Raw genomic sequence first — 57,671 nt, forward strand, 5'->3', positions numbered from 1 at the left:
GCCCGGCCGTCCGCGCGAAGTGCTGGGCCAGGTCTCGGTGCGGTTCTGACCCCGAACACCAGCCCCCTGGCCGCAGAGCTCGGCCTGTCGGTCGAAGCGCCGCTGACCGTCAACTCCCCGGACGATATCGCCTGGGACGAGACGGCGGATCTGGTGGTGGTCGGTCTCGGCGGCGCGGGTGTCGCCGCGGCGGTAGAGGCGCTCGAGCGCGGCCTCCACGTAATCGCCGTCGACCGCTATGACGGCGGCGGGTCGACCGCGGCCAATGGCGGCGTCTTCTACGCCGGCGGCGGTACCGTCATCCAGCAGCAGGAGGGCGAGGACGACGACCCCGAGGAGATGCTGAAATATCTCCGCATAGAGGCCGGGAACGTCGTGTCGGAGGAGACCCTGCGCCGCTTCGTGGAGGAAAGCCCCGAAACCATCGACTGGATCCTGAAGCACGGTGGCAAGCTAGCGGGCGGCGTCTGGAAGGAGAAATCTAGCTACCCGCCGCTCGACAAGTTCCTCTATCACCCCGATAATTCCTTGGTCGCCAGCTACCGTAAACGCGCAAAGCCGGCGGCGCGCGGGCATCGTGCCTTCGCCCGCAACGGCAAGAAGGCTTGGGGCCTCGGCAAATTCATTACGGAGCCGATGACCCAATCGGCGCTCGCCATGGGGCTGTCCTTCCACCGTTTCAGCGAGGCGCGGCAGTTGATCCGCGACCGCGACGGCCGGATCATCGGCGTGAAAACGCTGTCGATCCCGGAGGGGACTGACGCCGCGCGGCGCTTTGCCAAATATATCTCTCGTGCCAATGTGTTTCTGGCCGCTCTGCCCCCCAGTATTCCCTTCGCGTCGATTACCATCGGCCTCGGCAATCATTACCTGCAAAAAGCCATGGCCATCGAAAGCGAGGCACGGGTGACGCGGCACCTGCGCGCCAGGGAGGGCGTACTGCTAAGTGCGGGCGGCTTCATTATGAACCCCCGCATGGTGCAGCGCTACGCCCCCACCTACTCAAAGGGGATGCCCAACGGCACCTTGGGCGACCAGGGATCAGGTATCGTTCTCGGCATGACGGCGGGGGGCGCGACTGCCCTGATGGACAAGATCAGCGCCTGGCGCTTCATAAATCCACCCAAGGCATGGGCCGACGCAATCGTCGTCAACCGCGCCGGAGAACGTTTTGTCGATGAAACCGTCTATGGTGCCACACTGGGCGAACATATTGGCGATCATCAGGGCGGTATTGCCTGGCTGATCTATGACAAGGCGCTGCGTGAAAAGGCATTCCAGCAGGCGCGCGACCCAAAATTGGTGCCGTTCCAGCGCGATGTCACTTTGCTGAACCTGGCGTTTAACGCACAGAAGGCGCCGACGCTTGCCGCCCTCGCAAAACGGGTGGGTATAGATGCGGAAGGGCTGGAACGGACCGTCACCGCCTATAATCGCGCCGCCGCGGGTGAAATCGCCGATAGTTTCGGCAAGGAACCGGCAGACATGCAACCCATTGCCACCGGCCCTTTTTATGCCATGGACATCTCGATAGAGAGCAAGTTCCTGCCCCTGCCTGTCATAACCTTTGGTGGCCTGACTGTTGCGGAGGACAGTGGCGCGGTGCTCGATTCAGAACGGCAGCCGATCCCCGGTCTTTATGCCGCCGGCCGCACGGCGGTAGGCATTGCCTCGCAAACCTATGTCAGCGGACTGTCGTTCGCCGATTGCATTTTCTCAGGCCGCCGCGCCGCAAGACATGCGGCACGCGCCAATCGTTGAAACCAGGGCGGAATGCCCGACACAGGAGCAGGAATTGACGGATCAGAATTCAGCCCAGCCGATCAAGGACAAGGTCGCCATCGTCACGGGCGGCACACGCGGCATTGGGCGCGCCATTGCCACGCGGCTCAGCGATGCAGGCGCCACAGTCATTGTCTGCGGTCGTTCTGCACCAGATGACCTGCCGGAATCGCTGCAATTCGTGGCGTGCGACATTCGCGACCCGGAGGCCGCCAAGACCTTCGTCGATGGCGTGGCGGATCGCTTTGGCCGGCTCGACATCCTCATCAACAATGCAGGCGGATCGCCGGAGGCGGAGGCCGCGACCGCATCGCCGCGCTTCGCCGAACGGGTTATCGCCCTCAATCTCCTCGCGCCTCTCAATCTGTCGCAGGCCGCCTATGCGCACATGCAGGCGGCAGGCGGCGGCGCGATCGTCAACATTGCCAGCGTTTCGGCGCTGCGCCCCTCGCCCGGCACCACCGCCTATGCGGCCGCAAAGGCGGGCCTGCTGGCGCTGGGGCGCAGTCTGGCGCACGAATGGGGACCGGCGATCCGCGTCAACGCCATCGTCGTCGGCTATATCGAAACGGAATCGACCGAGGCGACCTATGGCAATGAGGCCGCACAGGCCGCGATTGCCGCGAATATCGGTGCGCAGCGCCTGGGCCGCGCCTCTGAAATAGCCGAGGCGGCACTATTCCTGGTTTCACCAGCAGCATCCTACGTCACGGGCGCCGCGCTTAACGTCGATGGCGGCGGCGAGCGCCCTCCCTTTCTCGATATTCTTAAGGAGCAGAATTCATGAGCAACGAAAATCGTCCGGTCGCCGTCGTCACAGGCGCAAGTCGCGGTGCAGGTGCGGGTATTGCGCGCGCCCTCGGTGGCGCAGGCTACACAGTTTACGTTACGGGCCGCACGGTTCGGGAGGGCGACGCGCCCCTGCCCGGAACCATCGGCGGCACCGCCAAGGCGATCGACGAGGCCGGCGGGAAGGGAATTGCCGTCGCCGTCGACCATCGCGACGATGAGGCAGTCGCCGCGCTTTTCCGCCGCGTGGAGGAGGAACAGGGCCGGCTCGACATCCTCGTCAACAATGCCGCCGTCATTGACGACGCGCTGATCGAGCCCGGCCCGTTCTGGGAACGGCCGCTGGCACTGGTCGATATTCTGGATGTGGGCCTGCGCTCAGGCTATGTCGCCAGCTTCTACGCCGCGCCGCTGATGGTGAAAACCGGCGGCGGCGTGATCGCCTTTACCTCTTCCTTCGGCTCGGTGTGCTACATGCACGGTCCCGCCTATGGCGCGCAGAAAGCCGGCGTAGACAAGTTCGCTGCCGATATGGGCGTCGACCTGAAGGAGCAGGACGTGGCCGCGATCTCCATCTGGATGGGTCCGCTAAAGACCGAGCGCTCCATGAAGGCGATCGAGGATCGGCCGGACCAATATGAGGAAATCATGGCGAATGCGGAGACGCCCGAATTCACCGGCAAGCTAATCGCGGCAGTCCACAAGGACCCCGAACGCATGACGATGACAGGCAAGACGCTGATCGGTGCGGAACTGGGCGAGCGCTATTCGATCAAGGACGAGGGCCGTACTCCTCCGTCCTTTCGGGAGATGCTGGGGGCGCCACGCGACCCCCATCCGGCCATCATCAGATAGGTGCATGCGGCGAACTTGCCCTTGGCGGGATGATCGCCTTGCGATACTTCGGGGGTTTGCGCCGGGGGCGCTCTAATCAGATTGGCAGGTGACGGTGGCGGACGAGAAGCAGACAAAGAGGAAAAAGGCGGCGCCCGGCCGCTCGACCGCCGTTCCGAACGACGCGCCTCCTCCTGCGCTCGAACCCATTGACGAAAAGATCATCGCCGAGCTGCGTCAGTCCGGTCGTATCTCCAACCGCAATCTGGCGCGTACCATCGACGTAAACGAGGCGACGGTACGCACCCGCTTGCGCAAGCTGGAATCGAGCGACGCGGTACGCGTCGTCGCGATGCGCGACCTGACGGCCATGGGATTCAACGCCATTGCCGCGGTGGGCGTCCAGGTAAAGGGTCGCTCGGCGGCGGAGGTTGGGCGTGAACTCGCCCAGTTCGAGGAGGTGATCACTGTCAACGTCACCATAGGCATGTACGATCTGGAGGTTCAGGTCGTGGCCCATGACATTGCGGAACTGGATCGAATCCTGACAGACGTCATTGCGCGCGTGGACGGTGTCGAACGACTGTTCCCCGGCCTCTCAATGAAGATCCTGAAATACAACCCAGAATGGGTGCCGCTATGACCCGCATTCCGCTTGACGAGCTGGATCACAAGATCATCAACCGCCTGGGTCAGGATGCCCGTGTCAGCAACCGCGAGATCGGCCGCGAATTCGGCCTGACCGAAGGGACGATCCGATCCCGTCTGAAGCGGTTGCTGGATAATAAGGTCATCCGCGTCGCCGCTGTCACCAACGCGAACCGACTGACCAACCCGTTCCTCGCTTATTTGTGGATCGAGGCGGACACCGCCGCCGATATACAATTGTTGACGGAGCGACTTGCCGAGCTGCCGGAAATCGGTTTCGTTTCGACCATGCTAGGTCGCGCGGACGTGCTGGCCATGACCCTGGTGGAGGACGGCAACGAGCTTACCGAATTCCTGCATCAGACGATCGACAAGATCCCGGGCGTGCGGCGCGTCCGCTACAGTCTCGGCCAGAACTTCATCAAGCACGACTTCCGCTATTGCGCGCTGATTGACTGATCGATCAGCCCAAGGGGCTGGTCCGTTCTTCCACCAGGAACATGCGCGTCGCAGATCGATCCAGAAAGTTTTCCTCGTCCGCAGCGATACGGGCGGCGACATCCTCTGCCGTCGCAACTGCCATCGCCCGATCATAGGCGCCGCGGTCGGCGAACCACAATTCCGTCACGACATCGAAGTCGAAGGGGGCAGCTCCGTCCGACACGAACGCACTCTCGAAATTGGCGAAATTGCGCCGATAATCGACGATGCCCGGAAGCAGCGACAGGATAAGAGGTGCGTGCTGACGCTCATAATAATCGATGAAGTCGGAGCGGCTTAGGTCAGCGCGCCGACGCAGCAAGGCGATGGATTTACAGCGCGTTGCCGTCATGGCTGGACACGCTTCAATAGGCGGAAGAAGCCATAAGAAGGATCCTCCGGCCCCGGCTTGCCGATATGCGCCCCATGCAGAAACGGGTGCTCCAGATCGACGATGGAGGGCGAATGAATGTTCGCCCAATCCGCGACAATCGCGCGATGGGCAAATTTCCACACTCCGTCGCGCTTCTCATATTTATCGAAATAGCGACCGCCGACCAGCACGTCGAACGGCCCGTCCTCCCCGCGCACGCGATGAAGCGCGATCAGATAGACTTCACCCTCCGCATAGTCGCCATCCAATGCCAGGTTGATGGTGGTGACATTGTGATGGAGAATTTCCATCGGCGCCTGAATCTCGGGCAATTTGTCGATGAAATCCATCGCCGGCCCGCTGGACATCGCGCCATGATCGTCGATGGCGTCCTCATGGTAAAGACTGCGCATCTTGGCATGATCGTGACGGTCGGCAGCATTGCAATAGGCGTAAATCAGGGTCCGCAGCGCTTCACGATCGAGAAGCGCCTGCACCGCCGCCGGGTCAGGAACAGCGGTCATGCCCCCGCCCCCGTGCGCGCGAGCAGATGCGCGGTCAGTCCCGGTTCCGGCTCGTGATAGACACGCTCGTACACGCGTTCATAGGAAGAACAAGCAATCAGCCACTCGCCATCCACCTTCCGGTATTTGTCCTTGTAGGTGGCGCTGCCCACCGTCGTGCGGTTGTCAGCATCGAGGTCCAGAGCGTAATCGAGGAGCGTCCATTCCCCGTCTGCCGTCCCGTCGTCGTGGACGTCGATGACGGGCATATGCACCGTATGCGACCCCACAAACCGCGGATGAAATGCCTGCGACAGCGCCTCCATGATGACATCGCGGCCCTGAAGAGCGAAATGATAGCTGCCGCCCCGATAGTCGATTTCGGCATCTTCCGTGAACAGGCTGGCGACCAGATCCATGTCGCCACTGTCTATACCGCGCGAATATCGGTGCTTCAGCCGCCGTATCAGCTCGATCTCCTCGAGCTGCAGGCTCATGCTGCGGCCTTGCGCTCTCTGTGCAGCGCCTCCGCCCGCTCCTTCAGGGCGACGGCGGTGTCATCGAACGCGCGCTTGATCCACTGGCTGCAGAAGAACATGACATGCTGAGCATTCGGGCCGAAAAATGCATCGGTCGAATAATAGGTGCAGCTCTGGTCATCGACCGCCTCGATCACTTGGTCCCGGCGTGCCGGGTACGGCATCTCCGGCGAATCCGGCAATTCCCACGACAGCAGCTTTTCAGGCACGTTTGCGCAGACATATTCGACGTTCGGATAGGTTTCTCCCGGCATCGTATAATTGGCGAGCGTCATTTCCAACGGCGCGCCCATTTCGAGCGTGGATTTGGCGGCGATGCAGAAGGGATTCCAGGCACCGTAATTGGGAAGATCGGTCAGCACTTCCCACACAATCGATGCGGGGGCGTTGATAGTCACCGTATCTGAATAGACGGTGGTGGCGGGGTCCGTTTTCGGGGGCGTACCGGACTGATCTGTCATGGTGTCTTCTCCTCCAGGCATGTTTTTTCTAGATTGAATACAGGATGCCGCTCTGCGGACCCATGGTCAACGCTTTGCGCAGGAATATTGGCCGAACGTTACGCATTTTGCGATGCGGGGACCTTCATATCATATTGGCTGGTCGGGATGCAGTCGCCCCCCTTCTGGCCCATGAAATTGGCGCAGCTGTCCATCATTGCAGCATAATTGGCGTCCAGCTTGGCCGGATCATTGACGGCATCGAAATAGAGTTCTCGATCGTGCAGCGCCTTTTGCGGAAAACATTCCTCAACAATCGCGGCAAAGGGCTGTGCACCCTTGGTGACAGGCCGCACCACCAGATTCTGGATATATTCGAAATTCGTTTGCGTGTCGGTGGCGACGCGTGTGTGACGCTCCTGCCAGGCATCTCGCCATTGTTCGAAATCGAGATGGTCGGGCCGCTCCAGGAACACCATTTGCGAAAATCCCTCCGTCCGCTCGCCGGCGACGGGCGGGTGCTGAGTATTGGGCAGCGGCGTGGATTCGCTCACCAGCCATCCTGCGACTTGGCCGGCGGCATCGTTGAGCAGCGCTTCAATCGGTTCGCGGCGAACAGACCAGCTGGTGTCGACCCAGATCTGAACCATGGCATCCATTTGCGGTTCGGTGACGACAAACCGGGGGCTGGTTCCCCCCTCCACCGCGTCATCCTGCACATTGATGCGAAGCGCGCGAACCAGGGGCCGCAGGCCTTCTGTCACCGGACCCAGTAATGCATCGTTCAGAGCCTCCCGCGATTGCCCTTCCTTGCGCCACAATGCGTAGATCAGCTTTTCCAACTCGTCCTCCCAATATCTTCTATCTTATTTCGCTCGCTGGCCGTCATGTAGCCCGTCCAGAAACGCTACCAATGTGTCGGCGAGCGCTTCGCCCTGTTCCTCCTGAACGAAATGCCCGGCATTTCGAATGGTAACGTGCGGCGCGTTCGCGGCACCCGGCACGCGATGGCGAAACACCGACTGCCAATCCGCAGTCGCGGGATCGCCATCACTGAACGCGGTGGCAAAGGGCTTTTGCCACTGATCCAGCACCTTCCACGCCGCGCGGTTCTCCGCCATGCCGGTCGCGGCGGCGTCGACAGGAATGAGCGTCGTAATCGCCAGCGCCGCCGCCTTGTGAGCGGCGTTGGGGAACGGTGCATCATAGGCGGCCAGCACGGCGGGGTCCGGCCGGGAAACGCAGGTGGCGGCAATAACTTCGCTGACCGCCAGATCATCACTGTCGCGGCAATGCGCGATCCAGGGCTCGACGATCGGCCCCGGCCAGTCGGCCACGCCGCGCGGCGGCGGCTCTGCGTTCGGCAGCAATGTGTTGGTTGCAAACACGGCACGGAAGCGATCCGGCATCTCGCTGAGAACGCGCAGGCCTATTGGGCCGCCCCAATCCTGGCAGACCAACACGATATCCGTCAGATCCAGCGATTCGACAAAGGTTCGCATCCATCGGACGAAACGGTCGGCGGCGAATACCGAACGATCCGTAGGCTTGTCCGACCGGCCAAAGCCGACATGATCGGGAACGACGGCACGCCAGCCTGCGTCCGCCACCGGGCCGATCAGCTTTCGGTACAGATAGCTCCAGCTCGGCTCCCCATGCAGCATCAGTACAGTGCCATGCCGCGCGTCGCCCTCGTCCAGATAATGCATGCGCAGGGGCCCCAGATGCGCGTCAGGCACCTCGACATAATGCGGAGCGAATGAAAAACCGGGCAGATTCGCAAAGCACTGCTCGGGCGTACGCAGAATTGCCGACTGTGCCATCACTCCCCCATCTTTGCGAATATCTTTTCCCATGAGGATACGCATTTCACGAAAGTATTTGCAAGCCGCCACGTGAACGCGCATCTTTGGAAGAAAGAAGAATGTCTATGTGGGAGGTTTAATATGCTGCCGTTACAGGAACTGTCCGACCGGGTTGAGATTCAGGATCTGATCACCCGCTATGCCTATGCAATCGACGAGCGGGACTGGGACGCGCTGGACCGTGTGTTCACCGAGGATGCAATTGTCGACTATACCGAACTCGGCGGCAAGAAGGGCACGCGCGCGGAAACCAAGGCTTATCTCGCAGAGGCAATGCCGAACTTTCCCGCCTTTCAGCATCTGTCGACCACCACCCGGGTCGATCTGGATGGCGACCGCGCGAAGGCAAAGACGATCCTGTTCAACCCCATGGTGATGGAGCACGAAGGCAAGGAGCGGGTCTTCTTCATTGGCCTGTGGTACAATGACGAACTGGTCCGCACCAAGGCTGGCTGGCGCATTTCCCATCGGCGCGAGGAAAAATGTTGGTCCTACAACGCCCCCGAGGGGATGTTGCCGGAATGACCAAGACAATCGCCTTCATGCCGCGCCGTCCAGGGTCCACCCGGTCGGAGTTTCGCACGCATTACGAGACCCGGCATGCGCCAATGGCGATGCCGCTGTTCCCGTTCAGCCGGTATCGCCGCAATCATCTGCCAGAGGATGCGGGCGAGCCGGGGTTCGACTGCATCTCAGAATTCTGGGTCAGCTCGCTGGAAGAAATAGGCGAACTAATGGCAGGCGATGCCGGCGCGACGATGCGAGAGGACGAGCGCCGCTTTCTCGATCAGGAGCGGACCCGCGCGGGGGTGTCGGAATCGGTGCTGACGGACGGCGATGCCGGTGACACGATCCTTTTGCTGGCCGACGACGGCGGCGATCGATCCGCCCTTAAAAACGCGTGCCGGACGGTGGGGGCCAGTCTGGAATTCCTGACATCACTATCAGATCAGGCCCTGCCCTATGATGCGATGATACGGCTGTCGGGCGAACAGCCCTCGCTGCCTGACGGCTGGAAGAAAGGGCCGTGCCTGAAAATTATGCCCAGCGAAACGCCGCCCGACCAGTTACGCGGAGGTGCCGCCTGAGCGCTAGGCGGCGGTCTGCCCGCCGTCCACGCTGAGGATCGCGCCTGTTACGAAGCGCGCATCGTCGGACCCCAAGAACGCAACGGCGGCGGCGACATCCTCTGGCTCTGCCATATCGCCCAGCAGTGGCGTCAAACGCTCGAAAAGGCGCGGTTCCACATCGCCAATATCGTCGAAGCCTCCGGCGATCAGTGGCGTGTTGACCGCGCCAGGACAGATGGCATTCACACGGACGCCGCGTGTGGCATATTCGACCGCGATCGACTTAGTCAGGCCGACGACGCCGCTCTTCGATGCGGCATAGGCGACAGCATAGGGTGTACCGATCAACCCCGCCGCGCTGGCAATATTGACGATATTGCCGCGAACCTTTGCCAGGTGCGGCAGCGCGGCACGTACCATCTGGAACACGCCCGTCAGGTTGACGCCGATCATGCGCTGCCACTGTGCATCGTCTATGTCTGCGGCATGGCCGAAACCTCCGATCCCGGCCACATTGGCGAGCAGGTCTATGCGGCCATATCGCTGCACCGCCTGCGCCACGGCCTCGTCGCAGGACGCAGGATCGGTGACATCCAGCATCTGTGTGCTTGCCGTCTCACCAATCTCGGCCACCGTCGCCGCGCAGCCGTCCTGATCCCTGTCAGCGCAGAGCAGCGTCGCCCCCTCCTGCGCGAGACGGAGCGCGGTCGCCCTGCCGATTCCGGAGGCAGCGCCCGTAATGAGGGCAATTTTGTCCTGAAACCGTTTCATCGCAGCCATTCCTTCACGTCAAAGTGGTCAGCGCGGCGAGGTCGACCGCGCGCAATTCCTCATCGCGGCCTTCGCGGACCTTTCGCGGCCAGTCCGGATCGGCCAGCAGGGACCGACCAACCGCCAGCAGGTCGAATTCCCCCCGCCCGATCATTTCCGCAATCTGGTCAAGCATTTCGAGCGACACGCCGGGCAGAGCCTCCCCCGGTGTTGCCGCCTCTTCCTCGGTGAACAGACCAGCAAGGCCAACGGAACCGACTGCGATGCTGGGACGGCCGGTCAGCTTTTTCGCCCATCCGGCGAGGTTTAGCTGGTTATCGGAAAATGTCGGCTGCCACGCCTCCCGCTGCGAACAGTGGAAAATGTCGGCGCCTGCATCCGCCAGCGGCGTCAAAAGACGCTCCAGTTCGTCCGGGGTTTCAGCAATGTTCGCCTCATAGGCACCGATCTTGAATTGCGACATCCTGACGAGGATCGGGAAGTCGGGTCCGACCGCGGCTCGCACGGCGGAAATTACCGCAGCAGGGAAACGCGCGCGGTTTTCCGGGGAACCGCCGAATTCGTCCTGCCGTCGATTGGTTCCCGCCCACAGGAACTGGTCGAGGAGAAAACCGTGACCCGCATGGACCTCTACCCCGTCGAAGCCGCGCCGCTGCGCCTCTGACGCCGATGCAGCAAAACCGGTGATCACCGCCTCCATGTCGGCCGCGGTCATCGCGCGTCCGCTGGGGCCGCGCGCCGCATCCAGATCGGCGATGGACAATCCAGAGGGGCCAATGGCCTCCGGCGAGGGGAAGTGCTCGGTACGCCGCTCCATACCGGTGTGCCACAACTGCGGCATCAATTTGCCGCCGGCTGCATGGACCTCGGCCAATACTGCCTGCCATCCATCCAGCGCATGCCCCCCGGCAAAGTGCGGACCGGTACCGTCATAGTCGGCCAGCGGATGCGCGATGGCCGCTGCACCTGTGATCATCAGGGCGACGCCGCCCTTCGCGCGGCGTGAAAAATAGGCGCCATATCCATCGTCGGGTCGGCCATCGACCGCATGTGCGCGGCCCATGGGCGACATCACGATCCGATTGGGCAAACGCAGATTGCGTCCCTCGAACGGGGCGAACAACACCCGCCGAACATCAGCAGAAATAGGAACCTCCATTGGCGGCAAGGACCGCCCCCGTCACATAGCTTGCATCGTCACTGGCGAGGAACGCCACCGATGCGGCGATCTCTTCCGGCCGAGCCATGCGGCCCAGCGGCACCGCCGCCGCCATCTGGTCACGCATGGCGTCGGGGACATTTGCCATGATCGGCGTATCCGTCGGTCCGGGATGGACCGCATTGACGCGGATTCCGCGAGAGGCAACTTCGCGCGACAGACCGCGCGCAAGCCCCACTATGCCAGCCTTGCTGGTAACGTAATGAATCGGTCCTTCGCCAGAGGCGGCGGACGTTGACGCAATCAGGACGATCGATCCGCCCGCGTCGCGTTTCGCCATGTCGCGCAAGCCTGCGCGCGCCGCGTAAAACGCGCCATTCAGATTGACGCCCAGCACCGCCGCCCAACCGGCGTCAGACATATGGATGGTCTGGTCGGGGTGCGCCGTCGGTGTTTCCCCGGCGGCTATCTGCTCGGCGCGGCGTGCGGCGCCGGCATACATCTGATCGCTGCCATCGTCGGGACCACGGCCAATACCGGCGTTGCAGACAACAATGTCGATGCCGCCAAAGGCCGCCGCAACCTTGGCGAACGCCGCGTCGACGGAGGTGCTGTCGGAAACGTCGCAGGCGATGCCCAGATGCCGTTCCTGATCCTGCAGGGCGGCGCGAGCCGCCTCTTCCGTCCGGTCGAAAACAGCGACACGCGCGCCCTCGTCCACCAGCCGCCGGGCAATGGCTTGGCCGATACCCTGTGCACCGCCGGTTACGACTGCGCGTTTACCATCTAATCGCATTCGTCTCTCCCCAAGGGCGCGACCATTTTGTCGCTTTGGCCGACATCTGTCCTTGTCGCGTCAAGCTACGCAAGTTGACATGTTTGCCCCTTAGGGATCAGCATATGCGGAACAAACGGCGCGACACAAGCGCAGATAATATCGGGGAGAGGGTAGATGCGGATCGCTAGGATCATGTTCGCCGCCACGGCCAGCATTTTTGCCTTGGCCAGTGCCTGCAGCCCCGCTGCGGCACAAACCGCCGCCGACCAAGACGCAGATGAAACCGCACCGGACGCGGAGTCGGGCGCCGAGGCAACGCCCGCTGCTCAGGGCGAAATCATCGTCACCGCACGCCGCCGCGCCGAAAGCGCCCAGGATGTGCCGATCGCGCTGACGGCCCTTTCGGGCGACGCGGTGACAGCGCCAGGGACGGTCGGCCTTTCCCAAGTCGCACAACTGGCGCCCAGCCTGCAGCTGACGGCGACGAACCCGCGCAACACCAACATCAATATACGCGGCCTCGGCGCAACGCCTGCTTTTGCAAGTCCCGGCCTGGAATATGGCGTCGGCGTCTATGTCGATCAGGTTTACCTTAGCCGTCCCACACAGGCCGCATTCGATCTTTACGACATCGCGCAGGTGGAGGTTCTTCGCGGGCCGCAGGGCACCTTGTTTGGCAAGAACACCACGGCGGGCGCAATCAATATCCTGACGCAGGAACCTGAATTCACACCGTCCGCACGCGCTGAACTCAGCCTTGGCAATTACCGTTCGATACAGGCGCGGGCGACAGGTACCGCACCCATAACGGACAAGCTCGCGGTGCGGCTCAGCTTCACAGACACGGTGCGGGACAAGGGGTTCCAGACGATCCGCGACACCGGCAAGCGCGTGCATGACCTCTACAGCCTCGGCCTTCGCGGACAGCTTCTATGGGAGCCTAGCAATAGCTTTCGGATCCGCCTGATCGGCGACTATTCGGAGCAGCGACAGAATTGCTGCATCGGCGTGACGACAGAGATCAGGACGACGCGGGTTGACGGCTCGCCCCTTCCCGCGAACTTCCTTCAGCGTGTCGACCGGTTCGATTATACCCCGCTGCCAATAGACCCCTATGAACGGCGACTGGAAACCAACCAGCCTTTCTCAGTGAAGCTGGAAACCTATGGCGGTACGGCCATTGCCGATCTCGATCTGGGCCCCGCGACAATCACCTCGGTGACCGGTTGGCGCAAGTTGAACTTCGATCCGGAAACCGACGCCGATGTCATCGGTCTGGACGTTTTTCTCCGCGCGGGCGTGAAGGAAACGCAGGAACAGTTCAGTCAGGAGTTGCGCATCGCCTCCAACGGTACCCGCACCGTCGATTATGTCGCGGGCCTCTATTATTTCTGGCAGCAAATCGACGATAATTTCTTCACGATCTACGGCCCGGATGCGGCGCTGTGGGTGTTGGGGCCAGCGCCGGGGTCAACCGGCCCCTCCATCGGCGGTCAGGCTGCGCTGAACGGCCTGTTCGCGGACGGCACCGCTGTTACCTCCACCAAAAGCTATGCGGCATTTGGCGAGGCGACTTGGCACATAGATCCCGCGATCGATCTGACCGGCGGGCTTCGTTACACGAAGGAAAAGAAGGACGGCTCCTTCGGCCAGGTGCAGCGGGGCCCCGCCCTGACGGCGACGGAGGTGTTGTTCGGCGCGCAGGCGATCCGCAACGCCTTTGCGCCCAATATCCCAACCTTCTCGGCCTCCACCGACGAAAACAACCTGACCGGTCGTGGCACCATCGCCGTCCGCCCGGCAGAAGATATTCTGGCTTATGCAACCTATTCGCGCGGGTTCAAATCAGGTGGCCTCAACCTTAACGCCACAAATGCCCCACGCGTCATCGATCCGGAAAAGGTCGAGGCTTATGAAGTCGGTCTGAAAACACAGTTTTTCGACCGGATGCTGACGCTGAACCTCGCGGCATTCACGCAGGATGTGAAAAACTACCAAAGCCAGCAGATCGATACGGCCGTCGCGCAAACGGCTTATATCGCGAATGTCGGTACGGTACGGTCGCGAGGGTTCGAGCTTGATGCCAGTTTGCGCCCAACGCGCGGGCTAAACCTCTTCGTTGCAGGCGCCTACACCGATGCCAGCTATCGCAGTTTTGAAAATGCGCCCTGCCCGGTCGAATTTCTTGGTTTGCAGACGATCTGCGACCTAAGCGGCCGGCGCCTGCCGGGCGTTTCCAAATATTCTTTGTCCGTCGGCGGCGAATATGCGGTGGAGGTGGCAAATTCCCGAGAGCTGTATGTGAACGCCGACCATGCATATCGTTCGGACTTCTTCACGACCTATAATCTCGCGGCGGATTCGCGGGCACCCGGATACCATTTGACCAATGCCCGCATCGGCATTCGGGCGGACGATGGCGGCTGGGACATTTCGCTGTTCGCACGCAATCTGTTCGACAGCGAATATATCAGCATCATCAATCCTTCCGCCTTCAACACGGGTCAGTCGACGGCGATCTTGGGCGACCCTCGCACCTATGGAATTACATTGAAGACATCTTTGTGACGCGTCCGAATTTTCTACTCATCGTCGCCGACGACCTCGGCTTCTCGGATTTAGGCAGTTTCGGCGGTGAGATCGCAACGCCGCATCTGGACGCGCTGGCGATGCGGGGCGTGCGGTTCAGCGACTTTCACTCCGCGCCTGCCTGCTCGCCCACGCGGGCGATGCTGATGACCGGCACTGACCCGCATCTGGCGGGAATCGGAACGATGCTGGAGGTCGCGCAGCCCGATTTCCAGGGGGCGCCCGGCTATGAGGGGCATCTGAACGATCGCGTGGTTACGGTGTCCGAACTGCTGCGCGACGCCGGTTATTTTTGTGCGCTTTCCGGCAAGTGGCATTTGGGTGAGGCGCCAGGCAGCACGCCGGCAGAACGCGGCTTCGACAAATCCTTTGCCCTGATGCCCGCGGGTGCCAGCCACTTCGTGGGTGAGGGGCTGGACCGTTTTTCCATCGTCGCGACCGCCTATCAGGAGGATGGACGGCAGATCACTACGCTACCGGATGATTATTACTCATCCGACTATTTTACCGAACGGTTGATCGGCTATCTGGATGAGCGGCCAAAGGAGCAGCCATTCTTCGCCTATCTACCGTTCAGCGCGCCGCATTGGCCGCTCCATGCGCCGGACGAGAGCATTGCGCGCTATCAAGGCCGCTATGATGCAGGTCCAGAAACATTGCGGGAAGAGCGACTTACCCGCATGCGCGCACTTGGCCTCTGTCCCGAGGATGCGGTTCCGCATCCTTTCCTTGGCGGCGACCAGTGGGATACGCTGAACCAGGACGCGCGCGACTGGTCGGCCCGGACGATGGAAGTCTATGCCGGGATGGTTGACCGCATGGATTGGAACATTGGCAGGGTGATCGAGTCCCTCGCGCGCGATGGCACGCTAGAAAATACGATTATCATGTTTCTTTCCGACAATGGCGCCGAGGGTGCAATGGTTGAGGCCATGCCCATCGTCGGCAAGCTGATCGAGGCGCAGATTGCCGAGCATTTCGACAATAGCACCGAAAATCTGGGCCGCCCGACCAGCTGCTGCTGGTACGGTCCCCGGTGGGCACAGGCGGCCACCGCGCCCTCCCGGCTGCACAAATCCTTTCCTACCGAAGGCGGCATTCGCGTCCCCTTCTTCGCGTGCGGCCCCGGCATAGAGGCGGACGGAGGGATTAGTCACGCCTTCGCTACCGCAATGGATGTGCCGGCGACCATGCTGGAATGGGCAGGCATCGCGGCACCAGAAACATGGCGCGGGAACAGGGTGGAACCGATCAGGGGCCGCTCCATGGCGGCACATCTCACCGGCGAAGCCGACGCAGTACATCCCGACGGTACCGAAACCGGCTGGGAATTGTTCGGGCGCAGGGCGATCCGCCGTGGGGCGTGGAAGGCCGTGTGGATGCGCGCGCCGGAAGGTGTCGGCCAATGGCAGCTTTACGACCTTCAGGCCGATCCCGGTGAGATCAACGATCTTGCGCCAGAACGCGGTGAGGTACTTGCCGAACTGATCGAGGCATGGGATCGCTATGTGATGGAGACGGGCGTCGTGCAGACACCGGTGAGCGTGTTCGAACTGGATGAGGCGGGGGATGCGGCATGAGTGAGTCTTCGCAACCCGTTGTCGCTGAACGACTGTCGCTGCGGCATGTCGGCCTGATCGCATTGCTGGCTGTCGTAGTCATGTTCGAGGGGTTCGACATCAGCCTGACGAGTGTCGTCCTCCCCTATCTGGGGGAGGAATACGGCGTTTCCTCGGAACGGCTGGGCGAGGCGCTGGCGGTGATCGCGCTCGGCTCCATTGCCGCCTGGTTCCTCATCCGTCTGGCGGATCGTTTCGGGCGGCGTCCCATCCTGATCCTTGCCGCTGCGGGCTTTTCGCTGGGCTCACTCGCCACCGTGCTGACGGGCAGCGTGGCTGGCTATACCGCCATACAGTTTGTCGCGCGCCTATTGATGGTCACACAGATCGCCGTCGCCTATCTGCTGATCAGCGAGACAATCCCGCCGCAATTGCGCGGGCGCGCCAACGGAATTCTAGGTGCCTGCGGCAGTTTTGGCGCCGCCCTGCCCTTCCTCGCTCTGGAGCCGGCACTTGCCAGTTCAATGGGTTGGCGCCTGCTGTTCGTGATAGGCGCAGCCCCGCTGCTCGTGCTACCGTTATTGTTCATCTACCTGCCGGAAACACCGGTATGGAAACAGGCGCGCCAACGGGCCGAGCCACGCCTGACCGCCATGGCGGAATTCCGTAGCCTGATCGGCAGCGAACTGCGGAGTCGTTTTCTGACGATGAGCGCGTTGTGGTTCATCATCAATTTCGCCACCTCGGTATCCGCCCTCTTCTTTACCCTCTACGTCGTGCAGGAACGTGGCTGGGCACCGGGGGACTTCGCCCGCCTGGCACCGCTAGGCCTGGGGGGCGCGTTTCTGGGGTATCTGGCGGTCGGTTTTCTGATGGACGCCATCGGGCGCCGCCTGACCGTAACGCTGTTCATGATCATGCTGGGCGGGCTAACCCAGCTTTGTTATAGCGCGGAAGGCTATTGGGTCATTGCCGCATCCTTTGTCGGTCTGCAGGCTATGCTCGGCGTCTGGGTCGCCGCCTATACACTGAATTCAGAGCTGTTCCCGACGCGCCTGCGCGGCGCCGCGAATGGCTGGTGCCATAATCTGATCGGCCGTTGGGGCGTGGTTCTGGCACCCTGGATTCTCGGCGCGATGACGGCGCCGATGGGGGGCATAGGTCCGGCCGCGACCCTGCTGGGCTTTGTTGCCTACCTCGCCATCCCGCTCGTGTGGGTCGCCTTGCCGGAGACGCGGGGCCGGTCGCTGGAAACTGAAGGCTAGGCCAACTCCGCTAGTGCAGCATACGGTCGCCCCGCCGCCAGGCACGCCATTCGCTGGGCGTCATGCCGAAGCGGCGCCGGAACGCTGTTGAGAAGCTTCCCTGGCGCGCGAAGCCCAGCAATGCCGCCAGTTCCTTGATCGACACGTCCCCCTCCTCCAGCATGTGGGTTGCGCGTTCGAACATGCTGCGCTCCACGCGCTCCATCACCGTCGCGCCCGTTGTCGCCTTGTACGCGCGCATCAGATGACGGCGCCCGATCCCGCACAGCTTCGCAAGCTCCTCAATGTCTGGAAAGCCCCGGCTCTCTTGCTCCAACCGTTTCTCTATCCGCGAAATCTGCCAGGCCGCCAAAACGCCGCTATGCTGGCCATCGCGTTCCCGCAGCGACGCGAAATGATGTGCCAGTTCGCCCAGAATCGTCAGCGACAGGCCGGCGATGATGGCATCGCTGCCCGGACCATTGCGTGTCAGTTCGCGGACAAGCCGATCGACCAGCGGAACGACGTCCCGCGCGCGCAGGTCGACACAGGCGCGCAATTCCGCCTCCGTCAGCGTCGACAATCCCGTCAGGCGCTCGAACTGCGCATCGTCGAACCGCAACAATATCATTTCACGCGCCGGAAAGCCGGGCGAACGAACGTGAAGCGGCACATGCGCGGGCACGAGCACCGCAGTACCGAAGGGGGCAAAGGCATCGTAGGATCGTGGCTCCCCCAGACATCCAAGCGCGGGTCCTTCCGGCCCCGTGCGGATGTAGACGAGCGACGGGTGGTGAATGCTGTGCACCCGCTCAAACGGTCCGCTGCCGTCCTGGATCAGCCGTTCGATCCGCAAATTGGCGGACGCGACCTCCTCGATGGTTCGATATCCTCCGTCCATATCTCTCCCCTGCCGTCGGCGGGTTTGCCCCCGCACATTCGGATCGCCGGTCCCGGCCGCACTTGGAAACACATGGCTCGGCGCGCGGATCAGCTTCGCGTCACTTTCTACGATATTGGTCCCTATGCCACAATGCGAAGCAATTGACCCCCCTTCGTTACGCATTAGCGTAATCGAAAAATGGAAGGATCGCCCGATGAACAATCCAATTGCGACCGAGGAACAGGCGCGTTTCGAGCGCGAGGCGCTGAAGGTACTCGCCGATCCGCGCATGCAGTCGACCATAAAGGACCGCCGCGCCTATTGGCTGGAAAAGGCGCAGCCCGGCGACGCAATGCGCAAGGCGTTCGAAACCAAATATGACGAAGTCGTGTTCGGCGCGATTATCTGGTCGCTGAACAGCGATCCCCAGCGCCCCGCCGTCGTCACGATTTCCCGCATTCCGCACCAATTGGGCGGGGTCGACGTACCCGGCTCCCGCTGGGGCCTCGACAATCCGGACAGCGTCTATCGCGTCATTCCGATCTCTGGTGCCGAACGCTACGTTATTACCGGCAAGGTGCCGGACCCGCGTTTGACCGAGAATTACTTCACCCTTTGGAATGCACATATGGGTACCGTCGACGTGCTCGACGGCAAGAGCCTCGTTCTGGACGATGAAGGGCGTTTCGAAATCTTCGTCGATTCGGATGATAAGGGCGACCGCGCCAATCACATCAAATCATCGCCGGAAGCGGTCGAATTCTACATCCGCGACGTCATCGCCGACTGGGCCAATGAACGGCCCAACGAATTGGCGATAAAGCGGCTGGGCGGCGCGCCCACCACGCCGGAGCGCACCTTCGATCAAAAAGTCGCCGATGCACAGGCGATGCTGATCAAGAATGTTGACAATACCATGCGCTGGAACGCGCAGGCGATGGACAAGGCGGCGAACGCGTTCGATTTCACCATCGACCGCGACAGTGACGGCGCGCTGCGCAACCAGCTGTATATCATGAGCCATTTCGATCTGAAGGAAGACGAAGCGCTGATCATCGAGGTTGGCCTGGGTGGGGCCGATTATTTCCTGGCACCCATCACCAACATCTGGGGCACGACCAACGACATTGTGCATCGCACCTCTTCGCTGAACCTGACCCAGTCGCACCGCACGACACCCAATACGCTGACTTATGTCGTGTCGGTGTGCGATCCCGGCATCTGGAATTGGCTGGACCCGTGCGACATGCCGCAAGGTCTCCTGACCCTGCGCTGGGCGGAATTTGAGGATGGTCGTCCGGGGCGTGGCTTTGGCGCGCAAAGCCGCGTCGTCCCCTTCAACTCGCTGGATCACGAGCTTCCTGAGAGTGTCCGACGTGTCACACCGGAGGAACGCCGCAAACAGCAGGAAGAGCGGGCGAAAAGCTATCTGTGGAGGATCGCGGAATGAGCGAGCGCCGCTGGATTATCACCGGCTGTTCAACCGGTATCGGCCGGGCAATTGCGGAACATGTGCTGAATCGCGGCGAAAGGGTTGCCGTCACGGCACGGAACCCCGACGACGTGAAGGACCTTGTTGCCGCGCATGGCGACCGCGCCATCGCCGTGCGACTGGACGTTGCCGATCCCGATCAGGTGAGTGCCGCGGTTGCCGAGGCAGAGGCGCGCTTTGGCGGCATCGACGTTCTCGTCAACAATGCAGGCTATGGCTATGTCTCCTCGATCGAGGAAGGGGATATCGATGCCATCAAGGCCATGTTCGATGTCAATCTGTTCGGTGCGCTGCGCATGATGCAGGCGGTGCTGCCGGGGATGCGGTCGCGCCGTTCCGGTTCGATCATCACCATTTCCTCCCTCGCCGGGCGCATATCGAATCCGGCCACAGGCTTTTATTCCAGTTCGAAATTCGCGCTGGAGGGGCTCAGCGAAGCACTCTCGCGAGAGGTGGAAGATCTCGGCATTCATGTCTGTTCGATCGCGCCGGGCATGTTCCGCTCCGACTTTTCCGGCCGCTCTCTCAAAACCGGGGAAAAGGGAGTCAGCGACTATAGCGACGGCGTACATGCGCGGATCGAACTCGTGAAATCGGCAGATGGTCGTCAAATGGGCGATCCCGACAAGTTGGCCGCGATGGTCGTCTCGGTGGCGGACATGGAAAAACCGCCGCGTCAGTTGATCGCTGGGCCGGATGCCTATGCCGCGATTACCGCACGGATGGATGAAATCCGCGCCGCCATGGAACGGCATCGCGAAACAAGCATCGCCACGAATTTCGACGAATGACCGACCACGATATTGCGCGTAGTGGATTTTCATGTCACATCGCCTCGCAGATGCGTAACCCAGCAGAAGGTTATGTACGCAAGCGGGAGTGATCGATGCCATATACACTGCAACAGCTGTCCGACCTTGAAGACATTCGGCTGCTGAAGCACCGCTATTATCGTGGAATCGATACCGCGGATGAGGCGCTGCTGAAGACCTTGTTCACGGATGACATCAGTGTCGAATATCGCGGTGGCAGCTATGTCGCAAAGCTGCAGGGTCGCGATGCGATGCTGGATTTCATATTGAACAGCTTTCATTCCGACGCCGTTGCCATGCACCAGGGTCATATGCCTGAAATCACCTTTACAGGTGACGACAGCGCAGATGGCCTTTGGTACCTTGAGGACATCTATATCTCGCTGGAACGCAAGAACGTGACGGCCGGCAGCGCGATCTATCGCGACCGCTATGTTCGCATCGATGGTGAATGGAAGATTGCGAGCACGGAATATGACCGCGTCATGGAAGTGATAGAGCCGCTCCGGCCAGATATGCAGATCACCACCCATTATCTGGCAAAGGCCGGTCGCAAACGCGAAGAACGCGGCGACATCAGCCATATGATCACATTTACCGACGCTGCCCAGTAACGATATTTCGGAATGCATAAAATGAACGACATGACCACCGCCGGCGCCGCAGAGGGAACCCGGCACCTGACGCACTTGCAACGCCTGGAATCGGAGAGCATTCATATCCTCCGCGAAGTAGTGGCGGAGACCGAAAAGCCCGTCATGCTCTATTCCGTCGGAAAAGATTCAGCGGTGATGCTGCATCTGGCGAAGAAGGCGTTCTATCCCTCTCCGCCGCCATTTCCGTTGATGCATGTCGATACGACATGGAAATTTCAGGACATGTACCGCCTGCGCGACCGGGCTGCGGCAGAGGCAGGCATGGAACTGATCGTTCATCAAAATCCCGAGGCAAAAGCGCGGGGCATCAATCCATTCGATCATGGCGGCCTTCACACCGACATGTGGAAAACAGAGGGGCTGAAACAGGCGCTGAACGAACATGGCTTCGACGCGGCATTCGGCGGCGCCCGGCGCGACGAGGAAAAATCCCGCGCGAAGGAACGCGTTTTCAGCTTTCGCAGCGCGACCCACCGCTGGGACCCGAAAAGCCAGCGGCCCGAATTATGGCGGCTCTACAATGCCCGCAAGGCGAGGGGGGAGAGCATCCGCGTCTTCCCGCTGTCGAACTGGACGGAGCTGGATATCTGGCAATATATATTGGCAGAAAATATCGAGATCGTGCCGCTGTATCTCGCCGCGCCGCGTCCGACGGTCGTTCGCGACGGTCTGGTGCTGATGGTCGATGACGACCGTTTCCCGCTGAAGGAGGGCGAAGAGCCTGTGGAACGCTCGATCCGTTTCCGCACGCTGGGCTGCTATCCGCTGACAGGCGCCGTCGAAAGCACGGCATCGACCCTGTCGGAAGTCATCCAGGAAATGCTGCTGACGACCACATCCGAACGCCAGGGACGCGCGATCGACCATGATCAGGCGGCATCAATGGAAAAGAAGAAGCAGGAGGGATATTTCTGATGGCCACGCAAAGCAGCAGCTATCAGGTGGACGGCCTCATCGCCGAGGATATCGACGCCTATCTCGCGCTTCACCAGAACAAGTCCCTGCTCCGCTTCATTACATGCGGCAGTGTGGACGACGGAAAATCGACGCTGATCGGGCGCTTGCTGTACGATTCAAAAATGATCTTTGAAGATCAGCTGGCAAGTCTGGAGGCGGATTCGAAACGCGTCGGCACTCAGGGCCAGGAAATCGACTTTGCATTGCTGGTCGACGGTCTGGCTGCCGAGCGTGAACAGGGCATCACGATCGATGTCGCGTACCGCTTCTTCGCGACCGAAAAGCGCAAGTTCATCGTCGCCGACACGCCAGGCCACGAACAATATACGCGCAACATGGTGACGGGCGCATCCACCGCAGACTGCGCCGTCATCCTGATCGACGGGCGCAAGGGCGTACTGACGCAGACGCGACGTCACAGCTATTTGGCGCACCTGATCGGAATCAGGCATATCATTCTGGCCGTCAACAAGATGGACCTCGTCGACTATGACGAGAGCCGGTTCAACGAGATCGTCGCGGATTATCGTGAATTCGCGACATCGATCGGCATCAAGGAGTTCACCGCGATCCCGCTTTCCGGCCTTGCCGGCGACAATATCGCCTCCAAGTCGGAAGAAACGCCCTGGTATGATGGCCCGACGCTGATCGAGCATTTGGAAACGATCGAACTCGACAGCGATCGCGATCAGGCGAAACCGTTCCGTATGCCGGTGCAGTGGGTCAACCGCCCCAATCTTGATTTCCGGGGATTTGCCGGCGTCATCGCGTCGGGGACGCTGCGACCTGGCGATCCGGTGCGCGTGCTGCCGTCCGGGCGCACATCAACCGTCGCCCGCATCGTCACGATGGACGGCGATCGGGATGTGGCTGTCGCCGAAGAGTCGGTCACGGTGACTCTCGCCGACGAAATCGACTGTTCGCGCGGCGACGTAATCGCCGCCGCCGATGCCCCGCCCCAGACCGCCGATCAGTTTCAGGCGACAATCGTCTGGATGGATGCGGACGAGATGTTGCCGGGCCGCGCCTATTGGATGAAAATGGGCACACGCACGGTCAGCGCCACGGTGCAAGAGCCGAAACATGCCGTCGACATGAATTCACTCGCCGAGCTGTCGGTGAAAACGCTCGGTCTGAACGATATCGGCGTCTGCGAAGTCTATACCGACCGCGACATTGCGTTCGAACCCTATGAGGAAAATCACGACCTCGGTGGGTTCATTCTGATCGACAAGATGACAAATGCCACCGTTGCTGCGGGCATGCTCGATTTTGCACTGCGTCGTAGTCAGAATGTCCATTGGCAGGCGGTCGATGTCACGCGGGAGGCGCACGCGTCGATCAAAAACCAGAAACCATGCGTGCTATGGTTCACCGGTCTTTCCGGTTCGGGCAAATCGACCATCGCCAACCTTGTCGAAAAGAAGCTGCACGTGATGGGCCGCCACACGTTCCTGCTGGACGGAGACAATATTCGTCACGGTCTAAACAGGGATCTCGGCTTCACGGATGCGGATCGGATCGAGAATATCCGCCGCATTGGCGATGTCGCGAAGTTGATGGCGGATGCAGGCCTGATCGTCCTCACCGCCTTCATCTCTCCGTTCCGTGCCGAACGCGACATGGTCCGCGCCATCCTGCCAGAGGGCGAGTTCATGGAGGTGTTCATCAACACGCCGCTGGAAGTCGCCGAAGGGCGCGACACAAAGGGCCTTTATGCCAAGGCACGTCAGGGCAAGCTGAAGAACTTCACGGGTATCGACAGCCCCTATGAGCCGCCAGAAAACCCTGACATAGAGGTCGACACGACGAAAATGAGCGCGGAGGACGCGGCCGAGGCCATCGTTCAACGCGTACTCGGTCGCTGACCGACATCGGCCCAAAGGAGATGAATGTGGCACCGACGATCGAGCACTATCTGGCAACGCCCGAGGAGCTGATCGAAGAGGCGCGCAATGGCCGCATGTTCATCCTGGTGGATGACGAGGATCGCGAAAATGAGGGCGATCTCGTCATTCCGGGCCAGATGGCGACGCCCGATGCCGTCAATTTCATGGCCAGTCACGGGCGCGGCCTGATCTGCCTGGCCCTGACCAGTGCCCGGGTGCGCGAGCTTGGTCTGGAATTGATGAGCGCCAATAACCGCACCCGGCACAGCACGGCCTTCACCACCTCGATCGAGGCGGCAGAGGGCGTCACCACAGGCATTTCCGCCGCCGACAGGGCACGCACCATATCCGTGGCAATCGACGCCTCCCGCGGTGCCGATGCGATCGTTACACCGGGCCATGTCTTTCCCCTGATCGCCCGCGACGGCGGCGTTCTGGTTCGCGCCGGCCATACGGAGGCGGCGGTTGATGTTTCGCGCCTTGCGGGACTCAACCCCTCCGGCGTCATCTGTGAAATCATGCGCGATGACGGCACGATGGCGCGGCTGGACGATCTGATCCCGTTTGCCAGGGAACATAAGCTGAAAATCGGCACGATCCGTGACCTGATCGCCTATCGCCGCAAACACGACCACAATATCGTCAAAACTGCCGAAACCAGTTTTGACAGCGTCTACGGTGGCGACTGGCGCGCCATCACCTATCGCAACAAGGCGGTGGGAACGGAAACGCTGGCCCTGGTGAAAGGACAGATCGATCCCGACACGCCGACCCTCGTTCGGATGCACACGCTCAACATCTTCAACGACAGCCTGGGCGAGAGGTCCGACCGCACCGGCCTGCTGCAGGGTGCGATGCGCCAGATCGAGGAGGCGGGGCGCGGTGTCGTCGTCATCGTCAACCGGGTGATGGAAAATGCCATGACCACGGTCGTTCAGTTGAAGGCGGGCCATGCCGCGCCGGGACAGCCCGAAATGGGCGAGCTTCGCGATTACGGCATCGGTGCGCAGATCCTGTCAGAGCTGGGCGTGCAGGACATGGTCCTGCTGACCAATTCGCACCACACACTGGTGGCGCTGGCAGGATATGGCCTGAACATCGTCGGAGAGCAGGCGATTTCGTCGGCGGAACCCGCCTGAACCAGGCTTCCTGAAATGTGGGCCTGACTTCGCCGGGGGCGGTGGCAGCGCGTCTGCGCTGTCACCGCCCCTAATCCATCAGAAGCTGGCGCCGATGTAGAGCAGCCCTGCGACCCACACGGCCCAGGCGACCAGCACTGCGGAAATCAGCAGCAGCAGCGCCCACAATTTCGCCTTCCAGTCGCGAGTGCCGGACCATGTGCGCACCAGGTTCCACGCCAGGGCGAGGATCCCGCCAAGCAGGGCGACGATCCCGAAAATCTGCAACAGGATCAGCAGCCAGTCCAGGCCGCCGCCGGATACCGCATCCCCCTGCGCCGCAGACGCCAGGAATATGCCCCAGGCTAGGACGACGGCAACAACGGCCAGCGCCCCCCAGCGGCTTGCCCGGTAAGCCCGCAGATCCGGCCGGGATAGCGACAGCGCAGTGCCGAAATGGCGACGAACGCGTGCACGGATGGGCCACAACAGGATCGTCAGGACGAGGATACCCAGCCCGATACCGGCCGCGGGCAACAGCCAGGCGCCGTTGGCGTACCATGCAGGGCGAGTGAACACCATGAAGGGGGAGAACATGTCGAACGACCAGATATAGGGCTGGCCGTCGCGCAATTTGGCAATCAAGCGGTCATTGGTGACCGGGTCCTGCCATGTGAAGGGCGCGACCTCTATCCACTCGCGCGCACCGCCGCCGGGGGTGGTAAGCCCGGGTATGGACAGTTTGCCATCGGCAGTGACGACAATTTTTGTCTGTCCCAAAAGGCCCAGCAGAGCGGCCCAGTTCGATTCCGACCGGCGCGACACCTGCCAATTTCCCGCCATCAGTGACGCATGTTCAAGCTGCGTCTCTGCATCGAGAGCCGATGGCATGGGCGGACCGGGGAAATAGCGATCGGCAAAATCGTGGAACAGGGCATAGCGAAGATTGCCGGACGCCCCTTCCCGCCCGGCGCTGTTGAACGACACGTAGAAGCCCGTGTCCTCATCCAGAAAGAGGTGCAGAGACGTGTGGAAATCCGCCGTGTCGCCAAGATGGGCGATGACCTTGCGGCCATTCACGTTTGTTTCGAAGAATCCCAGCTGCATACGGTTCAGGCCGGGAATGATGGTGGTGGGCGAATCGTGCATCATCTCCACCGTGCGCGGCTGAAGTATCCTTTGCCCGTCCAGTTCACCGTCATTCAGGTGCGCCAGCATGAAGCGGCCCATGTCCACGCCGGGCGATGACAGCGATCCCGCCGGTGCCGGGCCCACAAATTCGAAAGACCGCGCCGGTTCGCTGGCACGCGAATACCCCTTTGACATCAAGGGCTCCAGCTCCGACGGCAGGGGCTGGCGGAACGTCGAGCGCGTCATGCGCAGCGGCGCAAAAATGTGCCGCTCTATATAGTCGTCGAACGGTTCGCCGGACACACGCTCGACGATATATCCCGCGAGCGAAGTGGCGTAATTCGAATAAGCCGGCGTCGTTCCGACAGGGAAGATCCGTTCCGGCACCCACGCCTTCAGCAGTTCCTCGTAGTTTGGCACGAGGTCGCCATCGCGCATGATGACGGCCTTGCCCTGCTCCTCAAAGCCGGCAGTGTGCTGCATGATATTGCGCATGGTGACGGGTTCACCGTCGCGGGCCGGAATCTCGAAATCAAGATAGCGGTTAACATCGGCGTCGAGGTCGATTTCGCCGCGCTCGACAAGCTGCATAACGGCGGTCCAGGTAAAGAGCTTGGAAACCGAACCGGGCCGGAACAGCGTGGTTTCCGGGTCTACCGGCCGACGCGCCGCGACATCCGAATAGCCATAGCCACGCTCTGCCAGAAACTCGCCATCCTTCACCACGACCACCACGGCGCCAGCGATATCCGCGCTTTTCAACGCATATTCCATATAGCCGTCGAGCCACGTCACCAGGTCATCGCGCGTAAGCGGATGCGCACCGTCCCGGGTGCTTGAGGTGCTGGCCGACCGCGCGGCATCTGCTGCACTGGCGGTACTGTCCGTTGCGTCGAGAGCAGCGGCGGGGGAGTCCCCACCGGGGCCAGGTGCAGGCGCAGGCTGAGCTTGCTGCACTTGCGGTTCCTGAGCGACCTGCCCCGACACATTCGTCGAGAACGGCAACAGGCAGGCAGCCGCTGCGATGGTCCATGAAAGCATTTGTTTCATCGTCTTCCCCCGTCCAATGAAATTTGCGTCGCAACGCATAGCGCGTATTGGCCCTTCTCAAAACAGCAAATTATTTTCGCCCGGGAGACGCAATGTCTTGCCCGCTTCCCGTTGCAAGCCGCCGTCACCGGGTGCACTAGGCCCGCAAGACGAGCATCAGGGAAGGACGTCCATGCTAAAGATTTTTGACGAGCGCCAATTGCTTCATGCGCCGCTGAGAGAATTGCACAATGGCGACTGGGCGCCGTTCAGTGAAACGCCGCAACGCGCGCGAGATATCGTGGCGAGCTTAGGAGCCACCCAAACGCCACGGGATTTTGGCGAAGACCCGATCCGCGCCGTCCACGATGGCGATTATGTCGATTTCCTGAAAGCGGCACATGCAGACTGGCGGGCAAGCGGCAGAACGGGCGACGCGATCGGCTATACCTTTCCCGTGGTGGGGCGGCGTCCGCTTGACCTGACGCGGATCGATGCCCGCATCGGCGCCTATTCCTTCGACGCCGCGACACCGATTGCGGAGGGGACGTGGGAGACCGTCTATTGGTCGGCGCAATGCGCCCTGACCGCGTGCGACCAGCTACTGACCGAGCCCGACAGAAAGACGGTCTTTGCCCTGTGCCGACCGCCGGGTCACCATGCCGGGCGCGATTATATGGGCGGATATTGCTATCTGAACAATGTGGCCATTGCTGCACAGCATGCGCGCACCCAGCATTCCCGCCGGGTGGCGATCCTGGATGTGGATTATCACCACGGCAATGGTACGCAGGACATCTTCTACCGCGACAAGGACGTGTTCTTTGCCTCGATCCATGCCGATCCGAAGACGGACTATCCGTTTTACTGGGGCCACGAGGATGAAACCGGCGATGGCCCGGGTAAGGGCACAACGCTGAACCTGCCGTTGCCGCAGGGTACGGCATGGAGCAGTTACAAGACCGCGCTGGCGCGTGCGCTGTCCGCCATCACGGAATGGGGGGCCGATTTCCTGGTCCTGTCATTCGGCGCCGATACCTATGCCGATGATCCGATTTCCCATTTCCAACTACAGACCGCTGATTTCCAGAGGATGGGCGCTGACATCGCGGCACTGAAACTGCCGACGCTGATCGTGATGGAGGGTGGTTATGCGGTCGGCGATCTGGGCAAAAACGTCGATTCGTTTCTGTCGGGGATCGAGCGCGAAGCGTAAAAGGCGACACCATTCCGGCGGTGTCCCCAAGCCCTGATCCGGCGAAGCGGACACCCCGACGCTCGGGCCGAACCGGACAAAACGCACACTCAGCGCGTGTGCGCGCGCGCACGCGTGAGACGCGCAGGATCATTCGTCATCAATGAGAAAGACCTCTGCCCGCCCGGCGGCTACGTCTCCGCCAACACCCCGTGGAAAATCGCGCCTTAAATCCTATTATTCAAAATAATTTGGACGGACCCAGTGTCGATTTTCCCTGCTGCGTGTCATCGGGACCACAGATCTGTGCGGTTGGTGTCCGGTTCCCCGTGTCCACTTCCCTTCAGGCGCAATAGGTGGCTTCAAACCAGAAGCTGCTCGATCCTGACGGGAAGGTCGCGGATACGCACACCTGTCGCGTGGTAGACCGCGTCGGTGATTGCTGCCGCCGTCCCGACATTGGCGAGCTCGCCAATACCCTTGACGCCGAGAACGTTAATCTCGTCGTCCTGCTCCGGCACCATGATGATATCGACCTGCGGAATGTCGGCGTTGGTCGCGACAAGATATTCGGCGATATTGTCATTGACGTAGCGACCACGCAGCCGGTCCATCTCCGTCGCCTCCAGCAGGGCGGAGCCCATGCCCCAGATCATGCCGCCCAGATACTGGCTGTGTGCCGTACGGGGGTTCATGATGTGGCCAGCGGCAAATGCGCCGGTCATGCGGGGAACGCGGATTTCGCGCGTCCGCTCATTGATGCGAACCTCTACCATTTCGGCGCCGAAGGCGAACATGGTGCGATCTTCTCCCGCGCCGCCGGCGAACGGCACGCCGCCGTCGTAAAGGGCCTTTGCCTGCTTCGGATCCATGCCAGCGGGGGTCCATTCGGCATATTCGATAAGCGCATTGGAGCCGATGCGATCAAAGGCGGCCCGGCGATCTTCGTCCGACATCGGTCCGGATGCCGACATTTTCGCAAGCAGTTGATCGCACGCCTTTGCCACCGCCGACGTCACACTGGCCGTAGTCACGGAACCGCCGGACACGGGGCCGGGCGGCAGGTCGCTGTCGCCACACTGAACGATAATGCGGCGCGGATCGATGCCCAGCCTTTCGCCGACAGTCTGGCCGATGACGGTATATGCACCGGTTCCGACATCGTGGGCGGCAACCTCTACCTTCGCACCGCCATTGGCATTCAGGGTTACGCGCGCGGTGGCAGGCGTCATGGAGGTGGGATAGGTTGCCATGGAGCAGCCCCAGCCGATCAGCCAGTCGCCGTCGCGCATCGATCTGGGCGCAGGCGTGCGCCGCGACCAGCCGAAAGACGCCGCAGCCTCGTCGAAACATTCGTTCAGGGAGCGGCTGGTATAAGGTGCGCCGTTGACGGGATTGACGCGCGTGTCGTTCAGTTTTCGAAACGCGACCGGGTCCATGCCGGCCTTTTCCGCGAGTTCGTTCATGGCGCTTTCCAGCGCATAGATGACCGGCACCTCTGGCGGCGACCGCATGAAGACGGGGACGTTGCGGTCCCCGCGCGAGAGGAACATGTCGCCGCCAACCGCCTTGAACGCGTACATGGCGGCTGAATTTTCCAGACCACCATTATGATAGGGGTCGAGAAGAGACGTGAATTCGTCAAGCTCGTGGCTGTACCCGGTCAGCCTGCCATCCGCGTCGCAGCCGAGCCGTACCTTGCTTTTCGTTTCCTGACGATATCCTGCAATTGTAAAGCATTGGTCGCGCGTGGGAACGAGCTTCACCGGCCTGCCGAGTTGCTTCGCCGCCAAGGCGACGAGAGGCGTGCGGTGCCCAATGGCGGCCTTTGCCCCGAAGGCACCGCCGACGAAGGGCGAGACATAATGAACATTGTCGGGATCGATGCCGAGCTGCTTGGCAAGTCCGACCTTGGCGCCCCATACGAACTGGCTGGGTTCGTGCAGGGTGAGGCGATCCCCCTCCCAAAAGGCGGTGGTGGTGAACATCTCGATCGTATTGTGGTGTTGAACGGGCGTCGAATATTCCGCCTCTACCACATGGGCCGAACCGGCAAGTGCCGCCTCTACATCGCCAAGGGTGGGGCCGCCACCGCGCCCGACGACTTCCTTCGTCGTCTTGCGCACCACGCCGGGCGAACCAAAGGTCGTGGCGGGGCGGCTTTCATTATAGGATATGTCGAGCTTACGCCCCGCCTCGCGCGCAGCCTCAAAGGTTTCGGCGACAATCAGGGCGACTATCTGCCCGTCATGCGCGATTTCCGGCCCGCCGAGTGGCTCCTGGCTGGTAAGGCCGATGCCGCCCGTCGAAAATGTCTTCATCGGCTGCAAGGGTGGCCGGTTTTCATGCGTCATGATCATCAGGACGCCGGGCACGGCCTTTGCCGCACTGTCGTCGATGGCGGTAATCGTGCCCTTTGCGATGGCACTGGTGACCAGCCAGCCATGGGCCGGCTTTCCGGGAACAGCGAGGTCGTCGCCATATATCTTGCCGCCGGTTACCTTCTGCCGCGCCTCATAACGGGCGATCGGCTTGCCGGCATTCGCCATGGTGGGGGCGGCGGTGTTCGTAACATCTGCCATGATCAGGCCTCCATCCCGGCGGTATCCATCAGGGCGCGCACCAATGTGCGTTTGCCGAGTTCCACCTTATACGCATTATGTTCCAACGTGTTGGCATCTGCGAAGGCCGCCTCTGCCGCCTGTTGGGCAGTGTCCTCGCTCAGCGCCGCATTCTTGAGAACGGCCTCTGCCGCCGTCGCGCGCCACGGAACCGTAGCGACGCCGCCAAGTCCGATGCGCACGTCCGAGACGGCATCGCCATCCATCCGCAAAGCGACCGCCGCACTGGTAAGCGCGAAGGCATAGGATTCGCGATCCCGGATCTTCAGATATTTCGACCTGGCCCAGTCGGCATCCGGAATCACGAAGGCAGTGATAAGATCACCCGCCGCAAGGGTGGTTTCGACATCCGGGCGATTGCCCGGCTGCCGGTGCAGGGTGGCAAAAGGAACGGATTTGGGGCCATCCTTTCCAAGTATCTCTACAACCGCATCGAGGGCGATCAGCGCCTGCGCCCAGTCACCCGGATAGGTTGCGATGCAGGCGTCCGACGTGCCGAGAATGGCGTGATGGCGGTTTGACCCGTCCAGGGCGGCGCAACCAGAGCCTGGTGCGCGCTTGTTGCACTGATCGTAGGACGTGTCGCGATAATAGGAGCAGCGCGTCATCTGCAGGACATTACCACCGAGGCGCGCCATATTGCGAAGCTGCGCCGATGCGGCCAGCCAGAGAGAGTCGGTCAGCACCGGGCAGGACCGGCGAACGCCCTCGTCAGCGGCGAGTGCGGCCATGGTGACCATGGAGCCGATGCGGAGTGCCTTTCCGTTGAGTTCGATCCGGGTCATCCGAGGCTCTTTGAGCGCGGAGATGTCGATCAGCCGTTCCGGCCGCCACACGTCCAGCTTCATCAAATCGATCAGCGTCGTTCCGCCTGCATGATATTTCGAACCCGCATCCGCAGAGGATACTGCCCGCGCCGGGCTTGCTGCGCGTTCATATTGAAACGGGCGCATCAGGCGTCTCCCATTTGGGGCGCGGCTTGCTTCACGGCGGCAACGATATTGGGATAGGCGGCGCAGCGGCACAGATTTCCGGACATATATTCGCGGATCTCGGCGTCGCTGCCGGTATGCCCCTCCTTTACCAGGGCGACTGCGGACATGATCTGTCCAGGCGTGCAATAACCGCACTGGAACGCGTCATGGTCGATGAAGGCCTGCTGCATCGGATGGAGGGCGTCACCCTTTGCCAGCCCCTCAATGGTGACGATGTCGGCACCCTCTACCGTGGCGGCGAGGGTCAGGCAGGACAATTTACGCTCCCCATCGATATGGACGGTGCAGGCACCGCACTGACCATGGTCGCAGCCCTTCTTCGTTCCGGTAAGTTCGAAATCGTGGCGCAACGTATCGAGCAAAGTCGCGCGGGGATCGACGGAGACGTCCCGCGTCTGGCCGTTGACGGAGAGGGAGACGGGGATACGCGACACGGTGGCCGCCGCCCGAGGCGCGCCATCCTGTGCGGCGCGGACATTGGTGGCGAGCATGGCGCCGACACCACCGGCGAGCGCGCTTCCCTTCAGGACGGAGCGTCGGTCTGGACCCGCCTTCTTGATATCATCCGCCATTGTTCGCAGCCCCCTTCGATATGCACTCTGCCTATGATGCCATCCCTGGATGACAAAACAAATACGCCGGAGGTGCGGCAGTGTTCCCGCCGCCCCCTGCGTTCCAGCGCCGCACCTATCTGTCGCCGACGCTGATGGGCGTCACCATGCGGCGATATTCGTCGGTCAGAACCTCCCGCCCGATAGGAGGCGCGGAGCGCGCCGGGCAATCGACACGCTGGCACAGACGGCACGCCACGCCGATGGGTGTTGCACGCGCGGCCCCTTGCGGATCGTCGTCGGCGTAGATCAGCCTTTTCGCCTGATCCTCCGCGCAGCCCAGCGCGACAGCCCGCTCGACGCGGGGGAGGTGATGGCCGGCGCCGCCGGATGTGACGGTGCGCGCGATCGAGAAGAAGCGCTTGCCGTCGGGCAGTTCCAGCCATTGCGTCATGACTTCGCGCGGGCGCTGAAAACTGGTGTGAAGGTTCCACAGCGGACAGGCGCCGCCATGGCGCGCAAAGGGAAATCCGGCACCGTCCAGCCGCTTCGACACATTCCCCGCCGGGTCGACCCGTATGAAGAAGAAGGCGACCCCCTCCTCCCCCGGACGCTGCAGGGTGGTCAGTCGGTGCGCGGTCTGTTCGAAACTGGTCGAGAAGAGGCGGGCCAGCGCCTCCACATCATAGCGGCGACGCTCCACCTCTTGCCGAAAGGCCTCGTAAGGCATCAGCAGCGCCGCAGCCGCGTAATTGGCGAGCGCCCGACGGGCCAGCCGCTCCGCAGTGCCGCCCTGGAAATGATTTCCCAGCAGGCGCGTGATGTCGTCCTGCAATTCCAGATAGACGATTTGCAGCGCCGTCTGAAATGCCTGGGTGGCGCCGTCCATATTGTCGGCCAGCATCAATTGCTGCCGGTGCCGGTCGAAACGGCGCAGCGATCCGACCAGCACATCCGCAGGCAGGCGGCGCACGCGAACGCCGTGGCGCGACTGAAGATAGGCGGCAAACCCCTCCCGCCCTCCCGTCCTTTCGGCAAGTGCGGTCGCGGCATTTTCAAGGGCAGGAAAATGGTTGCGGGCCGCGGCGAGAAACTCGCGGACGGCAAAAACTGGATCGGGACCGCCGCCGCCATCCTCCCGCGCGGCGGCATCGGCCAAGGCAAGCTGGCCCTTGCTGTAAGAGGAATAGAGCCGCAGCATCGCCTCCGATATGCCGGGATAGCTGGCGGCAAGATCCTCCAGCTCCAAAGGCGGAATATCTATCCCCTCGAACAGCGGATCCTTGAGCGCCCCCTCAAGCTGGGTGCGGTGACTGTCGCTGTCAGCATCCGATAATTCGGCAATGTCGATGCGGTAAACTTGCGCCAGCCGCATCAAGAGGTCGGCGGTCGTCGGGCGCTGATTGCGTTCCAGCAGAGTGACATAGGAGGCCGACACCTCAAGATCGGCGGCCATTTCTGCCTGTGTCAGGCCAAGTTCACGCCGCAGGCGGCGAATGCGCGGACCCAGATAAACCGATCTTTTCTTTACCATGACAAGCGCTCCTGTCACATCATTACAACATGACAAAACCGGGTTGTAAAGTCTTACAGTATGACTCTGGCGGCCCTTACGCGGGCAGGCACCGGCGGGGTAATCAGGCGACAATCAGAAAGCGAGGAAGCCGAATGTCCTACAATACCGAAATCACCAACGCCCAGAATCTGGTGCAGCCGCACAATGACTGGACCCAGATCGAAGGCGAGGCGGTCGCCCGCATGCGCCTGCAGAACCGGTTTCAGACCGGCCTGGACATCGCCCGATACACCGCGAAGATCATGCGCGAAGATATGGCGTCCTATGATGCCGATCCGGCGAACTACACGCAGTCGCTGGGCTGCTGGCATGGGTTCATCGGTCAGCAAAAGATGATCGCCATCAAGAAGCATTTCGGGTCCACCAAGAGCCGCTATCTTTACCTGTCCGGCTGGATGGTCGCGGCCCTCCGCAGCGAATTCGGCCCCCTGCCCGACCAGTCCATGCACGAAAAGACGAGCGTTCCCGCCCTGATCGAAGAACTGTACACGTTTCTGCGCCAGGCCGACGCACGCGAGCTGGGCGGTCTGTTCCGCGATTTGGACGCTGCCCGCTCCTCTGGCGACGAGGTGAAGGCCCGCGATCTGCAGAACAAGATCGATAATTTCGAGACGCACGTCGTGCCGATCATCGCCGACATCGATGCCGGCTTTGGCAATGCCGAGGCAACCTATCTGCTGGCCAAGAAGATGATCGAGGCCGGTGCCTGCGCTCTGCAGATCGAAAACCAGGTGTCCGACGAAAAGCAGTGCGGCCATCAGGACGGCAAGGTCACCGTTCCGCACGAGGATTTCCTGCAGAAGATCCGCGCCATCCGCTATGCGTTCCTGGAGCTGGGCGTCGAGGACGGCGTTATCGTCGCACGGACGGACTCGCTGGGCGCAGGACTGACGAAGCAGATCGCCTATGTGAAGGAAGAGGGCGATCTGGGCGACCAGTATAACGCGTTCCTGGACTGCGAAGAGGTCGATGGCGCCGGCCAGCCGGGCGATGTCCTGATCAACCGCGACGGAAAACTGATGCGTCCGAAGCGTCTGCCATCGAACCTGTATCAGTTCCGGGCGGGCACGGGCGCAGACCGTTGCGTCCTGGACTGCATCACCAGCCTGCAGAATGGCGCGGACCTGCTGTGGATCGAAACGGAGAAGCCGCACATCGAACAGATTGCCGGGATGGTCGATCGCATCCGCGAAGTCGTTCCCAATGCCAAGCTGGTCTATAACAACTCGCCGTCATTCAACTGGACACTGAATTTCCGCCAGCAGGTCTATGATGCATGGGCCGAGGCCGGAAAGGATGTCGCAGGCTATGATCGCGACAGGCTGATGAGCGTCGATTATGACGGTACCGATCTGGCGGCAGAAGCCGACGAGCGGATCCGCACCTTCCAGAAGGACGCGGCCGCGCGCGCCGGCATTTTCCACCACTTGATCACACTGCCGACCTATCACACGGCGGCGCTGTCGACGGACAATCTGGCGCGGGAATATTTCGGCGAGCAGGCCATGCTCGGCTACGTCAAGAATGTGCAGCGCAAGGAAATCCGTGAGGGGATCGCCTGTGTCCGCCACCAGAACATGGCGGGTTCGGACCTGGGCGACGACCATAAGGAATATTTCGCCGGCGAGGCCGCTCTTAAAGCGGGCGGCGCGCATAACACGATGAACCAGTTCGCCGCCGAATAGGCTTTGGACCTTCCGGGGGTTCGGGAGGTCTGAGGGAAGCCGCTCTTCGCCATATGGCGGGGGGCGGCTTTTTCGTTTCTGGACGATATGGGGCGACGGTCGAATAAGACCGCCGCCCCAATATTTGCGCCGAATGGCCTATCCGGCCGCCGCAGTGTCAGCCGGACACTTGCCGCCATCGGGCCAGCCGGTCCAGCCGGGGCCGCGTACGACGGTACCGGCGCTGGCACCCGTGTGCTCGCCATCTTTCAGAACCTGCGTTCCGTTGACAAAGACATCGCGGACGCCGGTCGCATATTGGTGCGAATCTTCGAACGTGGCGTGATCGGAGATCGTCGCGGGATCGAAGATGACGACATCGGCAAAGTTTCCGGGTGCCAATGTGCCCCGCCCACGCAAGCCGAGATTTTCCGCAGGGAGCGCCGCCAGCTTGTGAATGGCCTCCTCCAGCGGCAGCGCCTGCTCGTCACGCACATATTTTCCAAGAAGGCGCGCGAAATTGCCATAGGTGCGCGGGTGCGTACTGCTTTCCAGGGTCTCGCCCTCCGCCGCAGGAGCGCCCGCGTCTGAACCAAAGCTCATCCACGGCAGCGCGGTCTGGCTGCGGACATTATCCTCCGACATCATGAAATAGGCGGCGCCAACGCCATTGCCGCCCTCGATGACGAGGTCGATGGCGGTCTCTTCCGGGCTTTTGCCGCGCATCGCCGCGACTTCGGCGAGCGTCTTGCCGGCGAGCGGCTTCAACGCCTCTGATTCGAAGTCGACCAGCAAGACGCCCTCCGCGCCGCCAGCGAGGAGAAGCAGGTTCTCCCAATCGTCGCTCGGTTCGCTGATTTCCTTGACGATGCGCGCGCGCAGTTCCGGATCCTTCAGGCGTTCGACCAGCGCGTCGATGCCGCCATCCTGCGCCCAGGGTGGCATGACCGCGTCGAGACCGGTACCGCCCGCCGTATAGGTATACATGTTGGTGGTGATGCGATTGCCGCCAGCGCGTGCCGCTTCAATCTTTTCAATGACGGCGGGTAACTTGTCCCAGTTCTTGGTGCCGGCCATTTTCAGATGATAGATTTCCGCAGGCGCGCCGGTGGCCTTTGAAATGCCGATCAGTTCGTCGACGGCGGCGAGAATTTCATCGCCTTCCGAACGCATATGGCTGATATACATGCCACCGCACTTCGCAGCCTCGCCAACGAGCGCGGTGATTTCCGGCGTCTCGGCATAATTGGCGGGCGCATAGATCAGTGCCGAACCGACGCCCAGCGCCCCCTCCTGCATCGCCTGGCGCACCAGACCGCGCATATTTTCAAGCTGCTGCGGAGTAGGGTCGACATCCTTTTCGCCCATCTCATGAATTCTGAGGGTGGTCGCGCCCACGAAGCTGGCGACGTTCGGCGAAATGCCCTTTTCCTCCAGATGCTCCAGATATTCGCCGAGCGTGGTCCAGTCGACCTGATAGCTGCCATCGGCAGGTGCGGCCGCCGCCTTCATTTCGGGCGACAACGGTCCCATCGTCCAGCCTTCGCCGAACACCTCCAGCGTCACACCCTGTTTCAGATCGGCCATGGCGCGGCCGTCTGTCAGGAGCGAGCGCGTCGCCCAGCTGAGCATGTTCACGAAGCCGGGGGACACCGCCATTCCAGTGGCATCGACCTCTGTATCGCCCTTGCCATCGACCGCGCCGATCTTGACGATCCGGTCGCCCTCGATCGCCACGTCGCCCTGCACAGGCGCGCCGCCAGTACCGTCGTAGATCGTACCGCCGCGAATGACGACGTCATATTCGCCGCCGGAAGCGAGCGCCTGCGGCGTCTGCGTTTCCGCGTCCGTGCCAGGAGCAGCGGTCGTCGCGCAGGCGGCGAGAAGAGCAAGGGAGGCGAGCGGCACGGCGCGCCGACCGACCGACAATGCTGAACTGCGATTTAGAAAAGGCTTCCGGATCATATGCTGGGTCTCCATCCCTGTGGCTTCGATATATTTTCGGAGGCCGTCAAAGGCTCATCCGGACAGGCAGTTGTCAACGAGCACCTGAAAACGGGGTCCACCGCGAACCGGGTCCGCGACCGGCATGGCGAGGCGCGCCGCCGTATCCGCCATCCACTGTTCCGCCGCATCGGGCGACATGTCCGCCGTATTGACGCTGATCCCGCCCATGCGGACAGCGGGGTTCGTTCGCCGTGCGAGGGTAAGGTTCAGGTCCATCGCCTCCTGAAGGCTGGGCAACGCGAAGTCGGGATAACGGATCACACGGGTCCGCTGCGCCTCGTGACAGAGCACCAGAACGTCAGGCTGACTGCCGTGCAAGAGGCCGAGTGATACACCGGCATAGGAGGGATGGAAGAGCGACCCCTGCCCCTCCACAATGTCCCAATGATCGGGGTCTGCATCCGGGCTGAGCGTTTCGGCGGCGCCGGCGAGAAAATCGGAAATAACCGAGTCCATGGGGATGCCGCCGCCCGCGATCATGATGCCGGTCTGGCCGGTCGCACGGAAATCGCAGTCTACGCCCCGCGCCTGAAAAGCCTCTGTGATGGCAAGCGCAGTGTATTTCTTTCCGAGGGCACAATCAGTGCCAACCGTCAGCAGACGCTTTCCGCTGCGCGGGCGGCCCGTGCCGACGGGAAGCCCCGCCGGGGGAATGCGAACGTCGATCAGGCGGCGACCGGTACGCTGGGCGACTTCGCCCAGATTGCCGAGATCGGAGAGGCGGCTGTGCATCCCGCTGATCAGGTCGAGGCCAGCCTCCAGCGCTTCGGCAAGCGCGGCCGTCCATTCTTCGGGAATGATACCGCCCGGATTGGCGATGCCTACCACCATGGAGCGGGCGCCAGCCTTATGCGCCTCAACCGGCGTCATCTGAGTCAATCCCGTCGTCGCCTCCCCGCCCGGCAGGCGATATTCGCCGACGCATTTGTCCCTTGCCCAGTCGCGCAGACCATAGGCCGTCTTTGCAAAGGATGGGTCGGCATCGCCGAGAAACAGGAGATAGGGGTATGGCAGCACCATACCGGCAGGGGCGGATTGCGTTTCAGTCGTTCCGGCGAGACTGCCCAAAAGATGCCCCCTTCCCTGCAGGTTTTTCGTGCTCAGGTCGAATATGTCCTGCCCTGAAAACTGTCAAACCTTCATCTGAGATGCGGTTGTACGCCGAAACGCTGTGTGATCAGGCGCCGCACCGGATGATCGAACGCCAGGAGAACGAGGCCGGCAACCCAGGCAATACCCGTCAACATGGCGAAAAAAGCGGCGTGTGAAAGATCGCTCCAGAAGCTGCCGACATATCCGGCGGTAAGGCCGCCGGTGAAACTGGCCAGAAACCACGCCGCGACCGTGCTGGCCCCGAATTTCGGCGGCGCCAGCCTGGCAAAGAGGCCGAGGCCGTTGGGCAGGATATGCAGTTCGCCAAAAGTGAAGATCAGAAAGAACAGCGCCAGCCACAGCCAGCTGGCCTGCCCCACCGGCACCTGTAACGATGCCAGCGAAAGCACCGCATAGCCGATGCCGACGATCCCGGCACCGATGGCCATTTTCTGGACCGGGGAATGCTCCTTCCCCAAATCGGCCCGGCGCCGCCAGTGGGCCAACAGCATCGGCGTCAGCAGAATGACCAACATGGGGTTCAGCGACTGGAACCAGGTCATCGGGATTTCGAAGCCGCCCACCATGCGATCGATGCCGGTATCGGCCCACAGGGCGACGGTGTTGCCGACCTGTTCATAGGCACCGCGAAAGATCGTCACCGCGAAGAGTAGGCCGGTCAGCAGCAAATAGGTTTCCCTGAAGCTTTCGGCGGGGGGTGGCGGCGTGTCCGAAGGCGCGATCTTCTCCCGCTGTTCCTGAGGCAGGTAACGCTGGCCGTACAGATAGATGGCGAGGCCGATAACCATGCCGATGCCGGCGGCACCGAAACCATAATGCCAGCCGTAAAACTCGCCCAGCGTGCCGCAGATGAGCGGCGCCAGAAAGCCGCCGATATTCACGCCGACATAATAGACATTATAGGCCCATGGGCGGCGCGGATCGTCCGGGCCGTAGAGGTCGTTGATCTGGCTGGGCAGGCTGGGCAGGAAAAACCCGTTGCCGAGCGCGATAGTGCCGAGCGCGACATAGAGGAGCGGTTCGAAGGCCATCATGAAATGGCCCGCCGCCATGATGCTGCCGCCCAGGATGACGGCCCGTTTCTTCCCCAGCCACCGATCGGCGATGATGCCGCCGAAGATCGGCGTGAAATAGGCGAAGGCGGTGTAGGTGCCGTAGACGTAGGACGACACCTCCTGCTCGAACAGCAGCTCCTTCGTCATGTAATAGATGAGGAGCGCGCGCATCCCATAATAGGAGAACTGTTCCCACATGTTCGTCAGGAACAGGATGGTCAGGCCGCGCGGCTGACCGAACCAGGTTCGCGTATCCGCCGTCATGCCGGCGCACCATTTCGCAGGCGCAAAACGCGTGCGCGTGATGACAATCCGGCCTGCATAGTTTCACCCCCCACGATCCTGGCGCACCGCTTATAGGGGAGGGTTCCGTCTTTTACATCTGTTGAGCGCCGGGCATCCAGCGACCCGATAGCTTACCCCACTCATCTTCTTCGATCAGCAGCTGCGGCGCCGCCGCACCATCCGCGCCGCCGTCGGTGGTGATGGTAACGCGGCGAAGATCGCCCTCCTGATTGCTGATTATGGCGGTCAGGCTGCTCCACTGGTCGGCGGTTTGCAGCACGCCCAGCTGATAGGGACTCCAGACCTCGCCGGAGCCGTCGACGAGGCGTAGCGAACCGGTCGCATAGCGGCTGTGGCCATCCTGGCGAATATCCATGGTGATTTCGAAGCCTTGGTCGCCGCTGGTCACACTGCCAGTGCCAGCGAGGCTGCGTGCATCCGTATAGGCATCCATCGGGCGGGTCGGCATATGTTTGCTGCGCAGGACGACTTCGCCGCCTTGTGCGCCGGTCGCCTCTCCGTTCGAGAGCGCGAGGGCGCCGTTGACGAAAACGTCTCGGATGCCGACGGACGGTTTCGTCGGATCTTCATAGGTCGCATGATCGATGATAGTATTCGGATCGAACACAGTCACGTCGGCGCGCATGCCCGGGGCGAGATAGCCACGTTCCGTCATGCCGATGATCGTCGCCGGCAGAGCGGTCATCTTCCGAATGGCATCCTCCATGCTGAGCGCTTTCTCATCGCGCACATAATGACCGAGGACGCGCGGGAATGAACCCCAGCCACGGGGATGCCCCTTCTTCTCAAGGGAGGCGCCACAGTCACACGCCATGGCGCTGTTTTCATATTGCATGAAGTCGATGACGTCCTCGTCCTTGCCGAAGCGAAGAATGGCGGCGTGCTCCTGATCCTCCAGCAGGCGAAGGACTGCCTCGCCGGGGCGGACATTCATTTCGTCGATCACGTCGGTCAGTTCGCGGCCCATCTGGAACAGATAGACGCCGCCGGGGCCGTCAAACCGCTGCGCCATCGCCCGCTCTACCTCTTCGATGATGCGCGCGCGGGTTTCGGGATCGGCGAACCGCTGCAGCATCGCCTCCCGCCCGCCGGCGAGGGCCCATCCGGGTACGTTCAGCGAAGAAAGCCCGCTGAGGCCGGCAGTGTAGGGATAGATATCGGTGGCGGCATATTTGTCGCCCGCATTCGCCTGGCGCAGCATATCTATGACGGCGGGAGTATTGCCCTGCTCCGCCCCTTGCGTCTTCATATGCGTGATGACGGGCGTCAGGCCGGCCTGCTCCGCAATGGCAATTGTTTCCGTCATCCCCTTGAAAGAGCTGTAACCCTCCTCTGGCCGGATGCGGTCGTGATTGGGAAAGTTGGTGCGCCACTTGCCCGCGACGGAAACCACATCGACGACCTGATCGGCATCGGCGAAATAAGCGGGCTTGTAATCGAGGCCAGAGGCGACGCCCCAGGCGCCGCTTTCCAGATTGCCGTCGATCAGGCTGCGCATGGTCTGCACTTCCGCATCCGTGGCGCGACGATCATCCTCCCCGACCACCTCCGCCCAGGCGGCGTTGAAGCCGATATAAAGTCCGACATTTTCCGCGAGCCCATTTTCAGCAAAGCCCGCAAGCTGCTTCCTAATGTCCGTGGTGCCATGGCCATCGGCATTGGTGATCTCTGTCGTGACACCCTGGGTTAGCATGTTGACCGCAGTCGCAACGGCATCCGGCTGGGCGTGGCTGTGAATATTGACGAAACCGGGCGTTACTATCATGCCGCGTGCATCGATGATTTTGGCGGCATTCGCCTCGTCAATGTCGCCGACGGCGACGATATAGCTGTCCTTTATCGCGACATCGCCCTGATAGGCGGCCGCGCCGCTGCCATCGACAATGGTGCCGTTGCTGATCACCGTGTCATAAGCCTGCGCCGCGACCCCGGTCGGAAGCAGGGCCACCGCCCCAAAGGCCGCTGCGGCAATCGCACGGATCGACACTCGCTCAAACTTCATAACCTGCCCCCTCGCTCAGAAATATGCTCTACCATGTCAGGACAATTGAAACCTTGCCAGAGAAAATGTCCTGTTCAGATTGACGGCGCGGGTCTTTTCGAACAGCACTTGGCTCCGCAGAAATCGCGAAAGGGGAAATCCGTGACAGCAATATCCGATCATCTTGGAGGCCATGCCGCAATGGGGAGCCGATTTGGCGCGGCGATCAGGCGGCTGGGCACAGCATTCCTGTTGATGTTCGCCCTGTCGGCGGCGCCCGCCGCGGCACAGCAGGACGGCTATCGGATCTATATTTCCGTCGACATGGAGGGACTGGCCGGCGCGGTCACGCCCAATCAGATTATTGACGACGGCAATGAATATAATGAATTCCGCCAGATCATGCTGGGCGAGCTGCTGGCGGCGATCAGCGGCGCGCGCGAGGCCGGTGCCACCGAATTCGTCATATCGGATTCGCATGGAAGCCTGCAGAACATCCCGCTGGAAGGGTTGCCCGAAGATGTGCTGATCATCCGCGGAGAGCCGCGTCCGCTTTCCATGGTCGAAGGGATCGACAATGGTGAATATGACGGCGCCATGTTCATCGGCTATCACGCCAGCGCTTCGAACATGGAGGGTGTGCGCGCGCACACCTTTTCCAGTGCACGACTGTCGGAGGTAAAGCTGAACGGCGTGCCGGCATCGGAGGGCTATATCAACGCCGCTGTTGCGGGCCAGTTCGACGTGCCTGTCATCCTGATCACCGGCGACGACGCGACCATCAAGGAACTGGAGGCCGTCGGCGCAGAGGGCGTCGCCGTAAAGCGCGCGATCGGCTTTCATGCTGCCGAGACGCTGACACCGGCCGCAGCGCGCAAGCAGATTCAGGCGGCAGCCCGTCGCGCCGTGGGACAGATCGACAGCTATCGGCCGTTCAAGGTGGATACGCCCGCAATCATGGACGTGACGTTCCATTATTATCGGCCCGCCGAAGTGCTGTCATGGCTGCCACAGGTCGAACGAAGCGGCGCGCGCAGCGTGCGTTTCGAAGGCGAGACACCTGCTGACGCGCTGAAACTGCTGGAATTTGCGCTCAGCTATTCGATCGATCTGACACCTTGACCGGGGAAGCATGAGGCGGGTGCGACGCCCGCCCCATGCCTATCAGCTCTACTTGGTTTCCTCGGCGCCCGTATCCAGATGGTTCCAGTGCAGGAGGGCATTGAAGCCTAGGAAGTAGCTGCCCTGCGTCTGCGAACGCCAGAAGGGCCGCAGCGCGTAGAGCACCATGTGCCCCTGCCCCACCGACACATCGACGACCAGCGGTTTCCCCTTCAGGACATCCCCGCCGCTGAGCAGACCGCTGAGCAACATATTGTCCGTCTGATCGGGCAATTGCATCACGACGCGCGGTTTTGGCACGGTAAGCGGGCTTTCCGGGCGCGAATGATCTTCCTCGTCTCCGCCTTCTGTCTCCGGTTCCTCCAGCGTGTCCCCCGGTGGCAGTATTGGTTGGGCGACATAGGGCGCGATTTCAGGCGGATTGACGTTCAATTCGATCTTATGGTTGAGCCGATTGCCGGGCGCATTGGGATCGAAATAGGGATTGCGCGCCTGCCGACTGCTCGTGCTGACCTCCAGCAGGAGATCGCCGCCGAAATAGATCGGCAGTTCCTCGCCCTTATACCCATAGGTCAGCGGACTTTCCTTGTCGGCGAAAACACCGCGCATGATCGACCCCTGTGTGTAAAGTGACGGCGCCTCGCCGACCGATACGCCGGGCGCGCTGCCGAAATTGGCGAGCATTTCGACGGTGGAGCCATCCCCCAAAAGGGTGCCGCCCGCGCGAACGAATTCCTCCAGAGCCGCCAAGCCGTCTGCGCCCAGCCCGCCCCTGATGTCGTCGGCGGAATCCAGCACGCCCAGATTGGGGGTCAGTTCCGACTTCTTATAGGGAATCGGGTCGCCATCCGTTTTCGGGATTCCGACGATCTGATCGCGCGGCGTGCCGCCAACGGTTGGGTAAATGATCACATCATAGCGGTCGCGCAGATTTCCCTGCCGCGCCTGCGTGTCGGCGAAATAGGTGTAGGGAATATCCCATTGGTCGAAGGCGATGCGCCACCAGCCTTCGTCCTGTGTCGACATCCAGGAGTGCATGAAGCCGATGCGCGGCGCGACCACCTCATGCGTGGCGACGGAGGGGGCGCGGGAGACCGCCTGCCCGCTTAAGCCAAGCTGGGCCAGCAGGCTAGAAAGCTCCTGGCGATCCGCACCCGACACGATGAAACTGCCCGCGCCATAGCTGTTGCCGCCAGCCTGAAACGGCGCCTCCGCCGCCTCGATCTTCGCGCCCTTCAGACGGAAGGGCAAGGCAACCAGCGCATTATCGCCGCTATGTTCTACGAGAACGACTGAGCCCGAACCCGTTATCCCGCCGGGCCGGCGAATTTCGTCGGTCAGGAGCGTCATCGGCCGGTCGAGGACCGAGGCATCCTTCACCGTATGGAGGTCGACATTGCGCATATACTGCATCGTCCAGCCCGTATCGTCATAGGGGCGTGGGAAATTGGGCAGATAATTCTGCACCGACAAATACATGTCGACGAGGGTGCGATAGGGCTGATCGGCGCGAATGACATAATCGCCCTGCGCCACCTTCACACCGCCCGCCGTAAAGGCGCGGTCGGCGCGGCTGATCTCGACACCCTGCCGCTGAAGATTGTTCAGCATTTCCGCCGCGTTCAGCGGCGCGTCCTGATCCGCCGGGATGACCCAGGCGTTGATATCGCCCGTTTTGCCCGCGTCGATGGCCTGGCGGTTCTTCGTCCAGTAATTTTCAAGATAAAGCTGCCGGTCGGTGGCGACGCGGTGCAGCGCGAACAACAGGCCGGACTGCTGTATGTTGACGTTATTGCGCGGACCCCAGGAGATTTCGGGCAGAGGCGGGTTCGGGCGATACCATTCCCGGCTGGTGTCCACCGGTGCCAGCTTCAGTTCCGGCCGCGGGTCCGGCCCATAGCTCTGCACCTCGTAAAAGCGCCCAAGGGAATTATGCGTATTCGCGATCCAGAACAGATAGTTCGGCACCCAGCCATCATAGAAGCCATAGGTCCAGACGCCGGGCACATCCCGCTTCGCCATTTCGGTCAGCTCGGCCTGCGCGATCTGCCACCATTCCTGCGACTGAAGCGGGCTGAGCGAAGGATTATAGGGGCCGGTGCCGGTCGAAACATAAAGATAGGACCGGGATTCATGCAGATCGTGCAGAACGGTGGGATGCCAATCGAGGACGCCCTTGGTGACGTTTTGCGTCAGCTTCAGCGCCTGTCCCATGCCGTCGCGATTATTGTCATGGCCGACATATTGGCCCCAGTACATGTTGGGCGGGCGGACCTTGCCGGTCTCCTTGCCGTAATAATAATTGTCGACGATCTTCTCTCGCCCATCCACCTCGATGACGGGCGTGATGAAGGTGATGACGTTCTTGCGGATATGATCGATGAAGGGCGTGTCCTCGACCGCCATGCGGTAGGCAAGCTCCAGCAGCATTTCGGGACCGCCGGTTTCGGATGAATGGATACCGGCGGTGATCCAGTAAATGGGCTTGCCATTCTGAATGATCCGGCGCGCGTCCGCCTCGCTGGTGCGGCGCGGATCGCCGAGCGCGGCCAGATCCGCCTTGCGCGCCTCAAGATTGCGTACATCCTCCTCATCCGCGACGACCAGTACGATCTGGTCACGGCCCTCCTCCGTCTTGCCCAGCGACATGGTGTGAACGCGGGGCGAGGTGCGCGCGAGCTCGTAATAATAACGCTCAATATCGGCGGCGTAGGTCAGTTCGCTGGGCGTGCCGGGAATGCGGCCAAAGAATTCCAGCGGCGAGGGGACGCCTGGCGCGACCGGCATATGGTCCGTCAGCTCCGTCGTAATGCGGTCATCGGTCAGATATTTGCGGATGAGCGCGGTATATTCCTCGTCCAGCGGCTGTGCGGCAGGCGCGTTATCCGCAACCGGGGATTGGGCGAGGGACGGCCCGACGTTTGCACTCCCCACTGCAAATGCCGCAAGAATTGCCATGCAGCTGCTCATCGAAAGACTTTTGATCCGCACGCGACGGCATTCACCAATTTTCATATCATCTGTCCTTCTCGGGACCCCCTCTGGAGTGCCGACGATTCACCGCGTTCCGGTCCCAGAGGTCCAATCTCAATTGGGACACTTTGTTCGTTCTGGGACAAGAAATGTCAACTCGGGCGAAGCGTGGTTAATACACCGATCAGAAGCGCGTCATGGATCTGTCACAAAGTTCGCGCCGAATCTTCATGAAAACAGACAGCAAACTGTCATGCGGCTTTCGTAACCCCGCCATCGCACGGCAATTTCGCCGCATCGTGTGGCACCAAAGGGGACACCTGAACCATGTACAGACCGACCTTCGACATTTCTCTCGCTCAGATTTTCGACAGCGGCATCGGGGAGGCAGGATCGGAGGTCGTTGCGACCGAGAATGGTCGGTTCGTCGTCACCAACGGTGCGGAAAACCGCATTGATGTGTTCAGCACCGCCTCCGGCGCGCTGGACCGGTCCATCGACCTCAGCAGCATCGCGAACTTCGCCGGCGTTCAGTCGGTCGACATCCGCGACGGCGTCATCGCCGCCGCGATCTCGCGCAGCAGCGGCAACGGCGTGATCGCAACGTTCGACGCCGACACCGGCGAGGCGCTGGAGCAGTACGAAACCGGCATCCTGCCCGACATGGTCACGTTTTCAAAGGATGGCACGCGCCTGTTCGTCGCCAATGAAGGCGAGCGCGGCGACGAGCCGGACCCGATGAACGACACCGCCCCCGGCAGCATTTCCGTCATCACGCTGGCGAACGGCGATGTGCAGAGCTTCGGCTTCGGCGCATATGATGACATGAACAACGATAATGTGTTCGACCAGGATGATCTGGACCTGCTGCGCGACATGGGGATCCGCACCTTTCCCGGTTCCCGCCCTTCGCTGGATTTTGAGCCGGAATATATCGCCGAGGGCGCCGACGGTAATCTCTATGTGACGCTGCAAGAGGCAAATGCAGTCGCGGTCTTCGACATGGAGACCATGGCGTTCACCAACATCTTCAGCGCCGGCGCGGTTGACCATTCCCTGCCCGGCAACGGCATCGATCCGTCCGACCGCGACAACGGCGCCAACATCCGCACCATCCCCGTCATGGGCCTGCGTATGCCTGATACCATCACCACAGTGGAAATTGACGGAGAAACCTATTTCCTGACCGCAAACGAGGGCGACAGCCGCGATTTCGAGGAAGTCCGCATCAAGGACGTCACCCTCGATCCCACGGCATTCCCGAACGCGGCCGCATTGCAGGAAGACGACCAACTTGGCCGCCTGACCATATCGGGCGTTGATGGCGATGTGGACAATGATGGCGATTATGACGTGCTGTACGCCTATGGTAGCCGCTCGTTCACCATCTTTGACGACGCCGGCAACGTTGTGTTCGATTCGGGCGACGATTTCGAACAGATCATCGCCGCCACCCGTGTCCCCGCCGCGTTCAACAATGACGACTTCGATCCTGCAACGATCGCCGAGGAAGACCTGCTGACCGTCGACGACAACCGGTCCGACGCCAAGGGGCCGGAGCCGGAAGCCATCGCAGTCGGTCAGGTGGGCGACCAGATCTATGCATTTGTCGGCCTGGAGCGCGACAGCGGCATCATGATCTACGACATCACCAATCCGCAGGGTGCAACGTTCGTTAATTACATCGATTCGGCAGCCTATGGGAATTTTGCGCCGGAAATCATCCGCTTCATCCCCGCCGAGGGCTCTGCAAGCGGCGAGGCGCAGATCGCGGTGAGCTATGAAGGATCGGGTACCACGGCCATTTACGACCTGGCCCTGACGCCGGAAGAGCGGGTCGACTATACCCTGCAGCTGCTGCACTTCGGCGACCCCGAGGTCGGCACGCTGGGCACGGACACGGCACCGATGATCGCGGCCATGATCGACGGTTTCGAAGACAGCTTCGTCAATACGCTGATCCTGTCGGCAGGCGACAATTACATCCCCGGCCCCTTCCTGACGGCAGGCTATCTGGAAGGGAATGGCTTCCCCGATATCGAAATCCTGAACGCCATGGGCGTGCAGGCATCGGCCATCGGCAACCATGAATTCGACCTCGGCACCGGCGTCTTCGCCGATGCGGTCGAGGCGGCCATGTTCCCCTATATCTCTGCCAACCTAGACTTTTCCGGCGACAGCGCGACCAGCGGCCTGTTCACCGACACGACCGCGACGTCAGGGCTTGAGCTTGCCTCCGATTTCGCCGGGCGTATCGTTCCGTCGGCGGTTATCGAAGAAGGCGGCGAGCAGATCGGCATCGTCGGCGCGACGACGCAGATCCTGGATGCCATCTCCTCCATCGGTGGAATCGATGTCCTCAGCGGCGGCGCGGATGACATGACGGCACTGGCAGCCATTCTGCAGCCGGTCATCGACGACCTGACCAATCAGGGCGTCAACAAGATCATCCTCGTCTCCCACCTGCAGCAGATTCAGCTGGAAACGGCACTGGCACCGTTGCTGGAAGGCGTCGACATCATCGTTGCCGGCGGATCCAATACCCGCCTCGGCGATGAAAATGACGAAGCGGTTGCCTTCCCCGGCCATGATGCCGACTTTGCCGGCGATTATCCGATCCAGACGGCGGGCGCGGACGGTCGTCCAACGCTGATCGTCAACACGGACAATGAATATACCTATCTGGGCCGCCTTGCCGTCGATTTCGACGCGCAGGGCGTTCTGATTACGGAAACCCTAGAAGAGCGGCTGGACGTGAACGGCGCCTATGCCGCCACCATGGAAAACGTCGCGGAAGCCTATGGCATCACCGTGGAAGAGGTGGAGGCCATCGCCTTTGCCGACGGCACCACGAAGGGTGACGCGGTACGTGACGTCATCGCTCCCGTTCAGGAAATCATCGACGATCTGGGTGGCCAGGTATTCGGCTATACCGACGTCTATCTGGACGGATCGCGCGAAAGCGTCCGGGTGGAAGAAACGAACTTCGGCAATTTGACGGCGGACGCCAATGCCGCCGCCCTGCGCAGCCGCGAAGAGCTGGATGACAATGCCGTCATCGTTTCGATCAAGAATGGCGGTGGTATCCGCGCGTCCATTGGCACCTTCTCCAGCCCCGGACCGAATGGCGAGGTGGACGAACTGCCACCGCAGCCAGACGGTGCCGTCTCCGCACTCGACATCGGTAATGCGCTGCGCTTCAACAATTCGCTGATCGCGCTCGACATCACCGCCGAGGGCCTGAAGGCAGTTTTGGAACATGGTGTCGGCGGCATCGCCGGTGCAACGGAGGGCCGCTTCCCGCAGCTCGGCGGCGTTCGCTTCAGCTTCGACCAGACGCTTGAGGTCGGCAGCCGCGTTCGCGACATCGCGCTGGTTGCAGCCGATGGCAGCCTGATCCCGCTTTACGACGACGGCGTGCTCGTCGAGGGCGCCGACGCGGACATGGCGATCACGCTGGTCACCCTGTCGTTCCTCGCTACCGGCGGCGACGGCTACCCCTTCCTGGATTATGCAAGCAATTTCCGCTACCTGACGGAAGATGGCACGGCGGCGGCTACGGTCACCGACGGCGAACTGAGTGCTGAGCCTGACGATATTCTGGGCGAGCAGGCGGCCTTTGCCGACTATCTGGAAGAGTTCCACGGAACGCCAGAGACCGCCTTCGACGACGCAGATCGCCCCGTCGAGCAGGACACGCGCATCCAGAATTTGGAATATCGCGAAGACACCGTTCTGACCGGCGACGTCGAGCAGATCAGGGGCGACGACGGAGATGATGTTCTTACCGGCACCGACGGTGACGACCAGATCTTCGCAGGCCTGGGCAATGATGACATCACGCTTGGCGACGGCGACGATCAGGTGATCGGCACCTTCGCCGAACATCAGGGCGACAGCGTCAGCGGCTTCGACATGGGCGATCTGCTGCGTATCCAGGAGCCCGACCTCACATATTCGGATCTGCTGGTGACGCAGGCAGAGGGCGGTTTCCTGATCAGCGGCTCCAACATCGCAGCCGGCGGCATCTTCCTGGAGGGTGACTTCGACCGGGAAGGCTTCGTTATCGGCCGTGAGGGCGATGAACTAACGGTCGGCGTCGATGATATTATCGACGTTGAGAACCTGACCGAAATGCAGGCAATTTCCGATGATCTGCAGGTCGGCATGGGCATCGCCTCGCTGTACCTGAATGGCGACAATGCCAGCGACTATACGCTGACATTTGAAAATGACCTTTCGGTTGCGGACTTCAACAACTCGCTGCTGGCATATGAGATCGACGGCGACGGAAACATTGTCGACGTGACGCTGCTGGCCGCGAATGTGAAGACCGTGGACGGTGAGCTGACGGTCGAGGATATCGACGCTGGCAATGAACTGCACTTCGCAGTGTTGCAGCAGGGTGCCGATACAGACTTCGACGGCGATCTTGCGATCGACACCAGCTCTGGCGAAGCGGTGCTGACGGTGGATGGCGCCGCCGTTGACCGGTCGCTGTTGGTCAGCCACGACGCCGACCTGAACGTCACCGGCCTGGATCACGTCCTGTCCGGCACGACAGGCGCAGCCGAAAACGACGTTCGCATCGCCTTTGAGGACCAGACGGTGGATATCGACGCCGATTATCAGGACATCGTGTTCACGGTCGAGGCGATGGAGCCAGCGATGCCCGCCGTACTGTAAGCGCGCATGAAAATCGGGGCGGCGGCGAGCTGGATCAGCTTCGCCGCCGCCCTTTTTTTGTCTACATTTTTTCGAGCAGCCTGGTCAGCCTATAAATTACGTAACAACGTTGCGCTCCGACTAATTTTTACGTTGTTTTCCGTAGAGTTAACGGTGTCGGCAAACAGCACGGTTCGCGCGCCCGTATTTTCTATTTTGCCACCTGCTGCAGACACCAATTCTTAAGCGGCGCCGCCTAGGACGAGGCATCTGAGACGAATGGATTGCTATGCTTAGAAACGCTCCGAGCGCGACGACCCGCGTCGTTTTCGACCCGCTACAGTGCAGCCAGCGCGCTCCTTTGTAGAAGCGTTTCCACAATAGCCGCTTCAAAACCAGATCCATAGACGGTTATTAGTGGCAAACCGTTTTCACCAGCTGTAGTAGACCATCTTTCGCGATCCCTAAGAGCATCTACCTCACGAAACGATAAATAGTTAGTCATCAATCGAATCCGTCAATTTGCAACTTAGGTAAAGTTCATCATATAAATATTTAGATCCATTTCCCGGAAACTCTATGTAACATGAGTCCGGCCGATCGAGATATGGTCATTTTCCAAAAGAATTTTTATGATTATTTATTAAATAATACAATATTCTATATTCTGACTTTTCGCAAATATCGCCGATGCCAATCACGTTACCATTGAAATAATTTTTGTATGTATCATAGCAATATGCGACATCTTTTATTTTCAATCTATGGTATCTTGATAATATATCATTTATCATTATATTTTTATAAAAATCATTTTTCGGAACGATTTCACAAAATTGGATATTAGGGAATGTCTGCCTATACATACGACAATGAGAAAGATCTGATTCTTCTAAACAGCGCGCGACAGCTAAGTCGATCAAATTTTTTTTATTGTATACCCTCAAAAGACTTTTGACTTCCTTTTTATTATTATCGATGATGCAAGAGGTTAAAAAAAACGTGCAAAATATCACTGCCAATAAGATTTTCTGGAAGGTATGAACTGTTATGATCATCACCGCTCTCTTCCAGCTTCGTTTGCGGACACCGCCAGACTTTGTGATCTCCAGACTTAAACGCAAAATTTAACTAACAAAGCGACAATACCGATCTATCTTCCGATAGAATTTTCTCGTTCACAAAGCATTCTATAAATGTATTTTCGTTATCGGAATATGTTATGGATATGACCCCGTAATCATCATTACTCGGAAATGAAACTTCGATTATATTTCTACCTTCAAGTTTTGACTTAACGTTGGGAAGATCCCAAAAGCTAAGACCCTTCGTTCTGGGAAATTTCATTAGCACGTCTGCAAAATGAAAATCTTCTCCAATTGGATATTCAAAGAGCCCTCCTTCATGAATTCTAAAAGGATTTACGGTAATATTATAGGTCAGGTGGTGGCATTTTGCAGTAATTCCTCTATTTAATTTATTTAAAACAGAATCATAGCACCTATTAAGATTATCAAATCGTGCCGGATAACACTTTACTCGGCTTATCTCATAATATGCATTTCTAATTTCTTCAATACTATCAACGTTTGCAAGGCATCTAACATTTTCCTTTATAGTATTATCAACAGCCACTTCTTTATATTCTACGTCTTCTTTTTTTGTACACGAAGTTAGCACCAATATTAAGATCGCTGAAGCTATTTTATTCACCGCTCTCTCCCTGCTTCTTTTGTAGCTTTTGATATCGGCGACAGGAAATAGTCGATGATCCTTCGTTCGTCGGTCTTGATTTCGGCGGTCGCGCTCATGCCGGCGCCGAGCGCGTGGCACAGCACGGCCGTCTGCCGGTCCCGCCGCGTGTCGTCGCCGGTGTCCACACAATCGAGCGTCACCCGCGCGGCGTAGACCAATCCGGTATCCTTCTCATCGAGTGCGTCGCGGCTAATTTGGGTCAATATTCCGGGGATAAGGCCGTGATCGGTAAAGGGAAACGCTTCCAGCTTTACCGCCACCTCCTGACCCTCCGACACGAACCCGATGTCGCGGTTCAGGATCATCACCTCCGCCACCAGACCGCCGCCCGCACCCTGAGCCGCGCCCTCCGGCACGATCACAATCAGCCCCTCTGCAGGCTGTACCACGCCGCCGATCGTCCTCAGCTTCGACTGCTGCACCGTACCCGCTACCGGTGCCGTCAGCCGCATCGTCCCCGCCCGTCGGCCCGCCTTCGACACGTCGCCCTCCGCCATCGCGATCCGGTCCTCCGCCTCGGCAAGCTCGCCGAGCGCGGTGCGCAACGCCTCCTGACGCGCCTCCGCCTCACCTTCCCGTGTCGCCGCGATCTCCGCCAGCGCTTGTCGTTCCGTTTCCACCGCGATGGAGATATTACGATCCGCTTCCAGCAGACGCGTCTCATAGTCGATTGCCACCATACGCGATTCCACGTGTCCCAGGCGCTGTCTGATACCGGTCATTAGTATTCAATTGTTACCCTGTGAACGTACGGCCGGTTTTGACAGGGCGATCTGGGCAGATGACGACGGCTTTGTTGGCGACTTCTGTCTCCAGAAATATACTCGGGGATGGCGCTATCGATCGCCTCCTGTTCGGAACCTGCCAGTCTGATCCCAGCCCGGTCACTTACGCTTAAGCAGCTCCGGATATTCTATTTTTTGGAAAAGCCGGCACTGCTCTTTTGGCGGCAGAGACAATAGTAAGATTTGCCTTGAATTCGCCAGAAAAACTGAGCGGAAGAGACCACAAACCATCCGATTCTTCGGACCTAACTAACCCAAAAGGCGGCTTTATATCGCCGCAGATTACCGCCTGGTACAAAAGGGCTAACTGCATGGAGGCCCGAGCCGGAATCGAACCGGCGTACACGGATTTGCAGTCCGCTGCGTCACCACTCCGCCATCGGGCCTCAAGCAGTTGTGGAGGCAGCGGCAACTATCAGCGACGCTTGGCGAGCGCAACCGAAAGGCTTAGGGGGTCCCGGAAATCGGAGCTTGCGGCTCCGGTGTATTATCTGCATAAGTCACCCCGACAATTCAAGGTGAGGATGATCCGTGATGGAGCCTGATTTCGCGAAAATGCGCACCCACATGATCGATTCCCAGTTGCGCCCGAACACCGTGGTGGACCCGGCGCTGATCAAGGCGTTTCGGTCCGTACCAAGGGAACGCTATGTGCCCGCCGCGATGCGCTCGTTCGCCTATCATGACGAGGATATCGAGATCGCGGACGGCCGCTTTCTGATGGAGCCGCTGACGCTGGGCCGCCTGCTGTCCGCCGCGCGCGTGCGTGCAGGTGAGCGTGTGCTGATCATCGGCGGCGGCACAGGCTATTCCGCCGCGCTGCTTACCGAGATGGGCGCGGACGTCGTCCTTTTGGAGGAGGAAGCCTTTTCCGGCGACATCGTGAAGGGTGACGGGATCAGCGTCTCTCGCGGCCCCTTGTCCGAGGGAGTTGCTGATAGCGCGCCGTATGATCTGGTGCTGATCGAAGGCACCGTCGAACAGGTGCCGGCAGCATTGATCGAGCAGGTCGCAGAGGGCGGCCGCATCGTCGGCGTGGTAGTGGAAGAAGGTGTGGCGCGCGCGGGGCTAGGCAAGGTTTATGGCGGTCATGTCGGATGGTCGTGGTTCTTCGACGCCAATGTACCCGCCCTGCCGGGCTTCAGCAAAAAGCGGGAATTCGTGTTTTGAAAATCAGACTTGCTTTCGCCGCGCTGCTGCTCGCCTCCTCCGCAAATGCGGAAACGCTGCGCGAGGCGATGGCGTCGGCATATGCGACCAATCCCGATATCACGAGCGCACGTGCGGGCCAGCGACTGAATGACGAGGAACTCATCCGGTCCAAGCAGGCGATCCGCCCCTCCCTGACGGCCAACGGCGTCCTGGATCAGGAAACGTCGAGCCCGGCACGGTTCGACGACAGAAGCCGCGCATTCAACGTGAACCTTCAGCTTTCGCAGCCAGTTTATCGCGGCGGCCGTATCCGCAACGACAGAAAGTCCGCCGACCGGCAGGTTCTTTCAGGCCGCGAACAGCTTCGCGCCATTGAAAACCAGCTGATCTTCGACACGGTTCAGGCCTATATGAATGTTCTGTCCGATCAGTCGGAAGTCGAACTGACGGCCAATAATGTGCGGGTGCTGGAGCGCCAGTTGCAGGCATCCAGCGACAGGTTCGAGGTGGGCGATGTAACCCGCACCGACGTTGCCCAGTCTGAAGCCCGGCTTGCCCTGGCCCGCAGCCAGTTCCTGGCTGCCGAAGCCAATCTGGAGGCCAGCCGCAATAATTATGAGCGCGTCGTCGGACACAGGCCGGAGGATTTGCAGCCGCCGCCGCCGCTGCCCGTTCTGCCGGGCACCCCGGCGCAGGCGGTGGATCTCGCCCTGGCGGAGAACCCGTTCATCCAGTCCGCGAAACTGGCGGAGGAGGCGGCGCGCTTCCAAGTGCGCTCCGCACGTGGCGCCCGTCTGCCATCCGTGGATGCCACGCTCGGCATGGGCTACAGCAATTTCCGGGGCATCACGCAGCAGTTCGATCCCGAAACCGGGGGGCGTCTGGATGCGATCTTCAGACAAACCGAATTCACGCAGAATATTGGCGTACAGGCAACGATCCCGCTGTTTTCCAAGGGGCAGTTGGGTAGCCAGATTCGCACGGCTCAGGCGCGTGCGGACCAGTTGCGTGAAGATGCACTGGCCGCAGAACGCGATGCCATCGAGACGGTACGCACCGCCTATCAGGACCTGTTGAGCGCCCGCGCAACGATCCGCGCCGCCACCGCCGCAGTGGACGCCAACGATCTGGCCCTGGAGGGCACGCGGGCGGAGCAGACGGTCGGCACCAGAAATATTCTGGACGTCCTGAACGCGGAGCAGGAATTCCTGGATTCGCAGGTTCAGGTGGTTCGTGCCGAACGGAACGCCTATGTCGCAGGCTATGCCCTGCTGGCGGCGATCGGACGCGCGGAGGTGGAACTGCTCGACGTCCCCGTCGCCGTCTATAACGCCGAACAATATCTGGATGAGGCGGATGATCGCTGGTTCGACTGGGCGGCGGAATTCGATGCGCAGCCGCTGCGTACCGACGTGCTGGCCCCGACGCCGGATGATACGCTGCCCGCGCCGCGCGATGCGGTTCCGGGTGAGACGCCCGGCAATGCCACGCCCAACGACCCCATCCCCGACGCAGATGCCGGACCGAATCAGGGATAAGGTGAAGTCCACCAAGACAAGCGCTATGCAGAGCGTGACATGACCGATTCCGCGCGCTCTCAACAGTCCATGCAGGACATATTGGCATCGATCCGCTCGATCATCACGAAAGGCGACGAGCAACCCGTTGAACCGCCACGGCCGGGAACGGTCGCCGATGCCTTTGAAAAGCGCGAGCCGTCCGACCTGTCAGCCAGCCCCGAGCTGCAGGAACTGGCCCGCATCGTTCGCGACGGCGTCGAAGATGAGGTGTTGCCGGAACGGCAGGATGACGACACGGTCTCGATGCCCGCGCAATCGGCGCAGACGCTGTCTGGGACGGCGGTGCGCGGCTATGAAGGGGCCGACAAGACGCTGGAGGGTGTGGTTGCGGATCTGCTGCGCCCGATGCTGAAATCCTGGCTGGACGAGAACCTGCCACCGCTTGTCGAACGCCTGGTCGCCGCAGAGATCAAAAAGCGGACTCGTCCCCCCGGATAAGAGACCCGACGCCCTTCACAGAGTGATCAGCAGGAAGAACCCCATCATAAGGGCAGCCATCGTGCCGAACACGATGACAAGGCGCCGGTCCTTCAGGGGATCCGGACGCTTCCTACCCAAGCTCCGCCTCCCGCTCGTTCGCGGCGAGGTCATCGCCATCCGTATTCGTGCGCGGCGGCAGCCAATCGGGAACGCGAACGCTTAGCCGGACCGAACCAATTTCCATGGGAAGGTCCATCTTTTCCAAACGCAGCAGTGCCATGCCGATCCAGCCATCGGCCGTGTGGGTAAATCCGGTCAGCGTACCGGCGGGCTTTCCGTCTGCGGTGATATCCTGCGATGATCCCGGGTCGTCGGACAGAGTGACCGGCAGAATGCGTTTCCGGACCTTACCGCGATAATTCATCCGGGCGGTATTTTCCTGCCCGACGAAACATCCCTTTGTAAAGTCGACGCCGCCCAGAAGATCGGCACCGGATTCCAGCCACATCAGCTTCTCTTCGCCCAAGGCGATGAAATCGGCGCTGTCGGGAATCCCGATCTGCATGCGGTGGGCGTGATAGTCGTCCAATTCGCCTGTGACGCTTTCAACGGCGCCGAGCCAGCGCTTCCCAAGCGCTGCGGATCGCGGATCGTTCGGCGCGACGAGCAGGCGATCGTTCCAGCCGGCGAAAACCTGCTGGCGGCTTTCGGAAATATCGATCTTTCGGCGCAAGCGGTAGCGCCGCAACGCAGCCTCCGCAGCGT

The 57,671-nt window shown here is 61.0% G+C and carries 47 protein-coding genes and 1 tRNA gene (2 of these 48 cut by a window edge); 24 read left to right on the forward strand and 24 right to left on the reverse strand.

Translation table 11 applies throughout. From position 1 onward, the window contains the following. The 6 genes from ACSMXM_RS06930 to ACSMXM_RS06955 all read left to right on the forward strand — a co-directional run. Nucleotides 1–49 carry the final stretch of a TonB-dependent receptor gene (locus ACSMXM_RS06930; RefSeq protein WP_460315176.1) on the forward strand. It extends 2,186 nt beyond the left edge of the window, so only the last 49 of its 2,235 coding nucleotides appear in the window; its start codon lies beyond the left edge, outside the window; the stop codon is at nucleotides 47–49. Nucleotides 50–84: 35 nt separating this feature from the next. Further along, nucleotides 85–1,761, forward strand: a complete 1,677-nt coding sequence (locus ACSMXM_RS06935; RefSeq protein WP_460316365.1) for an FAD-binding protein — start codon at nucleotides 85–87, stop codon at nucleotides 1,759–1,761. A gap of 34 nt (nucleotides 1,762–1,795) precedes the next feature. After that, entirely contained in the window at nucleotides 1,796–2,569 is a 774-nt protein-coding gene (locus ACSMXM_RS06940; RefSeq protein WP_460315177.1) for an SDR family oxidoreductase, read from the forward strand. Then, on the forward strand, nucleotides 2,566–3,426 hold the full coding sequence (locus tag ACSMXM_RS06945; protein ID WP_460315178.1) for an SDR family NAD(P)-dependent oxidoreductase: 861 nt from the start codon (nucleotides 2,566–2,568) through the stop codon (nucleotides 3,424–3,426). Before ACSMXM_RS06940 ends, ACSMXM_RS06945 begins: the two co-directional genes overlap by 4 nt. 94 nt (nucleotides 3,427–3,520) lie before the next feature. Then, a complete protein-coding gene (locus ACSMXM_RS06950) occupies nucleotides 3,521–4,048 on the forward strand; it encodes an Lrp/AsnC family transcriptional regulator (protein WP_460315179.1) in 528 nt (175 codons plus the stop codon). Further along, complete coding sequence (locus tag ACSMXM_RS06955; protein ID WP_460315180.1) at nucleotides 4,045–4,512, forward strand: Lrp/AsnC family transcriptional regulator; 468 nt, start codon at nucleotides 4,045–4,047, stop codon at nucleotides 4,510–4,512. The genes ACSMXM_RS06950 and ACSMXM_RS06955 overlap by 4 nt, the downstream gene beginning before the upstream one ends. Nucleotides 4,513–4,516: 4 nt before the next feature. On the opposite strand, the gene ACSMXM_RS06960 is transcribed toward ACSMXM_RS06955, so the two are convergent. The 6 genes from ACSMXM_RS06960 to ACSMXM_RS06985 form a co-directional block, all read right to left on the reverse strand. Further along, complete coding sequence (locus ACSMXM_RS06960; RefSeq protein ID WP_460315181.1) at nucleotides 4,517–4,885, reverse strand: EthD domain-containing protein; 369 nt, start codon at nucleotides 4,883–4,885, stop codon at nucleotides 4,517–4,519. After that, entirely contained in the window at nucleotides 4,882–5,430 is a 549-nt protein-coding gene (locus ACSMXM_RS06965) for a nuclear transport factor 2 family protein (protein WP_460315182.1), read from the reverse strand. Before ACSMXM_RS06965 ends, ACSMXM_RS06960 begins: the two co-directional genes overlap by 4 nt. Further along, entirely contained in the window at nucleotides 5,427–5,906 is a 480-nt protein-coding gene (locus tag ACSMXM_RS06970) for a nuclear transport factor 2 family protein (protein WP_460315183.1), read from the reverse strand. The genes ACSMXM_RS06965 and ACSMXM_RS06970 overlap by 4 nt, the downstream gene beginning before the upstream one ends. Beyond that, nucleotides 5,903–6,409, reverse strand: coding sequence for an SRPBCC domain-containing protein (locus ACSMXM_RS06975; protein ID WP_460315185.1), 507 nt, complete (start codon nucleotides 6,407–6,409; stop codon nucleotides 5,903–5,905). The genes ACSMXM_RS06970 and ACSMXM_RS06975 overlap by 4 nt, the downstream gene beginning before the upstream one ends. A gap of 98 nt (nucleotides 6,410–6,507) precedes the next feature. Next, a complete protein-coding gene (locus ACSMXM_RS06980; RefSeq protein WP_460315186.1) occupies nucleotides 6,508–7,230 on the reverse strand; it encodes an EthD domain-containing protein in 723 nt (240 codons plus the stop codon). A gap of 24 nt (nucleotides 7,231–7,254) precedes the next feature. Further along, on the reverse strand, nucleotides 7,255–8,211 hold the full coding sequence (locus ACSMXM_RS06985; protein ID WP_460315187.1) for a haloalkane dehalogenase: 957 nt from the start codon (nucleotides 8,209–8,211) through the stop codon (nucleotides 7,255–7,257). 123 nt (nucleotides 8,212–8,334) lie between these two features. Here ACSMXM_RS06985 and ACSMXM_RS06990 point away from each other — a divergent pair, with 123 nt between their 5' ends. Both ACSMXM_RS06990 and ACSMXM_RS06995 read left to right on the forward strand, forming a co-directional pair. Continuing rightward, nucleotides 8,335–8,778 (forward strand): nuclear transport factor 2 family protein, encoded by a 444-nt coding sequence (locus ACSMXM_RS06990; protein ID WP_460315188.1) that lies wholly within the window; start codon nucleotides 8,335–8,337, stop codon nucleotides 8,776–8,778. Further along, nucleotides 8,775–9,341, forward strand: coding sequence for an EthD domain-containing protein (locus tag ACSMXM_RS06995; protein ID WP_460315189.1), 567 nt, complete (start codon nucleotides 8,775–8,777; stop codon nucleotides 9,339–9,341). The genes ACSMXM_RS06990 and ACSMXM_RS06995 overlap by 4 nt, the downstream gene beginning before the upstream one ends. A gap of 3 nt (nucleotides 9,342–9,344) precedes the next feature. Here the strand turns inward: ACSMXM_RS06995 and ACSMXM_RS07000 are convergent, their stop codons facing one another. From ACSMXM_RS07000 to ACSMXM_RS07010, 3 genes are read right to left on the reverse strand one after another with little or no spacing between them, the layout of a single operon-like run. Then, nucleotides 9,345–10,094 (reverse strand): SDR family NAD(P)-dependent oxidoreductase, encoded by a 750-nt coding sequence (locus ACSMXM_RS07000; RefSeq protein ID WP_460315190.1) that lies wholly within the window; start codon nucleotides 10,092–10,094, stop codon nucleotides 9,345–9,347. Between the two features lie 13 nt (nucleotides 10,095–10,107). Continuing rightward, nucleotides 10,108–11,253: an NADH:flavin oxidoreductase gene (locus ACSMXM_RS07005; RefSeq protein WP_460315191.1), complete on the reverse strand. Its 1,146-nt coding sequence runs from the start codon at nucleotides 11,251–11,253 to the stop codon at nucleotides 10,108–10,110. Further along, complete coding sequence (locus tag ACSMXM_RS07010; protein ID WP_460315192.1) at nucleotides 11,231–12,049, reverse strand: SDR family NAD(P)-dependent oxidoreductase; 819 nt, start codon at nucleotides 12,047–12,049, stop codon at nucleotides 11,231–11,233. The genes ACSMXM_RS07005 and ACSMXM_RS07010 overlap by 23 nt, the downstream gene beginning before the upstream one ends. A 156-nt stretch (nucleotides 12,050–12,205) precedes the next feature. Here ACSMXM_RS07010 and ACSMXM_RS07015 point away from each other — a divergent pair, with 156 nt between their 5' ends. Genes ACSMXM_RS07015 through ACSMXM_RS07025 form a run of 3 tightly spaced genes read left to right on the forward strand, consistent with a single transcriptional unit; the run spans nucleotide 12,206 to nucleotide 17,444 of the window. After that, nucleotides 12,206–14,599, forward strand: a complete 2,394-nt coding sequence (locus ACSMXM_RS07015; RefSeq protein WP_460315193.1) for a TonB-dependent receptor — start codon at nucleotides 12,206–12,208, stop codon at nucleotides 14,597–14,599. Further along, entirely contained in the window at nucleotides 14,596–16,200 is a 1,605-nt protein-coding gene (locus ACSMXM_RS07020; protein ID WP_460315194.1) for an arylsulfatase, read from the forward strand. Before ACSMXM_RS07015 ends, ACSMXM_RS07020 begins: the two co-directional genes overlap by 4 nt. Continuing rightward, entirely contained in the window at nucleotides 16,197–17,444 is a 1,248-nt protein-coding gene (locus ACSMXM_RS07025) for an MFS transporter (protein WP_460315195.1), read from the forward strand. Before ACSMXM_RS07020 ends, ACSMXM_RS07025 begins: the two co-directional genes overlap by 4 nt. A 10-nt stretch (nucleotides 17,445–17,454) precedes the next feature. On the opposite strand, the gene ACSMXM_RS07030 is transcribed toward ACSMXM_RS07025, so the two are convergent. Beyond that, nucleotides 17,455–18,324, reverse strand: a complete 870-nt coding sequence (locus tag ACSMXM_RS07030; protein WP_460315196.1) for a helix-turn-helix transcriptional regulator — start codon at nucleotides 18,322–18,324, stop codon at nucleotides 17,455–17,457. Nucleotides 18,325–18,520: 196 nt separating this feature from the next. Here ACSMXM_RS07030 and ACSMXM_RS07035 point away from each other — a divergent pair, with 196 nt between their 5' ends. The 6 genes from ACSMXM_RS07035 to ribB all read left to right on the forward strand — a co-directional run bounded on the left by ACSMXM_RS07035 (nucleotide 18,521) and on the right by ribB (nucleotide 25,251). Further along, the gene (locus tag ACSMXM_RS07035; RefSeq protein ID WP_460315197.1) at nucleotides 18,521–19,756 is read left to right on the forward strand and encodes a hypothetical protein; all 1,236 of its coding nucleotides are present in this window, start codon (nucleotides 18,521–18,523) and stop codon (nucleotides 19,754–19,756) included. Continuing rightward, nucleotides 19,753–20,589 carry an oxidoreductase gene (locus ACSMXM_RS07040; RefSeq protein WP_460315198.1) on the forward strand — a complete coding sequence of 279 codons (837 nt, stop codon included), beginning with the start codon at nucleotides 19,753–19,755 and terminating at the stop codon, nucleotides 20,587–20,589. The genes ACSMXM_RS07035 and ACSMXM_RS07040 overlap by 4 nt, the downstream gene beginning before the upstream one ends. Nucleotides 20,590–20,684: 95 nt before the next feature. Next, a complete protein-coding gene (locus tag ACSMXM_RS07045) occupies nucleotides 20,685–21,224 on the forward strand; it encodes a nuclear transport factor 2 family protein (RefSeq protein WP_460315199.1) in 540 nt (179 codons plus the stop codon). A gap of 30 nt (nucleotides 21,225–21,254) precedes the next feature. Further along, nucleotides 21,255–22,181: a sulfate adenylyltransferase subunit CysD gene (gene cysD, locus ACSMXM_RS07050; protein ID WP_460316366.1), complete on the forward strand. Its 927-nt coding sequence runs from the start codon at nucleotides 21,255–21,257 to the stop codon at nucleotides 22,179–22,181. Further along, nucleotides 22,181–24,091 (forward strand): sulfate adenylyltransferase subunit CysN, encoded by a 1,911-nt coding sequence (gene cysN / locus ACSMXM_RS07055; protein WP_460315200.1) that lies wholly within the window; start codon nucleotides 22,181–22,183, stop codon nucleotides 24,089–24,091. Before cysD ends, cysN begins: the two co-directional genes overlap by 1 nt. Nucleotides 24,092–24,117: 26 nt before the next feature. Next, nucleotides 24,118–25,251, forward strand: a complete 1,134-nt coding sequence (gene ribB / locus ACSMXM_RS07060) for a 3,4-dihydroxy-2-butanone-4-phosphate synthase (protein ID WP_460315201.1) — start codon at nucleotides 24,118–24,120, stop codon at nucleotides 25,249–25,251. Between the two features lie 78 nt (nucleotides 25,252–25,329). Here ribB and ACSMXM_RS07065 read toward each other — a convergent pair whose 3' ends face one another. Continuing rightward, a complete protein-coding gene (locus ACSMXM_RS07065) occupies nucleotides 25,330–27,411 on the reverse strand; it encodes a serine hydrolase domain-containing protein (RefSeq protein WP_460315202.1) in 2,082 nt (693 codons plus the stop codon). A gap of 172 nt (nucleotides 27,412–27,583) precedes the next feature. Here ACSMXM_RS07065 and ACSMXM_RS07070 point away from each other — a divergent pair, with 172 nt between their 5' ends. Next, nucleotides 27,584–28,606: a histone deacetylase family protein gene (locus tag ACSMXM_RS07070; protein ID WP_460315203.1), complete on the forward strand. Its 1,023-nt coding sequence runs from the start codon at nucleotides 27,584–27,586 to the stop codon at nucleotides 28,604–28,606. 341 nt (nucleotides 28,607–28,947) lie between these two features. Here ACSMXM_RS07070 and ACSMXM_RS07075 read toward each other — a convergent pair whose 3' ends face one another. The 4 genes from ACSMXM_RS07075 to ACSMXM_RS07090 all read right to left on the reverse strand — a co-directional run bounded on the left by ACSMXM_RS07075 (nucleotide 28,948) and on the right by ACSMXM_RS07090 (nucleotide 34,286). Further along, nucleotides 28,948–31,167, reverse strand: a complete 2,220-nt coding sequence (locus tag ACSMXM_RS07075) for a xanthine dehydrogenase family protein molybdopterin-binding subunit (RefSeq protein ID WP_460315204.1) — start codon at nucleotides 31,165–31,167, stop codon at nucleotides 28,948–28,950. Between the two features lie 2 nt (nucleotides 31,168–31,169). Then, nucleotides 31,170–32,159 (reverse strand): FAD binding domain-containing protein, encoded by a 990-nt coding sequence (locus tag ACSMXM_RS07080; protein ID WP_460315205.1) that lies wholly within the window; start codon nucleotides 32,157–32,159, stop codon nucleotides 31,170–31,172. After that, on the reverse strand, nucleotides 32,159–32,773 hold the full coding sequence (locus ACSMXM_RS07085) for a (2Fe-2S)-binding protein (protein ID WP_460315206.1): 615 nt from the start codon (nucleotides 32,771–32,773) through the stop codon (nucleotides 32,159–32,161). Before ACSMXM_RS07085 ends, ACSMXM_RS07080 begins: the two co-directional genes overlap by 1 nt. 115 nt (nucleotides 32,774–32,888) lie before the next feature. Further along, complete coding sequence (locus tag ACSMXM_RS07090) at nucleotides 32,889–34,286, reverse strand: helix-turn-helix domain-containing protein (RefSeq protein ID WP_460315207.1); 1,398 nt, start codon at nucleotides 34,284–34,286, stop codon at nucleotides 32,889–32,891. Between the two features lie 134 nt (nucleotides 34,287–34,420). Between ACSMXM_RS07090 and ACSMXM_RS07095 the strand changes: the two genes are divergently transcribed. Then, complete coding sequence (locus ACSMXM_RS07095) at nucleotides 34,421–36,013, forward strand: isocitrate lyase (RefSeq protein WP_460315208.1); 1,593 nt, start codon at nucleotides 34,421–34,423, stop codon at nucleotides 36,011–36,013. Nucleotides 36,014–36,151: 138 nt separating this feature from the next. Here ACSMXM_RS07095 and ACSMXM_RS07100 read toward each other — a convergent pair whose 3' ends face one another. From ACSMXM_RS07100 to ACSMXM_RS07115, 4 genes are all read right to left on the reverse strand, one after another. Next, on the reverse strand, nucleotides 36,152–37,957 hold the full coding sequence (locus ACSMXM_RS07100; protein WP_460315209.1) for an N-acyl-D-amino-acid deacylase family protein: 1,806 nt from the start codon (nucleotides 37,955–37,957) through the stop codon (nucleotides 36,152–36,154). A gap of 54 nt (nucleotides 37,958–38,011) precedes the next feature. Beyond that, nucleotides 38,012–39,019 carry a DUF1611 domain-containing protein gene (locus ACSMXM_RS07105; RefSeq protein WP_460316368.1) on the reverse strand — a complete coding sequence of 336 codons (1,008 nt, stop codon included), beginning with the start codon at nucleotides 39,017–39,019 and terminating at the stop codon, nucleotides 38,012–38,014. A gap of 119 nt (nucleotides 39,020–39,138) precedes the next feature. Then, nucleotides 39,139–40,431: a peptide MFS transporter gene (locus ACSMXM_RS07110; RefSeq protein WP_460315210.1), complete on the reverse strand. Its 1,293-nt coding sequence runs from the start codon at nucleotides 40,429–40,431 to the stop codon at nucleotides 39,139–39,141. A 112-nt stretch (nucleotides 40,432–40,543) separates the two neighbouring features. Beyond that, nucleotides 40,544–42,475 carry an N-acyl-D-amino-acid deacylase family protein gene (locus ACSMXM_RS07115; RefSeq protein ID WP_460315211.1) on the reverse strand — a complete coding sequence of 644 codons (1,932 nt, stop codon included), beginning with the start codon at nucleotides 42,473–42,475 and terminating at the stop codon, nucleotides 40,544–40,546. 141 nt (nucleotides 42,476–42,616) lie between these two features. Here ACSMXM_RS07115 and ACSMXM_RS07120 point away from each other — a divergent pair, with 141 nt between their 5' ends. Next, nucleotides 42,617–43,576, forward strand: a complete 960-nt coding sequence (locus ACSMXM_RS07120; protein ID WP_460315212.1) for a M55 family metallopeptidase — start codon at nucleotides 42,617–42,619, stop codon at nucleotides 43,574–43,576. Between the two features lie 48 nt (nucleotides 43,577–43,624). Here ACSMXM_RS07120 and ACSMXM_RS07125 read toward each other — a convergent pair whose 3' ends face one another. After that, a complete protein-coding gene (locus tag ACSMXM_RS07125; RefSeq protein WP_460315213.1) occupies nucleotides 43,625–46,534 on the reverse strand; it encodes a M14 family zinc carboxypeptidase in 2,910 nt (969 codons plus the stop codon). 342 nt (nucleotides 46,535–46,876) lie between these two features. Here ACSMXM_RS07125 and ACSMXM_RS07130 point away from each other — a divergent pair, with 342 nt between their 5' ends. Further along, nucleotides 46,877–51,235 (forward strand): choice-of-anchor I family protein, encoded by a 4,359-nt coding sequence (locus tag ACSMXM_RS07130; RefSeq protein WP_460315214.1) that lies wholly within the window; start codon nucleotides 46,877–46,879, stop codon nucleotides 51,233–51,235. A 1,110-nt stretch (nucleotides 51,236–52,345) separates the two neighbouring features. Here the strand turns inward: ACSMXM_RS07130 and ACSMXM_RS07135 are convergent. The 3 genes from ACSMXM_RS07135 to ACSMXM_RS07145 all read right to left on the reverse strand — a co-directional run bounded on the left by ACSMXM_RS07135 (nucleotide 52,346) and on the right by ACSMXM_RS07145 (nucleotide 54,140). Further along, nucleotides 52,346–52,927: a hypothetical protein gene (locus ACSMXM_RS07135; protein WP_460315215.1), complete on the reverse strand. Its 582-nt coding sequence runs from the start codon at nucleotides 52,925–52,927 to the stop codon at nucleotides 52,346–52,348. Then, nucleotides 52,924–53,691, reverse strand: a complete 768-nt coding sequence (locus ACSMXM_RS07140) for an HlyD family efflux transporter periplasmic adaptor subunit (protein WP_460315216.1) — start codon at nucleotides 53,689–53,691, stop codon at nucleotides 52,924–52,926. Before ACSMXM_RS07140 ends, ACSMXM_RS07135 begins: the two co-directional genes overlap by 4 nt. Nucleotides 53,692–54,066: 375 nt before the next feature. Then, nucleotides 54,067–54,140: transfer RNA gene (locus tag ACSMXM_RS07145), tRNA-Cys, on the reverse strand. 148 nt (nucleotides 54,141–54,288) lie between these two features. Here ACSMXM_RS07145 and ACSMXM_RS07150 point away from each other — a divergent pair. From ACSMXM_RS07150 to ACSMXM_RS07160, 3 genes are read left to right on the forward strand one after another with little or no spacing between them, the layout of a single operon-like run. Next, nucleotides 54,289–54,924 (forward strand): protein-L-isoaspartate O-methyltransferase family protein, encoded by a 636-nt coding sequence (locus tag ACSMXM_RS07150; RefSeq protein WP_460316369.1) that lies wholly within the window; start codon nucleotides 54,289–54,291, stop codon nucleotides 54,922–54,924. Continuing rightward, entirely contained in the window at nucleotides 54,921–56,444 is a 1,524-nt protein-coding gene (locus ACSMXM_RS07155) for a TolC family outer membrane protein (protein ID WP_460315217.1), read from the forward strand. The genes ACSMXM_RS07150 and ACSMXM_RS07155 overlap by 4 nt, the downstream gene beginning before the upstream one ends. 39 nt (nucleotides 56,445–56,483) lie before the next feature. Beyond that, nucleotides 56,484–56,924 carry a DUF2497 domain-containing protein gene (locus tag ACSMXM_RS07160; protein ID WP_460315218.1) on the forward strand — a complete coding sequence of 147 codons (441 nt, stop codon included), beginning with the start codon at nucleotides 56,484–56,486 and terminating at the stop codon, nucleotides 56,922–56,924. A gap of 112 nt (nucleotides 56,925–57,036) precedes the next feature. On the opposite strand, the gene ygfZ is transcribed toward ACSMXM_RS07160, so the two are convergent. Continuing rightward, a protein-coding gene (gene ygfZ, locus ACSMXM_RS07165) for a CAF17-like 4Fe-4S cluster assembly/insertion protein YgfZ (protein ID WP_460315219.1) crosses the window boundary here: on the reverse strand, nucleotides 57,037–57,671 show its 3' portion. The gene runs 226 nt beyond the window's last position; only the last 635 of its 861 coding nucleotides appear in the window; the start codon falls outside the window, past its right edge; its stop codon occupies nucleotides 57,037–57,039.

This window comes from Pacificimonas sp. ICDLI1SI03 (genome assembly GCF_054740865.1).

Coding starts and splice junctions, on each gene's coding strand:
- ACSMXM_RS06955 (WP_460315180.1), top strand. CDS start 4,045: ATGACCCGCATTCCGCTTGACGAGCTGGATCACAAGATCATCAACCGC.
- ACSMXM_RS07015 (WP_460315193.1), top strand. CDS start 12,206: ATGCGGATCGCTAGGATCATGTTCGCCGCCACGGCCAGCATTTTTGCC.
- ACSMXM_RS06990 (WP_460315188.1), top strand. CDS start 8,335: ATGCTGCCGTTACAGGAACTGTCCGACCGGGTTGAGATTCAGGATCTG.
- ACSMXM_RS06970 (WP_460315183.1), bottom strand. CDS start 5,906: ATGAGCCTGCAGCTCGAGGAGATCGAGCTGATACGGCGGCTGAAGCAC.
- ACSMXM_RS07025 (WP_460315195.1), top strand. CDS start 16,197: ATGAGTGAGTCTTCGCAACCCGTTGTCGCTGAACGACTGTCGCTGCGG.
- ACSMXM_RS07105 (WP_460316368.1), bottom strand. CDS start 39,019: ATGGTGCTGCCATACCCCTATCTCCTGTTTCTCGGCGATGCCGACCCA.
- ACSMXM_RS06960 (WP_460315181.1), bottom strand. CDS start 4,885: ATGACGGCAACGCGCTGTAAATCCATCGCCTTGCTGCGTCGGCGCGCT.
- ACSMXM_RS07115 (WP_460315211.1), bottom strand. CDS start 42,475: ATGAAGTTTGAGCGAGTGTCGATCCGTGCGATTGCCGCAGCGGCCTTT.
- ACSMXM_RS07045 (WP_460315199.1), top strand. CDS start 20,685: ATGCCATATACACTGCAACAGCTGTCCGACCTTGAAGACATTCGGCTG.
- ACSMXM_RS07070 (WP_460315203.1), top strand. CDS start 27,584: ATGCTAAAGATTTTTGACGAGCGCCAATTGCTTCATGCGCCGCTGAGA.
- ACSMXM_RS07010 (WP_460315192.1), bottom strand. CDS start 12,049: ATGCGATTAGATGGTAAACGCGCAGTCGTAACCGGCGGTGCACAGGGT.
- ACSMXM_RS07080 (WP_460315205.1), bottom strand. CDS start 32,159: ATGCGCCCGTTTCAATATGAACGCGCAGCAAGCCCGGCGCGGGCAGTA.
- ACSMXM_RS07095 (WP_460315208.1), top strand. CDS start 34,421: ATGTCCTACAATACCGAAATCACCAACGCCCAGAATCTGGTGCAGCCG.
- ACSMXM_RS07160 (WP_460315218.1), top strand. CDS start 56,484: ATGACCGATTCCGCGCGCTCTCAACAGTCCATGCAGGACATATTGGCA.
- ACSMXM_RS07130 (WP_460315214.1), top strand. CDS start 46,877: ATGTACAGACCGACCTTCGACATTTCTCTCGCTCAGATTTTCGACAGC.
- ACSMXM_RS07110 (WP_460315210.1), bottom strand. CDS start 40,431: ATGACGGCGGATACGCGAACCTGGTTCGGTCAGCCGCGCGGCCTGACC.
- cysN (WP_460315200.1), top strand. CDS start 22,181: ATGGCCACGCAAAGCAGCAGCTATCAGGTGGACGGCCTCATCGCCGAG.
- ACSMXM_RS07040 (WP_460315198.1), top strand. CDS start 19,753: ATGAGCGAGCGCCGCTGGATTATCACCGGCTGTTCAACCGGTATCGGC.
- cysD (WP_460316366.1), top strand. CDS start 21,255: ATGACCACCGCCGGCGCCGCAGAGGGAACCCGGCACCTGACGCACTTG.
- ACSMXM_RS07085 (WP_460315206.1), bottom strand. CDS start 32,773: ATGGCGGATGATATCAAGAAGGCGGGTCCAGACCGACGCTCCGTCCTG.
- ACSMXM_RS07035 (WP_460315197.1), top strand. CDS start 18,521: ATGAACAATCCAATTGCGACCGAGGAACAGGCGCGTTTCGAGCGCGAG.
- ACSMXM_RS07005 (WP_460315191.1), bottom strand. CDS start 11,253: ATGGAGGTTCCTATTTCTGCTGATGTTCGGCGGGTGTTGTTCGCCCCG.
- ACSMXM_RS06975 (WP_460315185.1), bottom strand. CDS start 6,409: ATGACAGATCAGTCCGGTACGCCCCCGAAAACGGACCCCGCCACCACC.
- ACSMXM_RS06995 (WP_460315189.1), top strand. CDS start 8,775: ATGACCAAGACAATCGCCTTCATGCCGCGCCGTCCAGGGTCCACCCGG.
- ACSMXM_RS07100 (WP_460315209.1), bottom strand. CDS start 37,957: ATGATCCGGAAGCCTTTTCTAAATCGCAGTTCAGCATTGTCGGTCGGT.
- ACSMXM_RS07125 (WP_460315213.1), bottom strand. CDS start 46,534: ATGGCAATTCTTGCGGCATTTGCAGTGGGGAGTGCAAACGTCGGGCCG.
- ACSMXM_RS07090 (WP_460315207.1), bottom strand. CDS start 34,286: ATGGTAAAGAAAAGATCGGTTTATCTGGGTCCGCGCATTCGCCGCCTG.
- ACSMXM_RS07000 (WP_460315190.1), bottom strand. CDS start 10,094: ATGAAACGGTTTCAGGACAAAATTGCCCTCATTACGGGCGCTGCCTCC.
- ACSMXM_RS06965 (WP_460315182.1), bottom strand. CDS start 5,430: ATGACCGCTGTTCCTGACCCGGCGGCGGTGCAGGCGCTTCTCGATCGT.
- ACSMXM_RS06945 (WP_460315178.1), top strand. CDS start 2,566: ATGAGCAACGAAAATCGTCCGGTCGCCGTCGTCACAGGCGCAAGTCGC.
- ACSMXM_RS07140 (WP_460315216.1), bottom strand. CDS start 53,691: ATGACCGGTATCAGACAGCGCCTGGGACACGTGGAATCGCGTATGGTG.
- ACSMXM_RS07030 (WP_460315196.1), bottom strand. CDS start 18,324: ATGGACGGAGGATATCGAACCATCGAGGAGGTCGCGTCCGCCAATTTG.
- ACSMXM_RS07075 (WP_460315204.1), bottom strand. CDS start 31,167: ATGGCAGATGTTACGAACACCGCCGCCCCCACCATGGCGAATGCCGGC.
- ACSMXM_RS07065 (WP_460315202.1), bottom strand. CDS start 27,411: ATGAAACAAATGCTTTCATGGACCATCGCAGCGGCTGCCTGCCTGTTG.
- ACSMXM_RS06985 (WP_460315187.1), bottom strand. CDS start 8,211: ATGGCACAGTCGGCAATTCTGCGTACGCCCGAGCAGTGCTTTGCGAAT.
- ACSMXM_RS07150 (WP_460316369.1), top strand. CDS start 54,289: ATGGAGCCTGATTTCGCGAAAATGCGCACCCACATGATCGATTCCCAG.